Genomic DNA, 55,547 nt, shown 5'->3' with positions numbered 1-55,547 from the left:
GACCTGGGGGTATCCGCGTTCGAACTCGGCGAGCCGGTCGGCCGGCACGGTCAGCTCGACGTCCACGAAGATCCGCGGCCCCCCGCGGCCGTCGTCGCGCATCACCCGGCGGCTGTCCGGTCCGGATGCCTCGATCAGCGGCCGGACGGCGTCGGCGAGACGCGCCGCGACCGGCCCGGCCTGGTAGTCGCGCAGCGCCGACTCGTCGGCCCACTCGGTGACGACGACGAACGCGCGCGGATCGGTGGCGTCGCGCAGCAGGCCGTGCCGGATGTTGCCGGCCACTGCGCCGATCTGCCCGGCGACCATGCGCCAGGCCGACTCCACGGCGGGCTCGAGCCCCGGGCGCGCGCGCATCCGGACCATCGTCCTGATCATCAAAGCTCCTTCGACGGCCTGCGGGAGACGGTGGACCGGTCGGGGCGGGTACGGCCCGAACCACCACGTCGTCGTCCTGCGACCGTGCCGGAGGTCGCGTCAACCCGCCGTCACCGCCGACCGGCACCGAGTCCGGGATCGTTGACGCGGCCGGGACGGCGGGCTGATCCGCTCGGCGCGTCTGACACACCACGCCGCGAACTGGAGCTGTCGCCCGTAGATGCTCGCGGGACGCGTTACGCCGGGCGGGTCGGCGACAGCGCGCGGGTGACCACGGTGAGGTCCTCGGAGCCGAGCCCCTGGGCCAACGCCCGGCGCCACTCGTCGGCCAGGCCCTCGGCTGCGGGGAACCGGCCGGCGTCGATTTCGCGCAGGGCCAGGTCCACGTCCTTGACCGCGAGGGCGAGCGGGTACTGGGTGCGGTAGTCGTCCCGGCCGATCCGCTCCAGCTTCTCCGCCGCCCAGGTCGACACCAGCGGGCTGCCCCGCATCGCCGCCAGCACCGCCGCGCGGTCCAGCCCGAGCGAGTCGCCGAACGCCACGGCCGCGGCGAGCCCCTCGGCCACGAAGGCGAGCAGCAGATTGTTGACCAGCTTCAGGCGGGAACCGGTGCCCGTCGCGCCGACCCAGACCGTACGCTGGCCGACCGCGTCGAAGACCGGGGCGACCCGCTCCCGGGCCTGCTCCGGCCCGGACGCGAAGACGACCAGCTGGCCCTGCTCGGCCGGGTTCCGGCTGCCGGCCACCGGCGCGTCCACCAGGACGATCCCGGGCCGCGCCGCGGCGACCCGCCGGGCCAGGTCCTCCGTGTCGGTGACCCCGATGGTGCTCATCTGGGCCCAGACCGCGCCGTCCGCCATCGCGGCCAGCATCCCCTGGTCGAACGCGATGGACCGGACGGCGGCCGCGTCGGTCACCATGGTGACCACCACGTCGGCATCGCGGGCCGCGTCGGCGGGGCTGTCGGCCACCTCCGCGCCCTGGTCGGCCAGTCCGCGGGCCGGCTCCGGGTGGCGGTTCCAGACGACCGTCGACAGGCCCGCCCGGAGGATGTTCCGGGCCATCGGCGCGCCCATGCCGCCGAGCCCGAGCACCGCCACCCGCCGAGTCTCCGCCATCTTCTCCCCGCTTCCCCCACCGGCAGCGTAGGCCAGCGCGAGTGACGGTGGCCCGGAATGAGCACTACTCGCGCGACGGCGGATGCCGCCGAAGCGAGGGCGCGGGCCCGGGCCGGCGTGTCAGGATCACCCTCGCGGGCGGCGCGACCGGCTCCGGTGGGTCGCGCCCGATGGCTGTTGTGGGGGTTGTCGTGAAGTATCAGGAGTTCGTCGCACGGGTTCGCGAGCGGGGCGAGTACGACAACGCGGCCGAGGCGCAGCAGGTCATCAGCGTGGTGGTGACCTGCCTCGCGGAGCGGTTGACGCCGGACGAGGCGAGGCAGCTCGGCTCGCAGTTGCCGGCGGAGATGGGTGACTTCCTGGAGTCGGCGGCCGGCGGCGCCCAGCGTATCGGGGTGACGGAGTTTCTCCGGAAGGTCAGCGACGGGATCGGCGCGACGGAGCGCACCGCGGAATGGGACGCCAGCGCGGTCCTGTCGACCATCGCCGACGCCGTGTCCGGCGGCGAGCTGAACGACGTGGTGACCCAGCTGCCGTCCGGCTACGCGGCGCTGTTCGGGCGCCCCAACGTGTCGGGCTGAGGGCACGCGGCGACGACGGCAGCGCGCCGACCACGGCCCGCTCTCAGCGGCTGGTCGTGCCCGCCAGCAGCGCCAGCCCGGTCTCCGGGTCGACTCGCTTGGCGAGGCTCGCCCCGACCTCGGAGATGACGACCTCCAGGGTCGGCCACACCGCACCGCGGAGCAGGTGACCGCCGATGGTGCTGCCGTCCCGCCGGCCCAGTACCGCGTGCACGTGCAGCGCCGCCTTGCCCTTGTCCTCGGCGATGTCGCCCAGCAACGACAGGACCTCGACCTGCTCCCGGACGGGGATACGCCGGTAGTCGCGCCTCTCGCGCTCGAAGTAGCCGAGGTCGGCCTCGGCGAATCCGCCGACAGCGGTGACCCGGGCACCACGGATGCCGTTACGCTGTGCCGCCTCGGTTACGGCCGCCACCGCGTCCTCGCCCTTGTCGACCACGACCACCACGACGCGCCGGTCACCGTCGCCCAGTTCGACTTCCCTCATGATCACCCTCGTCTCGTCCGCCGGAGCCGCCGACCTCCGGTCCGCGCCGCGAGCCGTCCGTCGGCCGCCCGATCGCCGTTCCCCCGCCACGCTATCGGCGCGGCCGGCCCGGACAGGCGATATCAGCCGGGTCCAATCCGCCCTGATCGGGACGTCCGTTCCGTACCGCCCAGGGCCGGGCATGGTTCTGCCCACGGTTTGCCCGGGGCGCGGCCGGGAAGCCAAGCGGTTCCACGGCGCGAGCACGGTGGCCGCGCCGACGTGAGCCGGGAGGTTGAGATGGCTGACCGAGAACGACTTCATGATCTGCGCAGGCAGGCCCACGACGCCGGCATCGAGGGCAACTCCAAGATGACCGAGGGCCAGTTGCAGCAGGCGCTCAAGCGGGTCGGCAAGGGCGAACAGCCGCAGGCGGCCAAGCGGCAGGCCAAGAGCTGACCGTACGCACGGGCGCCGGCATCCCCCGGAGGGGGTGCCGGCGTCGAAGTTCTTCATGACCGGCTGGTCGTCCCGTTGTCGTGCGGCTGGGCGCGGATTCAGCGCCGCCCGATCAGGGGCGCGTAGTCGGTCGCGGTCAGCGGCAGCCGGGACAGCGACCCGTCCGCGCGCGGCACCTCCAGCGGCTGGCCGTCCCGCCGGAAGGTGACGCCGTGCACGTCGGCGCGGCTGGTCAACGTGCAGACGATCTGGCCGAACGCGAGGATCTCGTCGCTGCGCCCGGTCTCGTCGCCGGCCCCGCCGACCTCGACGTCGGCGACGCCGCCGCTGAGCTGGGCGCCGGCCACCGAGGCGGTGCCGGTCAGGGCGCTGGTGAAGCCGGCGTCCCGTTCCATGTTCCCGGGCCCGGCCAGCAGATGCCGCAGATGGGTGTCGACGTCGGGTAGGTAGTCCACACGCCGCACCACCGTGACCAGGCGGTCACCGCGGACGAAGCAGAGGGACTCGTTCGCCCGTCCGGCGTTCGAGGCGGCACCGCCGCCGACCGGGCTGGGCAAGGGGCCGGGCGGGGACTGCACCGGGCGGGGGGCGTCGTCCACGGGAACGCCGCACCCGGCGAGCAGGAACACGGCGCAGATCAGCGACGACACCCGTCGCCTCATGGCAGGCACCCTGGCAGCTCCACCCGGAACCGGGCGCCGCCCGGCGAGCGGTCCGTCACCGTGGCGCGGCCGCCGTGCGCTGCCGCGTGTTCGGCGACGAGCGCCAGGCCGAGACCGGTCCCGTCGGTGCCGGCGCGGGCGTGAGCGGCCCGGCCCCGGACGAAACGGGCGAAGATCAGCTCTCGGTCCGGCTCCGGCACCCCGGGGCCGTCGTCGTCCACCTCGATGACGCCGGTGCCGTCGTCCTCGCAGGTCAACCGCACCTCCACCGGTCCACCGGCGTAGCGGACGGCATTTTCCACCAGATTGAGCAGGATCTGCGCCACCCGGCGCCGGTCGACCAGCCACTCACCGTTGCCGGACGGCGCAGCGAGCACCAGGGTCTCCGACAGGCCGTGCGTCCGGCAGGCGTCCCGGGCCAGCGCCTCGACGTCGACGCGTTCCCGCTGCACCGGGTGCTCGGTGCGGGCCAGTTCGATCAGGTCGTCGACCAGCCGCTGGAACCGGGCGATCTCGTCGGCGACGAGACCGGCGGCGGCCGCCGTGCGTTGGTCGTGGTGCTCGCGCCGGCGGTCCAGCACGCTCGCCGCGGCGGCCAGGGTCTGCAACGGGGAACGCAGTTCGTGGCTGACGTCGGCGGCGAACCGGCGGTCCCGTTCGATGTGCCGGACCAACTGCTCCACCATGCGGTTGAACGAGGTGGACAGGCGGGTGAGGTCGGGATCGGTGGCGGGATCGAGGCGGGTGCTCAGGTCACCGGCGGCGATCCGCTCGGCGGCGTCGGCGACCGCGGTCAGTGGCCGCAGGCTGTGCCGGGTGGCGTACCAGCCGAGGGCCGCGCCGGAGCCGGCGACCATGATGGCGACCGCGGTGAGCGTCAGCCCCACCAGCTGGAACGTCTGCTCGACCTCGCGCAGCGAGGTGAGTTCGTAGTAGCTGACGGTCGGCGAGAGCGGGACGCCGACCAGCAGGACCGGCTGCCCGTCCGTCCGGATCCGCTGCACCGCGGGCTCGCCCGAGCGGACCATCCGCTGCAACTCCACCGGGACCGAACTGGCGCCGATCTCCGCGCTGCGGGCGTACCAGCGCTCGTCGCGCTGCACCAACGGCCGCCGGCTGCTGCCGGTGTCCAGGGATCGCAGCACCTCCGCGACGTCGGCCGTGTCGGTGTCCAGACCCGCGCGCACGATCGCGGCATCGAAGTAGGCCACGCGGATCGCCGCGCGTTCCCGCTCGTCGAGCAGGGACCGGCGGGTCAGGTCGTACGAGAAGAGGGCCATCGCCACCGCGAGCAGCAGCGCGCCGATGGCGAACGCGGCGGTGACCCGGGCGCGCAGTCCGAGGCGGTTCATCGTTGAAGTTTGTAGCCGAGACCGCGGAGGGTGACCAGATGGCGGGGGCTGCCCGGATCCTCCTCGATCTTCTGCCGCAGCCGGCCCACGTGCACGTCGACCAGCCGCTCGTCGCCACTGTCGTAGCCCCACACCCGCTGGAGCAGCTGCTGGCGGGACAGCACCTTGCCGGCGTGCTGGGCCAGCTCGCAGAGCAGGCGGAACTCCGTCCTGGTGACCGCGACCGGCCGGCCGGCGCGGCGGACCTCCCCGGCGTCCGCGCTGATCTCCAGGTCGCCGAAGACCTGCACCGCGACCGGCGTGGTGGCCGCCCGGGCCCGGCGGCGCAGCGCCCGCAGCCGCGCGGACAGCTCCTTGATCGCCACGGGCTTGACCAGGTAGTCGTCGGCGCCGGCCTCCAGGGCGGCCACGATGTCGTGGGTGTCGTCCCGGGCGCTGACCACCACGATGGGCACGTCGTCGTCGCGGCGGAGCTGGCGGATGCACTCGAACCCGTCCAAACCGGGGAGCATGAGGTCGACGAGGACGTTGTCCGCCGGGTCCTGGCGTTGCCGGCGCAGTCCCTCCTCGGCGCTCGCCGCCCCGTACGCGGTGTAACCCTCCTCCTCCAGCGCGAGCAACAGCGCGAGCCGGATCCGGTCGTCGTCCTCGATCACCAGTACGGCTGTCACACCGGCATCATCCCTGGCCGAGCTCTGGATCTCCAACCCCGTGATCTCCGGCGCGGATTTGTCACACAACTGTCACACCGCTGCGGGACGACCTCCAAGATCGGCACACAGAGTGTGAGGAGCCAACGGATCGAGCCGCAGAGGAGCCGCCAGTGACCGCGCACCACCCACTCCCCCCGGAGTGCCGGGTGCCCCGGGTCGAGCTGGACATCACCGCGGAGCTCGACCTGCCCCGACTCCCCGAGGTGGGTACGGTCCTGGACCGGGTCCTGGCCCTGCAACCGGCCGAGGTGGTGATCGACCTGTCCGAGTGCCGGCACCTCGATCCGGCCGCCATCGGGCTGCTGCTCGACGTCGAGCGACGGCTGGCCCGGCGCGGCGGCGTACTCACGCTCCGCGATCCGCATCCGCGGATCCGCCGCATCCTGGACAGCGCCCGTCCCGAGCACCCGCCGCCGGCCGCCGACGCGGACCGGCGCGCACAGCCCGTGGGCGGCGAAGCGGCCGGCACCGGGCCGGCGAGACCGGCGCTCGGGCGGGCGCGGGTCGTCACGCGGACCTGAACCGCCGCAGCGAAGCCCAAGGAGGAATCAGTGACCGGCAGCGCGCTCCTCAGCGCCCTCGCCATCGGCCTCGGCGTCGGCATCGTGGGCCGGCTCGTCCTGCCGGGGCCGAAGGCCGCACCCGTGTGGCTGACCGTCGCCCTCGGCGTGGCCGCCGCGGTGCTGGGCTCCGTGACCATCCGCCTGGTCGGCGTGGCCGTGGACCAGGCGCTGCCGCTGCTGCTCGCGCAGGTCGGCTTCGCGGTGACCGCGGTGGTGGTCGGGGTCGTCACCGCCGGGCGGCGGGGCGCCGAAGGTGCCCGCCGGCCCTGAACCGCCGCACCACCCGGCACCCGCCGAGCCCGCACCTAGCGAAAGGAGAGGCATGACGGTCGTACCGGCGGACAATCTGATGAGCCTGATCTGCGACGGCTGCGGCGACACGATCACCGGAACGGCCTGCGTCCTGCCCGACGCCGAGGTCGTCTGGACGCTGGTGTTCGAGCACGGCTGGACCGGCTCGCCCTTCGCCTCCGGCCCCCACCACTGCCCCCGCTGCGGCCTCCGCGCCGCCCAGGACCGGGGCGAGGGCACGACGCGGGGCCACGAGCTCGACGACCCGCTCGGCGTCGACGACCTCGACGGGATCGGCGACGGACGGGCGGCCGACCTCGCGGACCCGGCGGAGGGGGTACGGCGGGCGCTGGCCGAAGCGGTCACGCTCGACCGGCAGGTGCTGGTCGACCTCGCCGAGGTGCGCACCATCGACTCCACGGGCCTCGGCCTGCTGGTGCGCGCGCATCAGGACGCGCGGCAGGACGGCAACCTGCTCTGCCTGGTGGCGCCGTCCCGCTTCGTCCGGACCGTGCTGCACACCATGCGGCTGGACAGCGTCTTCCCGGTCTTCCTCACCCGTGCGGCCGCCTTCCGGCGGCCCGTCGGCCCGCCGGTCGGATCCACCCGCCCGGCGCCCGCAGCGAACGCGGTCCGGCAGATTCGGCCGCCCGTGGAGCACCCGCCCGCCCGGCCGAGTCCGGCGGTACCCGTCCAGCAGGCGACGACCACGGAGGTCGCAAGGTGATGCCCTGGCCCTTTCCCGAGCACAACCCCTACGTCAACGACGACGGTGCGGACGACGAGGACCTGCGTCTCGCCGCGCTGGTGGCGCAACGGCTGAGCGCGGACTGGACCACCCGCCGGCAGCAGATCTCGGTGAGCGTGCAGAACCGGGTGGTCATCCTGACCGGGATGGTCGCCGATCCGGCCACCCGGCGGGCGGCCGGCGACCTGGCCTGGGACGTCATCGGCGTCTTCGACGTCTGCAACGCGCTCACCTTGTACGGTCGAGGGCGTGGCCGCCGATGAGCCCGGGCCGTTCGGAGCGGGCGACCGAGGACGCGACAGCCGGCCTCAGCGGCGCACCGACACCCGCCGGCCCCGGGTGCTGCGCCCGCCCGGCGGGCCGCCGGGGCCGGGCTACCGGCGCCCGTCCCGGTGAGCTGCCGCTTCCCTGACCCTGCGTCGGTCGCCCGGCACCGCGCCCAGCTACTCGTCGAGCCGGGTGCGGGGAACCATGTCGGGCGACCAGCGCAGGTCGTACCGGGGGGCGGCGACCGACTGAGCGAAGGCCGCCGCCGCCCCGGGGGAACTGACGATGCGCCAGTCCAGTTCCTTGTTCACCTCGAACCAGATGAGGCCGATGATGTCCTTGTGGGCGGGCAGGCCCCGCAGGGTCTGCCTGATCCATTCGGCCTTGCGTCCGCCGCCGTCCGAGGCACCGGTCTCGGTGACGACCAACGGCCTGCTGGTGAAGGTCCGGATCTCCTTGATGGTCGGGCTGAAGATCGAGTCGAAGGACCAGTACTGCTCGAAGGCGCCCGTGCCGTAGTAGCCGGTGACCCCCACCCAGTCGACGTACTCGTCGCCGGGGTAGTACCCGGCGAGCTGGGGCGTCGTCTTGTTCCACCGGGCGTTCGGGCTCCACACCCAGATGACGTTGGTGACCCCGGCGGCCCGGAACAGGTCATGTACGTGGCGCCACGCCTTGACGTAGTCGCCTGGCCGGTTGCCGTTGGCCTTCTCGCACCACGGGTACCAGTCTCCGTTCATCTCGTGCGCGAACCGGATGGCCACGGGATAGCCGAGCGATTTGACCCCTTCGGCCCAGGTCCGCAGGTAGCTGTCGAAGTCGCCGCGGGTGATGCGGGACAGCCGGAAGCGGGCCTGGGCCGACCGGACCCGGTCGATCTCGCGCGCGGTCAACTTCTGTCTCCGGGCCGCCTTGTCCACCTCGTAGTCCCACGGCTCCCAGCCCAGCATCGGCAGCATGCCGCGGTCGCTGATCCGGTCGAAGAGCTTCCGGTCGAACTGATCGGCCGCCCAGCCCGCGCTGAAGAGCATCACCTGCGGCTGGTACTTCGCGGCCGCCGTGAAGCTGTCCAGCGCGGTGAAGTCGTGCGGTCCCTTGTCGGTCATCACCCCGATGAACGTTCTGCCGGCGGGCGGAAAGATCTGCGGTGCGGGTGGGGGCGAGGGGCTCGACCCGGCCGGCGCCACCGCCTCCGCCGGCGCCACGGCCTCCGCCGTGACCATCGCGTTCGCTTCGGGCACCACCGGCCGGTCCGGCGCGGCATGCCTCCGGCCCCCGGAGACGGTGGCCGGCGCCACGGCGAAGGCGTAGGCCAGCAGCAGCACACCGACCAACACCATCCCGACCCGCGGGAAGGTCAGTCTCACCACGACACACCCCCGTCAGCCGCCACCCGTGCCGTCGGCGCGGGTCGTTCGTCGCTGTCGGCGCGGGCCGTTTCGGCCGCCTCGTCGCGTTGCTCCCGTCGGGCCCGGAGACTGGACCCGAACGCTATCAGCGGCGGGCCGAGACCGGTGAGCAGCGCCAGGACCGGCCACACCCGCAACAGGGTGAAGTCGTTGCCCAGCACGAAGCTCGCGCCGAGCAGGCCCGCGGCGACGGCGGCCCAGCAGAGGTGCAGCCGGAAGGTGCCGAGTGACTCGCTGGTGCGGAGCTTCCCCTTGGCCGTCACCACGAACCCGAGCTTCCGGCGCAGCAGCGCGCCGACACCGGCCGCCACGTAGACGGGCCCGGCGAACAACGCCAGCGCCATCCCGACCATGCCGACCTCCTCCCGTTCGTGGGGGGCGATGTTGAACCGGCGCAGCCAGAGCCACAGCACGAACCAGGTGCAGAGGGTCGAACCCCACAGCATCGACCACACGGTGACGTCGAGCTGCGCGGTGCTGACGCCGGTGAGCAGGTACATCGCCGTGGCGACGTTGCCCAGCAGCAGGCTGACCGCCACACTCGGGTAGTAGAACTGCAACAGGCGGTACTGCCAGCGGCGCCGTGAGCGCAGTGCCCGCGGCGCGCGCAGCTCGGGGCGTACCAGGATCTCGCAGATGCCGGCGGCCCACCGCTTCTGCTGGTTGAAGTAGTCCGCCCAGGACGTCGGCCCCTCGCCGATGGCGACCACGTCGGGGGTGTAGACGCCCTTCCACTGGTTGCCCGTCTCCGGGTTGACGGTGGCGTGGACCCGGATGCTGGTCAGGTGGTCCTCGATGATCGAGTCCTGGTAGCCGCCGATGCTCCGCCAGGCCGCCGGCCGGTAGAGGTGGCCGGTGCCGGTGAGCAGCGGCGCGTCCAGGCCGTTCCCGCCCCGGGCGATGAGCCCGTTGTAGAGGTACTGCTGGACCGAGGCGCCGTGGGCGACGAAGTTCTGGTGCATGTTGCCGTAGACCTGCGGCGTCACCACGAAGGCGACGTCCGGGTCGCGGAAGTAGCCGAGGGTCCGTTCGAGGAAGTTGGGCAGGGGCACGTGATCCGGGTCGACGTTGGCCACCACGTCGTACCGTTGCTCGTGCTCGGCCCGCCAGGAGTTGTGGTTGCCCGACTTGGTCCTGGCGCGGAACTCGCCGCTGGGCTGGTTGTACTCCGGTCGGCCCTTGCGGCTGAAGTGGCGCACCCCGAGCCGCGCGGCCATCTCCTTCACCGCCGGGTCGTCGCCCTCGTCGAGGATCCACACGTCGACCCGCCCGCAGTACACGAGCTGCCGCAGCCGGCGCAGGGTCCGTTCGACGACGTCGAGCGGTTCCTTGCTGGGCACGATCGTGGTGAGCAGGGCCACGCGCAGACCGACCGGCGGATCGACCGGCACCGGGTCCTTGGCGTGGTACGCGAACACCCAGACCACCACGTTCTGGGCCAGACGGATCAGCTCGACGCCGACGACCACGCAGAAGCCGAGCCGGGCCGCCATCGTCCGCCAGTCGCCGAGCCCGATGACGCCCGACCCCGGTACGTGCGCGGGCAGCAGCAGCCAGCCGATGAACAGCAGCCCGGCCGCGCTGTTGACGAGGACCAGCATGGTCAGGATCAGGCGCGCCGCCGGCGACGCGGCATGACGGAACTCGACCGGCGCCTGCGGGTGCCGGGGCGCGACCAGCGGTCCGGCGGTCGCCCCGCACCTCGCGTAGGCGAGGCGAGCCCGGATGTTGAGTTGCCGGCGGTCCGGGCGCTGGCCGGATGGCGGCCGTGCCGACGGGGCCACCGGCGGACCGGCGCGGGACGGCCCCTTCTTCCTGGCTGGCGACAGGCGTGTTTCGGCGGCGACGGCCACGTTTCCCCCATGAGTCTGGATCTTGCTCACCACGAATCGGCGGTGGCTGACGTTGAGCGGGCAACAGAGATGAGCAGTGCGGATGTCGCGAGCGCAACGACCGGTCAGAGGTCCGGAGGCCCGTCGTGGACGCGGGATGGCCCGGCGGCGAGCACGGTTGCCGGCGGGTGACCGACGGAGAGCTGAGGTCGGTCAGGTTCCCGTGGGGCGACGTGCAGCAGCGCGCCGATCAGCGCGACCGCGGCCAGCGCGCCCGCGGGCGGTCGGGCGGCCAACCGGGCCAGGGCGACCGCCCCGAGCGTCGCCCAGGCCGGCAGCGTGAAGAGCAGATACCGCGGCTCCCAGATCGGCGCCGCCTGCGCCAGGAGCAGCAGCACGAGCGGCGGCACCGCCGCCCACGCGGTGTAGATGGCAGCGGAGTGACGCAGCGGAAGGCTGAACAGCGCCAGCCCGAGCAGCACCGCCCCCAGCGCGGTGCGGCCGAACAGGTGCCCGGGCAGCTCGGCCAGGAGCGGGAGGCCCGGGTGGGCGACCGGCCCGATCCGTGCCCCGTGTCGCAACGCCGACCAGAGCAGCACGGCCGCGGGCAGCCCGCCCGCGACGGCGGCCGCCAGCCATCTTGCCGCCGCCCCGCGCCGGAAGGCGAGCACGGTCCAGCCGTGGCCGACGAGCAGCAGGAGCGCCACGACGTGACACAGGCCGAGGAGCACGACCGAGCCACCGTAGGCGGCGAGGCGCCGCAGCGTGGGTCGCTCGGTGGCCGGCACGAGCAGCGAGGTGGCGAGCACCGCGGCGAGCAGGGTCAACGCGTACGGCTGGGCCTCCTGCGCGTACCGTGCCGAGGTCGGCAGCAGCGCGAAGATCGTACCGGCCAGGAGGCCGGTGCCCGGCCCGAAGAGCCTGCTCGCCGTGGCGGCGACGAGGGCGGCCGCAGCCGTCATGGCCAGCACGGACGGCCCGCGTAGGGCGAGTTCGGAGCCGCCGAACGCCGCCGCGCACGCCCGGATCAACAGGTGGTAGGGGGCGAGGGTGACGTCGCCCGAGTGCAGGAGGCCGTGCCAGGACGACGTGGCCGCGCGCCATGCCGCGACCTCCCCGTCCCGTGGACCCGGTCCCCCGGCCCGGGCCACGCTGACCGCGGCCATCATCAGCGCCGGCACCAGCCAGGCGGCGACCCGCCAGGCCGGGGTGACTGCCGGCGGACGACCGGGGGCGGCGCCCCGGCCTTCTCCCCAGGGGTCCTCCACGCTGGTCTCCGCCGGCCCGAGCCGGGGCAGGACCATGGTTTCGGCGTCGTTCATCGTGACTCACGCTTCTCCGTGGTTCCGGCGGTCGAGGCCCGGAGGCACCCTGGGGCGACGCCGTGGTCGGCGTCCTGGTGGCGTGCGGACCCGAGCAGCACGAACCACGCCAGGAGTCCCGGGTCGAGTACTGGATGTCACCTCGGAGCATAGTGAGCCAAGCTCGGCACTGAACCTCATATGCGGCATAACCGGCTAAAAGGAACATGCCGCCCGGCTGATTCAGTGGCCGGTGGCGGCGCTCGGCGGGCGCCGCCGCGCCCACCGGTCGTACGCCCGCCCGCCGACGTTCACGACGCCGACGGCGGCGGCGGCGATCAGCGCGCCGACGAGAACATCCGCCGGGTAGTGCACACCGGTCCAGATGCGGGCAAACCCGATGAAGACGGCCAGCACCGACAGCGCGACCCCCCAACGCCAGGACAAGAACGCCCCGACCGCGAACGCCACCGCGAACGCCGCCGTGGCGTGATCGCTCGGCAGTGACGGCCCCGGATCGTGCGGGATCAACTGGTGCACGGTGTGGCTCTGGAAGGGCCGCACCTCGGTGCTGAAGGCCGCCACCACCTGCCCGGTCACGAAGGCCACGCCGAGCACCGCCGCGACGCGTACCACCGCCGCCCGTGCGTGCCGCAGCCCGCCCAGCACGGGAACCGCCGCGGCGGCACCGAGCACGTAGATCAACCAGACGGCCATCCACTCGAACGCGTCGTCGACCTGGTCGTTCCGCCCGGCTGCGGTGTTGATGAGCTCGAACAGGTGGTAGTTCATCGCGTCTTCGCTCCACGGCTGACCCGGCTCCCACGCGGCCGGCTACCTCCAGCCTGCACCCTGTCGGCTGAAAGGAGCCTGGAACGGCCGGCGAGTCGGTGGGCCGGGCCGGGAATCCGCGCCGGGCGGCAGGCGGACCGGTGCGTGGGCTACCGCCCGGCCGCCGCCACGCCGTGCGGGGCGATGAACACCTTGTCCGTCTGGCCCACGTGCTGGGCGTCGAGGGCGTCCGGCACCTTGTCGAGCGGAAAGAACGCCGGGCGCAGGCGGTCCAGGCCGAGGGCCGGCAGCATGCCCACCGCGCGGTGATGGGTGTACGGGTTGATCACCGCACCGACGATCGTCAGCTCCCGGGCGAAGACCTCGTTGGGACGTACCCGCGCCTCGTCCTCGGGGCGGGCGACCCCGAAGACCAGGATCCGGCCGCCCCGGCTGGCCATGGTCAGCGCCGACTCCAGCACCCGTGCCGAGCCGACGGCGTCGATCACGTGCGGGAAGCCGAGACCGTCGGTCAGCGCCCGGGCCGCCGGGCCGCTCGCCTCGTCACCGGGGTCGAAGGCGGCGTCGGCGCCCATCCGCAGGGCCAGCTCGCGCCGGTCCGGGCGGGGATCCAGCACGACGATCGGGCCGAGCCCGCGGGTGCGGGACAGCGCCACCATCATCGCGCCCGCCGGGCCCGCGCCGTAGATCAGCACGGGCAGGCCGGAACGGGGCGCGAGCTGGTCCATGCCGTGGAGGCAACACGCGAGCGGTTCGGTGAGCGCGCCGATCCACGGGGGCGTCCCCGGCGGGAGCCGGTAGGCGATCCGCGCCGGCACCACCATCCGTTCGGTCATCCCACCGTCGAGGCGTACGCCGTAGCCGCGCTTGCCGTCGCAGAGGTGCTCCTGCCCCAGCCGGCAGTAGGCGCAGGCGGTGCAGTAGTCGTGCGGTTCGACGGTGACGAGGTCGCCGGGCGCCAGGGCGTCGACGTCCGCGCCGGTCTCGACCACCCGGGCGCAGATCTCGTGCCCGAGCACGACCGGCCGCGCGGCGGGGAAGCTGCCGCCGACGATGTGGCCGTCGGTGCCGCAGACGCCGACGGCCAGCGGAGCGAGGGCCACCTCGGCCGGGCCGGGACGCCGTACCGGCAGGTGCTCGACGCGTACGTCACCGGGGCCGTGGCAGCGGACGGCGGGCACCGTGTCAACGGGCGGCACGGAGCAGCTCCTTGAGTCGGCTGATGTGCGCGCGGGCGGCCTCGCCGGCGGCCTCCGGGTCGCCGCTGCCGAGGGCCTCGAAGATGGCCTGGTGGTCGGCGACGGCCTGCTTCATGCCGCCGGTCAGGCTGGTGGACCGCATCGCGATCAGCACCCGGCCCTGGACCCGGTCCAGCATGCGGGCCAGCACCGGGCTCTGCGCCGCCTGCCGGATCTCGCTGTGGAACGCGGCGTCGAGCTCGATGTGGCGGGCGAAGTCGCCCGCCTCGGCCACCTGCCGGTGCTCGGTGAGCAGGGCGAGCAGGCGTCGGCGCAACGCGGGGGTGTACCGCTCGGCGGCCAGCCGGGCGGCGGCCCACTCCAGCGCCTCCCGGGCTTCGTAGAGGCTGACCAGTTCGTCGGCCTCGATCCGGGCGACCACCGCGCCGCGGTTCATGGTCTCGCGGGCCAGTTCGTCCTGCACCAGCCGGATCACCGCGTCGCGGACCGGGCTGCGGCTGACCTGGAACTCCTCGGCCAGCGCCGGCACGCTCAGCCGGGTACCCGGCCGGAGCTCGCCGGAGATTATCCGGTCGCGCAGCGTCCGGTAGAGCAGCTCGCCGACCCGCTCGCCGGTCTGGAGGTCCGTCTCCTGCGCCGGCACCGACATGGACGCGGGTGGCGGGATGGTAGGTGAAGTCACTGCACTCCTCGCTCGGCCGGCTCCGTCCCCTCGGGTGCCGCGGCGAGGAACGCCGCCGCGAACCGGCGGTAGTTCGCGGCGACCGCCGCCACCGCGTCGGGACGGGCGACGTCCCCGGCGAGCAACCCGCGGAACGCGTTCCACCAGATGCTACGTCCGACAGCGAAGCCGGTGAATCCGGCGCCCGCCGCGTCGGCCAGCCAGTTCTCGACCCGCTCCGCGGGCGCGTTGGCACCGAGCAGGATGCACTCCCCGCCCGCCTCGGCGGCGATCCGCACAGCCGTGCGGTAGTGCTCCGGCTGTTGGAGGTGCTCCAGCTTCCAGACGTCGACCGGCACCTCGTCGAGCAGCTCCACCATGGCGCGGTGCACGAGGGTGGGGCGCAGCTCCCGGTTGAACCGTTCCGGGTCGCCGCCGACCGCGTCGAGCTGTGCGGGCGTGGGCGGGACGAGCAGTTCGAACAGGAACCGGCCACCGGACTCGCGTACCGCGGTGGCGACCTCGGCGAGGCGCTCGCGCTGCACCCGGTTGCCCTCGGTGTCGCCCTCGACGTTGTAGCGCACCAGCACCTTGGGCAGCTCGGGGTGGTGATGATCCAGGTAGGACTTGAGGTCGTCCGGTTCGGACTCGTAGATCTCGCAGCCGCCGCGTTCCAGGGGCATGCTCACGGTCACGCCGCTGGCGCGGGCCCGCTCGGCGACCCCGGCGCCGAGCGTCGCGTCGACGAGGATGCCGGCGTACCGGGCCAGCCGGGGCTCCTCGGCGAGCGCGGCGACGAGCCCCTCCAGCACCATGTGCTTGCCGTCGCAGATCGCCGCCCGCTGCTCGACGGTCGCGGTGCCGGTGTGGCCGTAGAGCGCCTGGGTGAGCCAGGGCCGCTGATCGACGGCGAGGATGAGCAGGTGCTGCCGGTGGTTCATCGGGCGTCCTCCGAGACGATGCAGGGCTTGAGGTAGTCGCCGGCGACGAAGCGGGCGAAGGCGTCGGGCAGCGCGTCCAGGGTCAGCGGCACGGTGAGGCGGTCCCGCAGGGCGACGCCGTGCGCGCGCAGCAGGTCCCAGTTCGCCGCCACCTCGTCCGTCGGGAAGTAGAACGAACGCACGGTGAAGCAGTCGGTACGCCGCCACCGGGGCGTCGCCGGCATCGTGTACGGCGCGTTCGACTCGCCCAGGGCGATCACCGCGCCGCCCGGGGCGACCACCCGCTGCGCGGCCTCCCGGGCCGCCGCGGCACCGCTGACCTCGACCACGAGGTCGTACTGGTTCTCGCTCTCCAGGTCGGCCGCGGCCCGGGCGCCGAGCTCGACGGCGGTGGCCAGCCGGCCGTCGTGGGGGTCGTACGCCTCGACCGCGGTGATGCCGAACGCGCCGGCCACGGAGATCACCCCGAGGCCGAGCGGGCCGGCGCCGATGACGAGCGCCCGGTCCACCCCGTCGGGCTGGATCCGCTGCCACAGGCGCAGGGCGTGCGCGGCGGTGCCGACGGTGTCCAGGCCGAGCACCGCCGTGGTCAGCGGCACGTCGTCGGGCACCGGGAGCAGGCACCGGGCGGGCACGTCGACGTGCTCGGCGAAGCCGCCGTCGCGCTGCCAGCCGATCAGCTCCCGCAGGTTCAGGCACTGGTTGGTACGCCCGGCGACACAGCGACGGCAGGTGCCGCAGTAGACCGGGATGTAGACGATGCCCCGGGTGCCGGTGGGGGTGGTGACGCCGGCGCCGACGTCGACGACCGTGCCGGCGATCTCGTGCCCGGGTACCACCGGGGAGCCCGACTGCAGCAGCCGCTTGTCGGAGCCGCACAGGGCGCAGACGTCGACGCGTACGCGGACGTGGCCGTCGGCGACCGGGCCGAGGGTGGCCTTGTCGAAGGTGATCTGTCCGGCCCCGAGGAAGCGGGCACGGACGCTGGTGGACGTCGTCACTTGACGGCACCTCCGGTGATTCCACGCACCAGCCAGCGCTGCGCGAAGATGGTCAGCAGCAGGGCGGGCGCTGAGATGAGGGCACTGGCGGCCATCAGGCCACCGAAGTCGTTGGAGCCCTGGCCGATGAAGTTGAAGGCGATGACGGTCAACGGCAGGGTCTGGTCGTTGGCGAGCGCCAGCGCGAACAGGAAGTAGTTCCAGGAGAAGACGAAGCTGAAGGTGAGCGCCACCGAGATCCCCGGCAGGGCGAGGGGCAGCACGACGGTGCGGAACCGCTGCCAGGTGGTCGCCCCGTCGATCAGCGTCGACTCCTCGATGCTGATCGGGATCTCCTCGAAGAACGGGATCAGCAGCCAGATGCACAGCGGCAGGGTGACGATCAGGTGCGCCACGATGAGCAGGGCGTAGTTCAGCGGGGTGTTGGAGGGAGCGCCGATGTTGATGGAGAGGACGAACAGCGGCAGCACGAACAGCACGCCCGGCGCCATCCGGGCGAGCAGGGTGACGAAGCCCAGCGCGGCGAGTTGCCGCCGCACCACCACGTACGCGGCGGGGGCGCCGAGCACCAGGCCGAGCAGGGTGGACCCGCCGGCGACGATGAAGCTGTTGGCGATGTAGCGGCCGAACTCGAACCGGGCGAACAGGTTGCGGAAGTTCTCCAGGGTGAGCGGTGACGCGAGGTCGAACATGGAGCCGGTGATGTCGACGTTGCGGCGCAGCGACGACCAGAGCATGAACAGCACCGGCCCGAAGAAGACCACGGCGAACAGCACGTACGCGACGTAGACGCCGACCAGACGCTTGCGCGCGGTCATCGCGCGGCCCTCCTTCGCAGCAGCGTGAACGCGCCAGCGATGAGGACGACCAGCACCAGCAGCGAGATCTGCAGCGTCGCCGCGTAGCTCGGTTCCTGGTTGATGAAGGCCTCGTTGTAGCCGTACACGTTCAGGGTGTTGGTGGCGTTGACCGGCCCGCCCTGGGTCATGATGTAGATGGTGTCGAAGAACCGGACCAGGTCGACGGTGCGCAGCAGCATCGCGACGGTGAGCACGGGCCGCAGCAGCGGCAGGCCGATGTTCCACGCGGTACGCCAGCCGCTGGCCCCGTCGATCGCCGCCGCCTCGAAGGGCTCCTCGGGCAGCGACCTGATCCCGGCGGAGATGATCAGGGCCATGAACGGCGTCCACTGCCAGATGTCCACGAGCGCGATCGACCAGGGTGCGACCGCGGGGTCGCCGAGCCACACCACCGGGTCGATCCCGACGAGACCGAGCAGTTCGTTGGCCGCGCCCAGCGAGGGATCCATGATCAGCAGCCAGAGCAGGCCGACCGCGACCGACGCGGTGATCGCCGGGATGAGCATCATGCCCTGGAAGATGTTCCGGCCGGGCACGTCGAGGCTCATCACGTAGCCGAGGGCGAGCCCGAGCAGGGTCTCCACGGCGAGGCAGACCACGAAGAGGACCAGCGTCACCTGCAGGGCGTTGTAGAACTCGGGGTCGGCGAACATCCTGGCGTAGTTGTCGAAGCCGAGGAAGCCGCCGTTCGTGCCGTCGGACTGCCGGTCGGTCACCGACAGCCAGACGGTGTACGCCATCGGCAGCAGCACCAGCAGGGCGGTGACGACCGCCGCCGGCACCACGAAGGGCCAGATCCCCCGGGCCGCCGGGTGCACGGTCGCCCGGCGGCGCCGGGGCGCCCCCCGCCCTGCCGGAGCAGGGCGGGAGACGGCTGAGCCCGTCGTCATCGTGTCGGTGCTCATGGGGCTCCTACTCGCTGTTCCTGGCCAGCAGCGGGGTGAGGCCGGTCTGGATCTCCTTGGCGGCGTCCTGGGCGCTCGCCCGGCCCAGGATCACCTTGCCCACGGCGTCGCCGATGACCTTGCGCATCTCGGGTGCCGCCACGCCGACCGGGCCGACCTCGGTGTCCCCGTTGGACTGCGCGTTGGTCAGCGCGGTGTGCCACTGCTTGAGCGTGTCGGTGTTCAGGGTCGCGGTGTACGCCGGGTCCTCGCTCACCGACGTGCGGGGCGGGGCGATGCCGGCCTTGGTCAGGGCCAGCTGGGTCTTGGCGCTGGTCGCCCAGTTGACGAACTTCCACGCGGCGTCCTTGTTCTTGGAGAACGAGGAGATGGCGAGCCCCCAGGACAGGACGGTGGTCTTGGAACCGGCGGTGCCGGCGGGGAAGTCGAGCACGCCGACGTGCTCGGCGACCTTCGAGTTCTTCGGGTCGATCACGCTGCTGACCTCGTTGCTCGACTCCAGCTCCATGGCTGCCTGGCCGGCGGCGAACAGCGCGGAGGACTGGGTGAAGGTGTTGTTGACCACGCCGGGCGGGCCGTACTCGCGGGCCAGGGTGGCGTAGCGGTCGATGGCGTCGACGGCCTTCGGGTCGTCGAAGTTGGGGGTGCCGTCGGGCTTGGTCCAGGCCACGCCCTGCGAGTGCAGGAACGGTCCGAAGGTGAACGGCAGGGCGGCGGACTGCCCGCGCAGCGCGATCGGGGTGATCTTGCTGCCGGACTTCTGCTTGATCGCGGCGGCCACCGAGGGCAGCTCGTCCAGGGACTTCGGCGGGGTGATGCCGTACTGCTGGAACAGGTCGGTGCGGTAGTACAGCACCACGCCCTCGACGTTGATCGGCGCCGCGACCATCTTGTCGTCGACGGTCATGCCGGCCTTGACGGCGGCGGGGAAGTCGTCGGCGTCGTAGTCCGCGCCCGCCTTCGCGACGTACTCGTCCAGCGGCTGGTAGTACTTCGCCTTGGCAAACTGGGGGCCCTCCCGGGACGGCAGGGTCATGAACACGTCCATCGAGGAGCTGCGCGACTGCAGGTTCAACTGCACCTTGTCGCGCATCTGCTGCTCGGCGAACGTCTGGACCTTGACCGTGACGCCGGACTCCTTCTCGAAGTCGTCGATCAGCGGTACGATCGCGCGCTGCCAGGGGTGGTTGGACATGATCAGGTTGATCTCGTTGGTGGAGCTGGCGGAATCCGAACCACAGCCGGCGGTGAGGCCGCCAATCAGGGCCAGGGCGAGCGCCGCGCTCAGGTACCTGTGCCGCATGTGTCTGCCTTTCGCTATGAGGGGTGAGTCAGGCGAGCAGGGGGGTGAGCCATTGATAGAAGTCGTCCAGGTGGGCAGGGTCGTCGGTCCGCCACCGCTCGGGCACCGGCCGGGCCTGGCCGGCGACCTCCGCGAGGGGCAGCGGGTCGTAGCTGACCTCGTAGGGGGTGTTGCCGGTGCGGTGCAGGCCGACCATGACCCCGGTCGCCCGGTCCGCGAGCAGCCGCGCCGCCCGGCGGCCCGCCTCGGCCGCCTCGTGCCGGTCGACCTCACTGGCCAGGGCGCCGGCCGCGCGTTGCACCATGCCGAGGACCTCGCCGCGGGCGACCACGCCCAACTCGGCGGTGACCAGCTCGGCGAGCTTGCGGGCGACGCCGCCCATCAGGATGCGGGTGTGGTTGACCGCGTCGAACGGTTCGGTGGTCAGCTCGCGGGCGGCGCCCTCGCTGGTCACCACGAACGCGCGGCCGTGGGCGTCGAGGGCCTCCGCGACCCGGCGCAGGAACTCGGCCCGGTCGAAGGGCACCTCCGGCAGCAGCACCAGGTGCGGCGCGTGCGCCGGGTCCTCCCGGTGCCACGTCGCGGCCAGGGCCAGCCAGCCCACCGAACGGCCGAGGGTCTCCACGACGCGTACCGGCTCGATCGCCCGCATCGCCGCGTGGTCGCGGGCCAGGTCCGGCACCACGCTCGTCAGGTAGCGGGCGGCGGAGCCGTAGCCCGGGCAGTGGTCGACGCCGACCAGGTCGTTGTCGACGGTCTTGGGAATGCCGACGGTGCACAGCGGCAGCCCGGCCGCGGCGGCCCGCTCGGTGAGGGCCCGCAGCAACGCCATGGTGCCGTTGCCGCCGATCAGGGCGACCCCGTCGATGCCGCGCTCGGCCAGCACCCGCACCGCCGTGTCGAGGTCCTCGCCGGTGACCGCCCGCCGGCCGGCGCCGAGCCAGGACCCGCCGCGCCGGGTGCACTCGGCCGGGACGTCGGCGAGACCGACCGGGGTGAACCGGCCGTCGACCAGCCCGTCCGGGCCCCCGCGGAGGGCGAGCACCTCGTGTTCCGTGGCGCCCTCCAGGAAGCCCCGCAGGCTCGCGTTGACGACGCTCGTCGGAGCGCCGGTCTGACCGATGAGCAGACGCATGGTGCTCAGGCCTCCACCGGTCGGGACGCGACGCTGAGGAAGGTCTGGAACGCCTCCAGCCCGGGCTGGCCGCCCTCGTAGCCGATGCCGGAGTCGGCGAGCCCACCGAAGGGCACCCACGGGGTGTTCGGCGTGCCCGTGTTGATCCCGACGATGCCCGCGTGCAGCCGGCCGGCCACGGCGCGCGCGGCGTCGAGGTCGGTGCCGCACACGTATCCGGCCAGGCCGTAGCCGGTGGCGTGGTGCAGCGCCAGCGCCTCGTCGAGGCGGTCGTAGACGTGCACCGGGGCGACCGGACCGAAGATCTCGCCGGTCATCGCCCGGCAGTCGACGGGCGCGTCCAGGAGCACGGTCGGCGTGGCGTAGTGACCGGCGGCCGGCACCGGGACGTCCGGGGTCACCGCGCGAGCGCCCCTGGCGACCGCCTCGCCGACCAGGTCCGCCATCCGGGCCGGGTCACCGGCCGGGGCGAGCGGGCCCACGTCGGTGGCCGGGTCGGTCGGCGCGCCGACGCGCAGGGCGCGGGTGGCCGCGGTGAAGGCCTCGGTGAAGTCGGCGGCCACCTCCCGCGCCACCAGGATCTGGTTGGCGGCGATGCAGGACTGGCCGTTGTTGCGGTACTTGGCCACGAGCAGCGTCTGCGCGGCGGCCAGCGGGTCGGCGTCCGGCAGGACGATGAAGGGCGCGCAGCCGCCGAGCTCCATGACGGTGCGCAGGAAGCGCGGCGCCGCCTGGGCGGCCACCAGCCGGCCGACCCGCGTCGACCCGGTGAACGACACCGCCCGGACCGCCGGGGCCGACAGCCACGGCTCGACCACGTCGGCCGGGGCGCCGAGGACGGTGTTGAGCACCCCCTCGGGCAGGTGCCGCTCGCACAGCGCGGCGAGCACCAGCGAGGACAGCGGAGCCAGCTCCGAGGGTTTGAACAGCACCGGGCACCCGGCGGCGAGCGCCGGCGCGATCTTGCGGGCGGGAATCGAGACCGGGAAGTTCCACGGGGTGAGCACGACCGCCACGCCGACCGGCCGCGCCGTGACCCGGTGCTCGTGCCCCGGTACGACGGAGAGCCGCTGCTCCCCCTGCCGTTCGGCGAGGTCGGCCATGACCCGGAAGTACGTCACGGTCAGGCCCAGCTCGGCGGTCGACTCGGCCAGCCGCTTGCCGCTCTCCCGCGTGATCAGCGCCGCCCACTCGGGCCGGGCCGCCAGGGCCTCGACGTCGTCGGCGATCGCCCGTAGGGCGGCCACCCGCGCCGGCACCGGGGTGGCGGCCCAGGCGGGCAGCGCGCTGGTGGCCGCGGCGAGCGCGTCGGTGGCGTCGGCGCGGCCACCGGTGCCGACCTCGGTGAAGGCCGCCGCGGTGGACGGGTCGACGACGGCGAGCGGCGAGCCGCCGCCCGGGCGGGCCCGCCCGTTGATCCGCACCGCGCTCGCGGCGGCCAGGACCTCGTCGACGATGGGGTTATCGCTCACGACAGCTGCTCCTCGTACGGGTCGAGCTGGTCCGGATCGAGTTCGATGCCGAGACCGGGGCGGGTGGGCACGGTCACCGTGCCGTGGTCGGTGAGGAGAGCGTCCGCGGTCCGGCGCAGCGGGTTGGAGCGCACGTCCCACTCCACCAGCGCGGTCGCCGGGCTGCTCGCGGCCACCTGCACCGTCACGGCGGTGGCGATCGCGCCGTTGTACAGGTGCGGGTTGACGGTCTTGCCGGCCGCCTCGGCGGCCCGCAGCACCGTCAGGTACTCGCTGATGCCACCGACCTTGGTCAGGTCGGGCTGCAGGATGGCCACGCCGTCGGCCGCCAGGTAGGGGGCGAAGGCGGCGGCGCCGTACAGGTTCTCCCCGGTGGCCAGCGGCATCCCGGTACGCGCGGCGAGTTCGTCCAGCTCGTCCGGGCGGTCGCCGGCCAGCGGCTCTTCCAGCCACGCGACGCCGAGGTCGGCCAGCGCCGGCACGATGGCCAGGGCCTCCGGCAGCGACCACGCCTGGTTGGCGTCGGCGAAGATCTGCACCCGGTCACCCAGGACGGCCTGAGCGGTGCGTACGTTGTCCAGGTCCCGCTCGCGGCCGAAGCCGACCTTCACCTTGACCGCGGTGAGGCCGAGCGCCGCACACTGCGCGGCGGTCTCCGCGACGCCGGTGGGGCCGAGGCTGGAGCCGTAGACCGGCAGCTCGGTGCGGGGCTGGTCGGTGAGCAACGCCGCCAGGTTGCGGCCGGCGTGCCGGGCGGCCAGGTCCCACAGCGCGATGTCCACCGCGCTCACGGCCTGGTGGATCGGCCCCGGTGCGCCCCACTGGCGGCCCAGCGGCGCCAGTTTGGCCATCAGGGCGCGCTGCGCGCTCGCGGGGTCGGTCGGCGCGGTGCCGAGCAGCAGGGGCGCGATCCCCTCGTTGATCGTGGCGATGCGCTCCCGCCAGGCCCAGGCGGGGTAGTTCGCCCAGCTCTCGCCGACGCCGGTCGAACCATCCGCCAGCTCGACCTCCACCAGCACCATCACCCGGTGGGTGAGCGGGGCGAAGGACATCGCGATCGGCTCGGTGGGTCGGACCCGGAACACCCGGCAGCGAACGTCGGTGACCGGGATCCCGGGCAGCCGCACGGCGTCCCGCGACGGGGCCTCGTCGTCCGCCTTCACCGGCTCCACCACGTCCCGGAGGTCTCCGCTGGGTGTCATGCGCCCTCTCTCACATCTGTGAAAAGCTGCATGCAGTTCTAGCCGTCGCTCACGGAGCCGTCAAGACTTCGAAACAATCCTGCGATCAAAGAAGTTGGTGACCGCACCCGCGCGAGCCGGCGGCCCGGCCGGCGGCAGGCCAGAACCCGGCCAGCCGGGGTCGGGCCGGGTGGGTCCGGTGAGTGGTCCGGCGAGGGCGGGCGGTCGCCCTGGAGGTGGCGGCGCCCGGGTGGGAGTCAGACGGTGACGACGCGGATGCCGTTGCGGCGCACCGCGGCGGCGAGCGGGCCGGGCAACGCCGCGTCGACGACCAGGGTGTCGATCCGGTCGAGTTCGCTGACCTGCACCGGCGCGGTCGAGGTCAGCTTGCTCGCGTCGACCACGAGGACGATCTCGTCGGCGATCTCCATCAACGCGTGCTTGGCGCTGAGCTCGATCTCCGAGCGTACGTAGATCCCGCGCTCGTCCACCGCGCTGGCGCCCAGGAACAGGGTCCGGATCCGCAGGCGGCGGGTCAGGTCGAGGGCGGCGAAGCCGACCATCGCCTGGTTGTCGTGCAGCAGCTCACCGCCGATGCCGATGACCCGGGCCCGGGGCCGCGAGAGCATGTGCGCCAGCACGGGTACGGAGTGGGTGACCACGCACCCGTCGAACTCCGCGGGGAGGGCGTGGGCGACCTCGGCGGCAGTGGTGCCACTGTCGATCCCGATGGTGTCGCCGGGCCGCACCAGCCCCGCGGCCGTCCGGCCGATGGCGAGCTTGGCCTCGGCGTGACTCTGTGCGCGGGTGGCGTAGCCGGGGCCCGCCACGCCGCCGGGCGGCAGGCTCACCCCGCCGTGCACCAGGAGCACCTCGTTGGACTCGGCGAGCTGACGCAGGTCACGGCGCACGGTCATCTGCGAGACGCCGAGCTGCGCGCTGAGGTCCACGACCGACAGGAAGCCGGCCCGCCGGAGCGCCGCCATGATCTCCGTACGGCGCCGACGGGCGCTCTCGTAACGAGACGACTCCACCGCTCCCGGCCCTCCTGCCGCATAGCAACCCGCACCGGGTTCGCGTCAGAGAGTGTAGAGCAACCCGTCGCTGTTAACTTTTTACCGTGTCATGGTAAGTTCCGCACACCATTTGGGAACCTGGGGAGGTACCGATGACCGTTGAGCCCGTACCGCCAAGCGCCCTGGCCCGCCCCTCCGGGGGCTACGCCATGCTCGCCGTCGACCAGCGGGAGGCCCTACGGGCGATGTTCGCCGCCCACCAGAGCGCACCGGTCACCGACGAGCAGCTCACCCGCTTCAAGGTCGCGGCCGCGCGGGCGCTCAGCCCGTACGCCTCGGCGATCCTCATCGACCGGCAGTTCGGCTGGGACGCGATCATCGGCGAGCGGGCCGTCGACCCGGGCTGCGCGCTGATCGCCGCTGCCGACCGGTTCACCGGCAGCGCCACCGAGTTCGTCGCCGACGTCGCCATCGACGAGGAGGTCGACCCGGCCACCGTACGGGCCCAGGGCGCCAAGGCGCTGAAGCTGCTCGTGCTGTGGCGCCCCGACGAGGACCCGGCCGGCCGGATCGCGCTGGTGACCGACTTCGTACGGCGGTGCCGCGAGAGCGGGCTCGTCAGCATCATCGAGCCCGTCTCGCGGGGCCCCCGCGACGGCGGCTCCTTCGACCACGAGGCGGGCATCCTCGCCGCCGCCAAGGAACTCGGCTCGCTCGGCGCCGACCTCTACAAGGCCGAGGTGCCCACCGCCGGCCAGGGCAGCCCGGCCGAGATCCTCGCCGGCTGCGCGCAGCTCACCGAGGCCATCGACGGAGCGTGGGTGGTGCTGTCGTCCGGCGTACCCGCCGAACTCTTCCCCGGCGCGGTCCGCCTCGCCTGCCAGGCCGGCGCCTCGGGCTTCCTGGCCGGCCGCGCGGTCTGGGCCTCCGTGGTCGGCAGCCCGACGATGGACCGCGACCTGCAGACCATCTCCGTCGACCGGCTGCGCCGCCTCTGCGACGTGGTGGACGACGCCGTGTCCCGCTGACCGGTGGCCTCACTCGGCGGAGTCCTCGCGGTCGCGGCGGTCGCGCTCGGGGCCACCATGCAGCGCGCCACCGGGCTCGGCTTCGCGCTGGTCGCCGCGCCCTTCCTGGTCATCATCCTCGGCCCGTTCACCGGCGTCGTGCTGGCGAACCTGCTCTCCGCCGCGGTCAACGTCGTCGTGCTGTGCTCGACCGCGCGGGCACTGCACGGGCGGCTGGCCGTCGAAATGATCCTCGGTGTCCTGGCCGCCGTCCCGCTCGGCGCCTGGGTGGTGACCTCGCTGCCCGGCCCGCTGCTGCTCATCGGCGTCGGCTCGATCACCGCGGCCTCGGTCGCCTGGGTCGCCCGGGGCAACCCGATGTTGTTCCTCCGCCGCCGGGGCGGGCCGTTGTTGTCGGGCTTCACCTCCGGCTTCTTCAACACCACGGCCGGCACCGGCGGCCCGCCCCTGGCGGTCTACGCCCTGAGCACCAACTGGGAACAGCGCAGCTTCGTGCCGACCGTGCAGGTCGTCGGGCTGGCGACCAACCTGCTCTCGCTGGCCGCCAAGGGCATGCCCGGCCTGTCCGGGCCGCTGCTGCTGTCCTGCGTCGCCGCGATGGCCGTCGGCATCGCCGCCGGCCAGCTGCTGTCCCGCTGGCTGCCGGCGGAGCGGGCCCGCCGGTGGGTCACCGCGCTGGCGCTCATCGGCAGCCTCACCGCCGTCGGAAAGGGAGTGACCGCCCTGTGGTAGTCGACACCGACAGCAGCAGCTCCCCGGCACCGGAGGCGCCCCGTCGCTGGCCGGCCCGGGTCTTCGACCGGGGCGAGGATCCGGATCCCCGGTTCAGCCTCGCCAACGAGCGGACCTTCCTGGCCTGGATCCGTACCTCGTTGGCGCTCTTCGCGGCCGGCATCGCGCTGGAGGCGCTGAACCTGCCCGTCGCGCCCGGGCTGCGCCGGGCCGCGGCCGTCGTCCTGATCGTGCTCGGCGCCGCGGCGCCGGTCCAGGCCTGGATCGGCTGGCTCCGCACGGAGGCCGCCCTGCGGCTCGGTCGGAGCCTGCCCCCGCCGGCACTGGCCCTGCCGCTCGGCGTGGCCCTGGCCGTGGTGGGCGTCCTCGTCCTGATCGGCCTCCTCCGGTGACCGGCGGCGCCTCGAGCCGGTGGCCGGTGCCGCGGCGGCCGGCCCGGCCCGTCCCCGGGCAGACCACGGGTGGCGACGGCGGCCTGCAGGTCGAGCGCACCCTGCTGGCCTGGCGGCGTACCACGGCCGCGGTCCTGGTGGCCGGCGCCGGCGGCGTACGCCTGCTCACGCCGCTCCTCGGCGACTGGGCCTGGCTCGTGGTGACCCCACCGCTGGGCGTGCTGGTCATCGCCGCCGCCGGCCGCGCCGGGGCGCTGCGTCGTCGCCTGGCGGGTCCGCTGCGGCCCGTCCCGCCGTGGCCGGGTCGGCTGGCCGTCGTCGCCGGGCTCGCCTGCCTCACCGGTCTGGCGATGGCCGCGGCCGTGCTGATCCGCATTCCCGCCGGGTGAGCGGGGCGCCACTTCGGGCGCGACCGCTCGACCCCGTCCGTCACCTGCCGGGGCCGGCCCCGCCCGTCGCGGCTCGGCCGTCGGCGTAGACGAGATCCATTGTGTCGGTACGCCCGGACCAGCGCAGGTCGAGGTGCCAGCAGCCCGCCCGCGGCAGGTCGATGATCGACGGGCCCGGCCCGCCGGCCACCTCACGGGTGACCCGGGTGTCGGTGCCGTCGAGGGTCGCGGTGATCGTCAGGTCGGCCGGCGACGCCGGGTCGGACGCCGTGCGGGCGGGACGGGCGACCCAGAGGATCTTGTTGTTGACGCCGTCCTTCCGGTCCCAGGTCAGGGGGTACCCGAAGAGCACCGCGACGATCTCGCCCTTCGCGCCGAGGACGTGCGGGATCCGGGCCAACGCGCTGAAGCCGGCGTCCGCGAAGTCGGGCAGGGTGCCCGTCTCGACCCGCGACGCACAGCCGGTCGCCGCGGGTACCGCCCCGCTCGTGCCGTCGGTGCTGGCCGGCCTCGCGGACGGGGTGGTCGTGGTGCACCCCGCCGCGAGGACCGCCGTGCCGAGCAACACCCTGCCCCAGGTACCCATCGCGCACCTCCCTGCCCGGCGTGCCGCCCGGCTCGTGCCTTCCCACCTTCAGGACACCGGCCGGGCGCTCCGGGTTCCGCGACCGGACGTCGCCGACAAGGGCCTGGGGCGGGGCGTTGTCGTACCGCCTAATTCAGCGAGTTCGCGACCTCGATCGCCTCGTCTCTGCTGAGATCGCCCTCGAGCCGGTAGGTCACGCCGGCCTCCTGCCAGATCAGGGTCGAGGCGGCGAGCCGGGCGGTCTCCACCCGCAGCGCGCCGGTCCGGTCCACGTAGGCCACCGTGTGCGGGCCGCCGACCCAGATGGCGAAGTCACCGCCGACCTGGACCCACTCCACCCCCGGCCCGCCGGCCTGCTTGTGGAAGGCCGGATCGAGACGGCCGTCGAAGGCGTCGAGACGCAGCGCTCCCCCGCGGTACACCAGGGTGGCCACCCGGCAGGTGCCGGTCGGGTCGGGGTCGGCGACGAGCACCTGCTCGGGCGGGCCCAGCGTCGCCGGGAGCCGGATCGGGAAGCGCACCTGCCGCTGCGCCTCGGCCAGGCCGGCAGGTCGCTGGGCCGGCAACGGTGCCGGCGTGCCGGTGGGCAGGGCCGGCTCGGCCGACGTGGCGACGGTGATCCCGGCGAAGCGCAGCAGCCCCGCCACCGCGTCGGCGATCGCCGCCCGCCCCGGCGGCAGCAACGCCACGAGCAGGGCCACGAGCACCGCGACGAGGTAGCGCCACCGGCGTCGCCGACGCACGGGTGCGGTGAGGCGGGCCCGTACCTGAGCGGCCACGTCGGGCGGGTCAGGGGTCTGCAGCCAGCCGGCGAGGTCGCTCAGCTCCCGCTCGAGGTCATCCACGCCGCACCTCCTCGCGATCGAGCAGGCTGCGGAGCTTCGCCAGCGCCCGTGCGGTCCGTGACTTCACGGTGCCCCGGGGCCAGCCCAGCATCGTCACGGTCTCCTCCTCGCTGAGGTCGAGGAAGAACCGGCAGACGATCACCTCGCGGTCCCGTACCGGCAGCCGGCGCAGGGCCCGTACCAGCGCCTCGCGGCGCTCCCCGGCGAGAACGGTCTCGACCGCGGTGTCCCCGGTGACCTCCGACGCCGGGTCGGCCGCCGCCGCGCGCAGGACCAGCCCGTCCCGCCGGCTGCGCGACCGGTGCAGGTTGCGGGTCTCGTTGCCGACGATCGCCAGCAGCCAGGAGCGGAAGGAGGACTCGCCGCGATAGCGGGAGAGGTTGCGGTATCCCTTCACGAACGCCTCCTGGATCACGTCCTCCGCGTCCGGGCCCGCACCGAGCAGCACCGCCGTCCGGTACGCGGACGCGGTGTGCCGGGCGACCAGGAGTTCGTACGCCTCCAGGTCACCTGCCCGGGCGCGGGCGACCAGTTCTTCGTCGTCCAGGGCAACCTCCGGTGGGGACGAACTCATGACACCGGCCACGCCACCCCGGTTCCATCGCCGGCGGAACCCCGGCCGACGCGGCGGTGTCATCGGGGCATGATGGCAGAAACGAGGACCTCCCGGCGCACCGTGATGGCCGTGCTCGCCGGTGCCGGCGCCGCGGCGCTGACCGGCTGCGATCCACTCCGGAGCCGGCGGCCGGCGCCGGCCGACACGGTCCCCGACGCACTCCTCGTCGAGCTGGACGGCGGGCTCGGCGTGCTGCGCGGCGGCGACCGGCTGACGATCCCGCACTCCGTCGCCACCGCCGACGGGCGAGCGGTCTACGCGACCGCACCCGAGGGCGCGGACACCGTCTGCTGGCGGATCGACACCGCCACGGGCCACGCCTCCGCCCGGGTCACCCTGCCCGGGCACTGGCTGCCGCAGGCGGTCTCGACCGACGGTACGCGGGTGGCGCTCACGTCGAACGCCGAGAGCGCCACCAGCGGACGCCCGGCCGGGCGGGACACGACCCCGGTGCTGATCGCCGACGTGACCGGGGTCCGGCACCGGTTCGAGCTGCGGGGCAACTTCGTGCCGGAGGCGTTCACCGGAGACCTCGCCGGGTTGTTCGTCCTCGAGTGGCTCCCGGCCCGGGCGCCGGACCGCTACCGGGTCCGCGTCCTCGACCTGGCCACGCGGACGCCCGGCCCGCTGAACACCCGGACCAAGACACCGGTCCCGCCCGGTGCCGAGGAGGAGATGCGCGGCGACGGGCGCCAGGCCGTGCTCGCGCCGGATCGCACGACCCTCTACACGCTCTACACCCATCAGCCTGGCCACCAGCACACCCGCGACCTGGTCAGCGGGCGGCCGGGCAACGCCCACGCGTTCGTCCACACCCTGAATCTCGTCGACCGCTGGGCGTACTGCGTCGACCTGCCGCACCCGTTCGGGGAGGCGGCCGCGAGCGGACACGCCCTGGCGATCAGCCCGGACGGCAGGCTGCTCCACGTCGTGGACGTCACGTCGGGCACCGTCGCGGAGATCTCCACGGAGGAGCTCGTGGTGCGCCGGACGGCCACCCTGGCCCCGGGCACCACCGGCACCGGCCACGCCGCCGCCGACCGCAGCCGACTCTTCGTCGGCGCCGGCACGACGGTACGCACCGTGGACATCGACCGCCTCGATGCCGGGGCCGCCTGGTCGGTCCGCGAACCCGTCACCGGCCTCGTGGCGAGCCCCGACGGCACGCGCCTTCACGTGGGCCAGACCGACGCGGTGAGCTGGCACGATCCGGCCACGGGCGAACTGCTCGGCCGGACCACGGTGCCCGGCCTGGTGCGCGTACGCGGCCTGGCCGGGCGCGTCTGACCCCGCTCGGGGCCGGTCCCGAGCGAACCGTCCCCCACGGGGCTGCCCCTGGTGCACCCGGAGGCCGCCTCGGCCGTGTCCGACCTGCTCGCCCGCGGCCCGGCGGCGCCGGGACAGGTCAGCCGGCGGGCGTGCCCGCCATCTGGGCGAGGATCCCGGTCGCCTGCCCGAGCTCGATCAGGTAGCCGTCCGGATCGCGCAGGTAGCAGCGGATCTCGACCCCGTGGTCCTTCGGCTCGGTGAGGAACTGCCCACCGCGGGAGCGCCACTCCTCGTAGACGGCCCGCACGTCGGTGACCCGGATGTTCAGCGCGCAGCTGAGCGAATCCGGGTCCGCCGGCGCCTGTGCCCGTACGGTCGGCTTGTCGTCGGTGGGGCCGCCCTCGTTGTTGATCACCAGGTAGCCGTTGTGGAGGCGGAGGATCGCCGGCTCGCGTTCGCGGATCACGGTGGCGCCCAACACCTGCCGGTAGAACTCGCGGGACCGGTCCACATCCCGCACGATCAGCAGGTGGGTGAGCACCATCCCGTGCTCCGGCCGGAAGTAGTCCGGTGCCTCGTGCGTCATCGGCGCCTCCCCTGGTCGGCACCCGGGTACCCGTGGCGGCCGGCCGCACACGTGCCGGCCGGCCCATCTCGGAACGCCCGGTCGGTCCGGGCGCCGCCGCCGTCAGTCGCCGGCGACGTGGGGTGCCCGCCGGGCGAGGAGGGAGACCGCGACGACCACCACCAGCACCGCGAGCACCTCACCCACGACGATCCAGGTGCCGGTCCGGATCCGCTCGTCCAGCCAGAGCAACCCGACCGCGATGGACACCAACGGGTCGGTGACGGTGATCGTGGCCAGGGCGGGCGCGCCCATCGGGCCGGCCTGGTAGGCGTTCTGGCTGAGCAGTACGCCGAACGGGCCGAGCAGCATGATGGCGTACGTCTGCCACTGGCCGAACACCGCCATCGCGCTGGGTTCGGACTGCAGGCCCAGGCTGCTGATCAGCCCGGCCGTCACCCCGTAGCAGATGCCGGCCGCGACGGCCAGGGGCAGCGGGCGCCACTTGCGACCCAGCTTGACGGCGCTCAGCAGGCACAGGGCGACGCCGACCACCACCGCGACGCCGAGCAGCGCGGCCGACCCGAAGGTGTCGAGCCCCCGACCCTGCTGATGGGTCGGCCGCGCGACCGCCAGGAAGGCGCCGAGCCCGAGCAGGCAGAGCCCCGATTCCAGCAGGATGCGCGGGTCCGGCCGGCGGTGCTGGCCCGCGGCGAACAACAGGACGTACCACACCAGGCCGGTCACCAGCAGCGGCTGCACCAGGATCAGCGGCACCAGGCTCAACGCCGCGACCTGGCAGGCGAACGCCGCCGCCGCGAGCACGGCCGACCAGCGCCAGCCCCGGAGGCGGATCAGCCGGACCAGCAGCCGGGGCTGTCCGGCCCGCTCCTCGGGCACCTTCCGCGAGGCCCGGAACTGCAGAAGCGAGGACGCGCCGAACGCCGCGGCGGCGGCGAGAGCCAGCGGGGCGCCCGCCGCCAGTTGCCCCACGTTGCTCAGCATGCGCTCGCCCGGCCGGTCATCAGATTCCTTCCGTGGATACCCCGGCCTTCGGGCCGGGAAAACGGGCTCCTGCGGAGCGGGACAGGGATGGGGAATCCGCCGTCCAGGGGCTCCCGCCACGGACGGCCGGGCCCGGGTGGACCTGTCCGCGGCGGTCTCCCCGGTCAGGGCGACGGTCGGTCCAGCCAGCGCGGAAGTGGCATGGTCCGCCACGGCACCCGCAGGAGCAGCCGCGAGATCAGCAGCCCGAGCAGGTATCCACCCAGGCTGTCGGTGAGCCAGTGGTAGCCCAGGTAGGTGGTGCCGATGAAGGTCAGCCCGCCGGGCAGCCACTGCACCACGCGCCGGACCGCCACGACCAGGTACGGCGCGAGCAGTGCCGCCAGGACCGCGTAGTAGACGATGGCGTTGCTCACGTGCCCGGACGGGTAAAACTCCTCCACGCCGTGGCTGAACAGGCGTACCGAGCCGTGGTGTGGTGCGCCTCGCGAGGTCCACCGTTTCAGGCCGACGATCAGCAGTGTACTGATGATCGGGGCCAGCCCGGCCAGGATGACGGGGCGCGCCGTCCGGTGACGCCAGGCCAGCCAGAAGGACACCAGCACCGTGACGGTGACCAGCGCGCCGCCCTGGCCCAGGTAGTCGAAGAATTTCATCATCGCGGAGACCGGGCCCGACCGGTGCGCGTCGCACCAGTCCCGCACCGCGAGGTCCAGTCGCAGCAGCGGCGACCACCAGACCAGCGCCGCGGTGAGCGCGGCGAACGCGGCGACCAGCAGGCCGTCGAACCACCAGCCGCGGGGGATCGGCACCAGCACGGGTACGCCCAGCGGACGGGGTCGGTGTCGCCCCGGTCTCCGTGTTCCCGCTGCCATGGCGCCTCCCCCGGCACGCCTGTCGCCCAACGGGCGCCTGATCTTCGAAGATATCCCATATCCGGGCAAAGCAGGAGTTAAGCTGATGAACGCCTGCGAGGGGTGTCTTCTGGCGCCCCTCTCCGCGTACTGCCTGGGAGCAGCCGACATGTCAGCGACCATGCGCCCCGCGCAGCCCCTGGCCGTCCGACAGTCGACCGCCACGGGCGGTACCGAGGCCCCCGGCCCGTCAGCGCAGCAGGGCTCCGCCGAGCCGTTCGCCCGGCGGGTGCTGGTCGTGTCGGCCGACATCGGCGGCGGGCACGACGCCACCGGCCGCGCCCTGGCCGAACGGGTGCGTACGCTGTGGCCGGGCAGCCGGGTGGGCTGGATCGACACCCTCGACGTGATGGGCCCCGGGGTCGGCCGCTCGTTCCGGCGCACCTACCGCACCAACGTCGCCTCGACGCCGTGGCTGTACGAGTTCTTCTGGGCGTCGATCTGGCGGCACCGGTGGTTCGCCACCGCCTCCAAGTGGTTCACCGGAGCCTGGGCCGGCCGCCGGCTCGCCCCGGTCGTCGAGGCGTTCGACCCGGACCTGATCGTCTCCACCTATCCGCTCGGCAGCGCCGGCCTCGCCTGGCTGCGCCGTCATCGTGGCCTGGGCGTACCGGTCGGCGCGTGGGTCTGCGACTTCGCGCCGCACCCGTCCTGGGTCTACTCCGAGCTGGATCTGGACCTGGTGGTCCACCCGGCGGCCGTCCCGGTGGCGGCGGTCGCCGCGCCGGGCGTGCGGCTGGGGGTGTGCGCGCCACCAGTGCTCGACCGGTTCCACCCCGGCGACCGGGTCGAGGCCGCCGGGCGCTGCGGTCTCGATCCCGACCGGGCCGCGGTGGTCGTGGCCTGCGGATCGTACGGCTTCGGCCACGTCGAGGAGGCCATCGACGCGCTGGTCGGCATCGGCGACGCGGTACAGGTGGTCGCGGTCTGCGGACGCAACGAGCGGCTGGTCGACCGGCTGGCGGCGCTGCGCCTGCCACCCGACCGGCTGCTGGTCCGGCAGTGGGTCGACGACATGCCCACCCTGCTGCGCGCCGCCGGGCTGGTGGTGACCAACGCGGGCGGCGCCACCGCGCTGGAGGCGTGGGCCAGCGGCACCCCCATCGTGATGTACCGGCCCATCGCCGCGCACGGCGTGGCCAACGCGGCGCTGATGACCGCCGCCGGTGTGGCCGAGACGGCCCACAGTCCGAACGCCCTGGTCGCCTGCGTCCGTAGCCGGCTCGTCGGCGGGGCGGCCGTCGGCTCGGCCGCGCCCGCCGCCCACCCGCACCTGCCGGACCTCGGGCTGCCCGCGCTCGCCGACGCGCGGCGGCCGGCCGGCGACATCCGGCCGGTGCCGGTCGGCCGACCGGCCAGCTGGCCGCTGCGCCCCCAGGACGCGTTCTTCCTGCACGTGCAGTCGGAGGCGGTGGCCCAGCACATCGGCGCGGTGCTGGAACTCGGCCCCCGAGCCGACGGCCGGGCACTCGCCGCGGCGGATCTCGTCGCGCAGCTCGCCCGGCGGCTGCCCGCCATCGCCACGCTACGCCGCCGCCTGGCCCCCCGGGGCCGGTGGCGCCGGCCCGGCTGGGTCATCGACCGGTACGTCGACCCCGCCGCCCACCTCGACGAGGTCACGGTCACCCCCGGCGACGACGGCAGCGCCGCCCTGGACCGGTTCTGGTCCGAGCCGCTGGCCACCGACCGCCCGCTCTGGCGGCTCCTGCTGGTCAACGGCCTACCGGACGGGCGCACCCAGGTGGCCGTCAAGGTCCACCACAGCCTGGGCGACGGGATGTCGGTGATCGGCATTCTGGGCCGGCTGCTCGACCGTCCCGACGGCAGGGCGGCCGGCCCGCAACACCTGGCGCCGTTCACGCCCGAGCAGGCCATGGTCGCCCGGCCCGAGCGGGGCGAGCAACTGCGCCGGCTCGGGCTCACCGCCCGCGGCCTGGCCCGGCTCGCCACCCAGGGACCGGCACCGGTCACCGGCTTCAACCGTCCGGTCGCCTCGCCCGACCGCCGGCTGGTCACCGCGAGGCTGCCGGCCGCCGAGGTGCTCCGCGCGGCCCGCGCCTGCCGGGCGCACGCCAGCGAGCTGATGCTCGCGCTCACCGCCGCGGCGCTGGGCACCGTGCTACCGGCCGGCACGCCGCCCCGGCTGCGGGCCATGTTCGCGGTCTCCCGCAACCCGCGACGGCGGGCCCCCACCCAGGGCAACTGGACCGGGGCGGTGAACCTGGACCTACCGCTGGGGCGCTGCTCGCCGCAGGACCGGGTGGCCGCCGTGCGGCAGTCGCTGCGCACCGCGTTGGACAGCGGGGAAGTAGAGGCGGCCGGCCTGGTCATGCGGGCCATGGGTGCGCTGCCCGCGCCGCTGCACGCCGCGCTGGCCCGACGGGTGTACACCAGCCGGCATCTCAACGTCATCGTGTCCTACATGGCGCTGCCGTGGGACTCCCGGGTGCTGGCCGGCGCCCCGCTCCGGGCGGCGATCCCGGTGGTGGCCCTGGCCGAGGGCGTGCCCCTCGGCATCGGAGTGCTGCGCTGCCGGAACGCCTTCGAGATCGGCGTGCTGCTGGACGAGTCGCTGGCCTACACCGGTGCCGCGTTCGTCGCCGCCCTGCGTACCGGCCTGGCCGAGCTGCTCCACGAGGTCGAGGCCGGCGACGGAGGCGGCCGGTCGGTGGACCGGGCGGCGGGGGGCGCACCGGCCGGACGGTCGCGGCCGGAGGCGCCGCGGTGCGCCTGACCAACGCGGTGGTCCTGGTCACCGGGGCGTCCTCGGGCATCGGGGCGGCGGTGGTGCGGCGGCTCACCCGGGCCGGTTGCCAGGTGGTGGCCGCCGGACGGCACCCGGGACGGCTCGCCCAGCTCGCCACCGAGACCGGCGCCGCCGCGCTGCCGGCCGACCTGGCCCGGCCCGGCGCCGGACGGGAACTGGCCGAGCGGGTCCTCGCCCGGCACCCACGGGTGGACGTGCTGGTCAACAACGCCGGCGTCGGCTGGGCGGGCCAGTTCGCCGAGATGCCGGACGGGGCCGCCGACGAACTGCTCGCGGTGAACCTGCGCGCGCCGATCGAGCTGACCCGGGCGCTGCTGCCCGGGATGCGCCGCCACGGCGGGCATCTGGCCTTCGTGGGCTCGATCGCCGGCCGGCTGGGCGTGGGCGGGGAGGCGGTCTACGCGGCCAGCAAGGCCGGCCTGGACATCTTCGCGCAGAGCCTGCGGCTGGAGCTGGCCCGGCACCGGATCACCGTCAGCGTGGTCGTCCCCGGGGTCGTGGACACGCCGTTCTTCGACCGCCGGGGGCAGGCGTACCGCCGACGCCGGCCCCGGCCGCTGCCACCGGAGCGGGTGGCCGACGCGCTGGTCGACGCCATCGCCCGGGGCCGGGCCGAGGTCTACGTGCCGGGCTGGTTGCGCCTGCCCGTGGCGGTACGCGGACTGCAGCCGGCGGTGTACCGACGCCTGGCGGCGCGGTTCGGGTGACCGGCGTCCGGCCCCGGCACGGCCCCGGGGCCGGACGGCCGGGCGCGGACCTCAGTTGCGCATCGCGCGCAGCGACTGCCGCAGCGAGGACATGGTGGCCAGCACGGCCGTCGGCTCGTACCCGCAGTGCGCCATGCAGTTGGCGCACCGCGCGTCGCGCCCCCGCCCGTAGCTGTCCCAGTCGGTCGAGTCCAGCAGTTCCCGGTAGCTGGCGGCGTGCCCGTCGGCCATCAGGTAGCAGGGCCGCTGCCAGCCGAGCAGCGAGTACGACGGGATCGCCCAGGCGGTGCACGGGAAGTCGACCTTCCCCTCGAGGAAGTCCAAAAACAGCGGCGAGTGGTTGAGCCGCCAGCGACGGCGCCGGCCGCCGGCGAAGGCCTTGCGGAACAGCTCGCGGGTCTCCGTGACGCCCAGGAAGTGCTCCTGGTCCGGCGCCTTCTCGTAGGCGTACGCCGGGGAGAGCATCATCTCGTCCACGCCCAGGTCGTCGTTGAGGTAGTCGAGCACCTCAATCACGGTCTGCGGCGTGTCGGTGTTGAAGAAGGTGGTGTTGGTGGTGACCCGGAAGCCGCGCCGCTGGGCGTCCCGGACGGCCGCCACCGCGGCGTCGAAGACGCCGTCCTTGCACACCGCCGCGTCGTGCCGCTCCCGCAGCCCGTCGATGTGCACGGTGAAGGCGAAGTACGGCGACGGGCGGAACTTCTCGATCTTCTTGGGCAGCAGGACCGCGTTGGTGCACAGGAAGACGAACTTCTTGCGCCGGACCAGCTCGGCGACGAGAGTGTCGATCTCCGGGTGCATGAGCGGCTCCCCGCCCGCGATGGAGACCATCGGCGCGCCGCACTCCTCCACGGCGGCGACGGCCTGCTCCACCGGCATCCGCCGCTTGAGCAGGTTCGCCGGCTGCTGGATCTTGCCGCAGCCCGCGCACTTCAGGTTGCAGGCGAACAGTGGCTCAAGTTCCAGCAGCAGCGGGAACCGCTTGCGGCCGCGCATCTTCTGTTCCATCAGGTAGCTGGCGATCCGCAGGCTCTGGCGCAACGGCATGCTCACGGCTGACGTACCTCCTTCGGAAGGGTGAAAGCGACGTCCTCGACGGTCGTGGTGTGCTCGCTCACCTCCCTCGCCCCGAGCGCCGTGAGCGCGGCGACGACCTCGTCGACCAGCCCGGGTGGCGCCGAGGCGCCCGCGGAGACGCCGACCCTCGCCGCGCCGGCCAGCCAGCGCAGGTCCACCCGGCTCACGTCCTCGACCAGGTACGCCGGCGCGCCGGCCCGTTCGGCCACCTCCACCAGCCGCCGCGAGTTCGAGGAGTTGTCCGAGCCGACGACCAGCACGACGTCGGCCCGGGCGGCGACCTCGGTGACAGCCCGCTGGCGGTTGGTGGTGGCGTAGCAGATGTCGTCGGAGTCGGGGCCGGCCAGAGCCGGAAAGCGGCGGCGCAGCGCCTCGACGACCCCGGCCGCCTCGTCGGTCGCGAGGGTGGTCTGCACCAGGTAGGACACCCGGTCGGGGTCGTCGACCCGCACCGACTCGGCCGCGGCGGGATCGGGCACCAGGCGGATCTGCCCGGGCGCCTCGCCGAGGGTGCCGTCGGTCTCCTCGTGGCCGGCATGACCGATCAGCAGCACGGTGTCGCCCCGGCCGGCGAACCGGCGCGCCTCGGCGTGCACCTTCGCCACCAGCGGGCACGTCGCGTCGATCACCGGCAGCCGCCGCTGGGTGGCCTCCCGGCGCACCGTCGGCGCCACTCCGTGGGCGGAGAAGACGGTCAGGCCGCCGTCCGGCACCTCGTCGAGTTCGTCCACGAAGACCGCGCCACGGGCCCGCAGGTCAGCCACGACGCTGGCGTTGTGCACGATCTGCTTGCGGACGTAGACCGGCGGGCCGTGCTGGCGCAGTGCCTGCTCCACCACCGCGATCGCGCGCTCCACCCCGGCGCAGAAGGAGCGGGGCGAGGCCAGTACGACCTGTCGCAGGCTGCTCGCCGCCGCCCACTCGGCCAGCGCCGACGCCACCACGGGCAGCACCTTCAGCGCGGTACGGACCCGGCCGAGCGTGGCCGGCCGGTAGAGCGACCCGCCCGTGGTGTCGGCGACCACCCGGACGCAGGCTGCCGGCCGGTCGCCGCGACCGGCCAGCAGCCACGCCGATTCGCAGTCGGCGACCAGCGCGCCGGTGGCGGCGAGCCGGGCCCGGTCGGCACCGTCGACCAGCCGGTCGGTGCTGAGCACGGGCCCGACGTGCACCCGCAACCCGCGGCGGCGCAGGGCGGCGGCGAGCATGGGAGCGTCCGGCAGCCGCAGCACGCGCGGCGGGTCGCCGGGAGCCAGCGGGTCGACGCGTACCTCGCTGGCCACCACGACGTCGCCCGAGGCCAGCCCGGGGGCCAGCCCGCCGCCGATGCCGGCGACGGCGACCGGGGCGACGCCGGCCGGGTGCCGGGCGGCGGCCGCGCGGGCGCGCCAGGGCCCGACACCGGTACGGCGCAGCGCCGGCCGTCCGGAGGAGGCGCGGTTGGCCAGTCCGCGCCGCAGCGCCGACGCCTCCACCCGCATCGGCGCGTACAGCGTCCAGTACGGACTGTCCCCGGGTGCGGTCACGGCAGTGCCTCGGCGTCGAGGCCGGTGGCGCGCGCGTCCAGGATCCGGCCGAGCGCGCTGATCGGGAAGACCAGGCGGTACAGGCCGTAGTTGATGTAGAAGTCGCCGGGGAAGCCGGTCCCGGTGTACTGCGGCTCGTCCCAGCCGCCGTCCGGGCGCTGGGTGTCGACCAGCCAGCGCACCCCACGCGTGGCTGCCTCCCCCGCCCCGTGACCGGCGGCGTGCAGCGCGAGCAGCGCCCAGGCGGTCTGCGACGCGGTGGACTCGCCACGTCCGACCCAGGCCGGGTCCCGGTACGAGCGCAGGTCCTCGCCCCATCCGCCGTCGGGGTTCTGGTGGGCCACCAGCCAGTGGACGGCCCGACGGATCGCCGGATGCCCGGGCCGCAGGCCGGCGGCCACCAGGGCCGGCACCACCGCGCCGGTGCCGTAGACGTGGTTGGCTCCCCAGCGACCGAACCAGGAGCCGTCCGGCTCCTGCGCCCGCAGCAGCCAGGCCACGGCGCGGCGTACCGGCACCGTGTCGGCGAAGTTCTCCGCCGCCAGCGCCTCGACGATGTGCGCGGTCACGTCGGCACTGGGCGGGTCGATGACCTCGCCGAAGTCGCAGAACGGCAGGTCGCCGAGCACCTCGCGGGTGTTGTCGGCGTCGAAGGCGGCCCAGCCGCCGTCGCGGCACTGCATGCCGAGCAGCCAGCGGGTGGCCCGCAGCACGGCGGGGTCGGCCGGCACGTTGGTGCGCCGCAACGCCATGATCACCTCGGCGGTGTCGTCGGTGTCGGCGTACGCGTCGTTGTCGAACTCGAAGGCCCAGCCGCCGGCCGGGGTGTTCGGCCGGCGGACCGCCCAGTCCCCGCGGACCCGGATCTCCTCGGCGAGCAGCCAGGTGCCGGCACGGGTCAGGGCGGGGTGCCCGGCCGGCAGCCCGGCGTCGGAGAGCGCGGTGACGGCGAGGGCGGTGTCCCAGACCGGGGACTGGCACGCCTCCAGCCAGCGCATCGGGCCGTCCGGGGTCTGCTCGCGCACCGTGAACCGCTCCAGCCCGGCGAGGCCGGACCGCAGGACGGGGTGGTCCAGCGGGTAGCCGAGCAGATGCAGCGCCATCAGCGAGTACACCCAGGGTGGCTGGATCCCGCCCCAGGACCCGTCGGCCTCCTGACGGGCCACGATCCACTCGGCGGCCCGGCGCAGCGCGTTGCGGCGCAGCGGGCCACGGGCGATCCGCTCGTAGCCGGCGGCGAGCCGGTCGAGGCGGTGCAGCACACCGGGCCGGGAGAGCAGCCGGGGCGGCCGGGGTGGCACGGCGGCGGTACGCAGTTCGTCGACGGTGAAGCCGAGGTCGCGCACGGGACGCAGCGCCCGGACGATGGACAGCGGGACGATGGTCTGGCGGGCCCAGCAGGCGAAGTCATAGACGTTGAACGGCACCCAGGGCGGCAACAGCACCAGTTCGGGCGGCACGGCGGGCAGCCGGGACCACGGCCAGTGGCCGAACAGGGCCAGCCAGAAGCGGGTGAAGACGCGGCTGGCGACCAGCCCGCCGTGGTCCCGGACGAACGCGGCGGCGGTCGCCATGTGCGGCGCCTCGGGCGCGTCACCGGCCAGCCGCAGCGCCAGGTACGCCTCGATGGTGGTGGACAGGTCCCCCGGGCCGCCGTGGAAGGTGGCCCAGGAGCCGTCGGGTCGCTGCTGGGAACGGATCCAGCGGGCGGATTCCTCGGTCTGCTCGGCGGTACGGATGCCCAGGAACTGCCGCAGCAGGAGATCCTCGGCGTCCATCGTGACGTTGGTGGCCAGGTCTCCCTTCCACCAGCCGGCGTCGTCCTGCAGGCCGAGCAGGTGGTCACGGGCGCGGCGCAGGGCTTCCCGGGCGACGTCGGACGTGGTGTCGCCGCCGACCGGTGGGGCGGTGACGACGGACCCGGTGGGCTTCGGCGAGAGCAGTTCGGTCATCAGTGGTCCCGTCCGGTGATGAAGGTGGTGAGGTCGGCGAGTTCGCGGCGTACGTGGTCGGGCAGGTCCAGGGCGGCGAGTTCCGCCCGGGCCCGCTCGGTCTCCGCCGCCGCCCGCTGCCGCGTCCAGTCGCGGGCTCCGGTCGCCTCGATCAGTCCGGTCGCGCGGGTCACGTCGTCGTCGGTCAGCGGGGCCGGCGACCGGTACAGCTCGGCCAGCGCCCGGCCGGCGCTGCTGCCGTCGGTCACCGCCAGTACCACGGGGATGGTGCGCTTGCGGGCCCGCAGGTCGGAGCCGACCGGCTTGCCCGTGCGCCGGGGGTCGCCCCAGATGCCGAGCAGGTCGTCGACGAGCTGGAAGGCCAGCCCGAGGTGGAAGCCGAACCGGGACAGCCCATCGACCAGGCCCGAAGGGCCGCCGCAGAGCAGCGCCCCGAGCGCGCACGAGCCGGACAGCAGGGCGGCGGTCTTGTCGCCGGCCATGGTCAGGCACTCGTCGAGCGTGACGTCGTCGCGGTGTTCGAAGGCCAGGTCGGCGGCCTGTCCACGGATGAGCGCCCGCACGTCCAGGGCGAGCCGTCGCACCGCCGGTTCGCCGCCGGCGACCTCGGCGAGGGCCTCGTACGCGAGCCCAATCAGCGCGTCCCCGGCGAGGATGGCCCGGCTGACGCCGAACACCGTCCAGGCGGTGGGCCGGTGCCGGCGCTCCGTGTCGCCGTCCATCACGTCGTCGTGCAACAGCGAGAAGTTGTGCGCCAGCTCGACCGCGGCGGCGGCCGGCACGCCGGCCTCGGGTTCGGCCCCGGCAGCCTGGGCCGAGAGCAGGGCCAGGGCCGGGCGCAGCCCCTTTCCCCGGCCGACAGCGGGCGACCCGTCGGCGTTCCAATAGCCCATCTGGTAGCCGGCGACCAACCGGTTTCCCGGGTCCAGCCGGTCCAGCAGCACCCGGATGGCCGGCTCCACGTGGGTGTGGATCTGGCTGGTGCTGTGGCTGTGCGCGATGGTCATCGTGCGGCCTCCGTGTGGTGTCGGGGCCGGGACGCGAGCTGGCGGGCGACGACGTCCGCGGCCTCCTGGCCGCTGCGCACCGCGCCCTCCATCGTGTCCGGCCAGCCCGTGTCGGTCCATGCACCGGCCAGCACCAGCCCGGGTAGGCGGGTCGTCGTGGCCGGCCGGTACGCGCGGGTGCCGGGTGACTGCCGGAAGGTGGCCCGCGGTTCCCGGGTGACGAACGCGTCGCCTACCGGGGTGTGCCGCGCGGCGGGGAAGAGCGCGGCGAGCGCCGCGCGCTGGGCCGCCACCAGTTCGGCGGCGGGTCGGTCGATCTCGGTGTCGGCGGCCGACAGGGACACCACCACGTGCTGCGCGTCGTCCGACCCCGGCCGAGTGAAGATCCACTGTGCCGGGGACTCCACGGCGGCGGCCATGGTCAGCTCGGTGATCCGGCGGGCGTAGCGCAGGTGCACGTTGACGATCGGCGCGGCGCCGAGCCGGTGCCAGTCGCCGGCGTCGGGCGCGGCGGCCGGCGGCACCAGCGCGGCGGCGACGTGGTGCGGCACGGCCAGGACCACGGCGTCCGCGGCGATCTCGCCGTCGTTCAGGCCGACCCGGAAGCCGTGCGCCTCGGGGTGGATCCACCGGACCCGGGACCGGGTGTGCACCCGCGCGCCGAGCCGGTGCAGCAGCCGCCGGGCCGGCACGGCGTGCAGGTCGATCAGCGGGACCATGGGGCGGCCGATGTCGCCGCCGTCGGCGGCTTCGAGCAGCCCGGTGCGGAACACCCGGGCGGCCAGGGCCAGCGACGCGTCGGCGCTGGGCAGGTTCAGCGCGGCCACCGTGACCAGGTCCCAGAGCCGACGTACGGCGCGGTCGCCCTGACCGTGGTCGGCGAGCCAGTCACCGAAGCTGCGGGCGTCGGTGAGCGGCAGGTCGGGGTCGACGTGTCGCAGCGCGGCGGCGGCTCGCACGGCGGCGAGCCGCTCCGCGGGAGTGAGCAGCCGGTAGGCGGCCAGCGCGGGCAGCAGGTGCGCCGGTGCCGGCAGTCGGCGGCGGGCCAGCAGGTGCGGGGCCCGGCCGGGTAGCAGCACCGGCACCGCGAACCGGGGTTGCACCTCGGTGTCGCCGGTGACGCCGAGCCGGTCGAGCAAGCCCCGGTAGGCGTGGTAGCAGCGGAGAAAGACGTGCTGGCCGGTGTCGACGGTGAGCCCGTCACGGCGGAAGGAGTAGGTCGCTCCCCCGAGCTCGGGCCGGCTCTCCAGCAGCGTCACCGCCAGCCCCTGGTCAGCGAGCCGGATCGCGGCGGTGATCCCGGCCAGGCCACCCCCGACCACGCACACGCTGCCAGCCCCGCCCGGCACCCGCGGGGCGGTCATGCGGAGCGTCCGACGAGCGCGCGTGCGGCCACCCACGCCTTCTCACGGCCGGGCAGCGACACCCGGCTGCGGGTGACCGCCAGCGGGTCCGCCGCGATCCGGGTGAGCAGGCGGCGGTAGATGCCGGCCATCGCGGCGGTGCAGGCCGCGGAGCGCCGGTCCAGCAGGGGCAGCAGCCGCAGCCCGATGTCGTACCACTGCGCGGCCCGGCCGGCCTCGAAGCGAACGAGTTCGATCAGCCGCTCGGGTGGGTCGGTGAACCGGGTGCCGTCCAGCCGCAGGGTGCAGCCGAACCGGTCCAGGTCCTCGGCCGGCAGGTAGATCCGCCCGTCGGCCCGGTCCTCCACCAGGTCGCGCAGGATGTTGGTCAGTTGCAGCGCCACGCCCAGCGCGTCGGCCAGCGGCTCGGCCCGGACCCGGTCGGTGGCGCCGAACACCCCGAGGGAGAGCCGGCCGATCGAGCCGGCCACGCAGCGGCAGTACCAGTGCAGGTCGTCGAAGGTGGCGTAGGTCCGGCCGGTCACGTCGGCGGCGCACCCGTCGATCAGTTCGTCGAAGGCCGCCAGGGGGATCGGCAGCCGGACCGCGGCGTCGGCGAGCGCGGTGAGCACCGGGTCGCCGCCGTCGTCGCCGGGCAGCCGGTGCAGGGCCTCGCGGGTACGCGCCAGGTGGTCGAGCTTCTCCTCCGGCGCCATGGTGCCGTCGCCGATGTCGTCGATGCGCCGGGCCATGGCGTAGATGGCCGACAGGGCGCGGCGTTTCACCGGCGGGAGCAGGCGGATCCCGTACGCGAAGTTGGCCGCCTGGCTGCGGGTGATCTGCTCGCAGCGCCGGTAGGCCGTGTCGACGTCGCAGATCGTGGTCATCCGGCGCTCCTCACGGTGGCGGCCAGCCAGCGGTGCAGGGTGCGCCGGCGCCCGGGACGGACGGTGGCCGGCAGCGGGTCGTGGCCGGCCACCGCCAGCGCGTCGAGGGTCGCCCGCCCGCCGGCCAGGTACCCGCTCACCGCGAGCCGGGCCCAGCCGTGCAGCGCGGACACGAGCGGCGCGCCCGCGTCGAGCCACGCCCGGGCCCGCTCCGCCTCGAACTCGATCAGGTCGCGGAGCTGGCGGTTGGCGCTCGGCCGGGCGAGGTCGTCCTCGGTGACATCGAACCGGTCCATGTCCTCCGCCGGCAGGTAGACCCGGCCGCGGCGGTGGTCCTCGGCGATGTCCTGCAGGTGTTCGACGAGCTGCAACGCCGTGCAGATCCGGTCGGACAGCGCGATCCGGGCCTCACCCACCTGGCCGAACACGTGCAGGACCAGCTCGCCGACGGGGTTGGCCGACAGGGTGCAGTACTCGACCAGCTGGTCGAAGGTGGCGTACCGGGTCACCCGCTGGTCGACCCGGTTCGCCTCGATCAACCGCACCAGCGCGTCGAGGGGCAGCCGGCACCCGGCCACGGTGGGGGCGAGGGCGCGCACCACCGGGTGGCTCACCTCGCGGCCGGCGTACAGGGACCGCAGCTGCGCCTCGATGTCGTCGAGGGCGGCGAGCCGGTCGGCGATGCCGGGCAGCGGTTCGTCCCCGATGTCGTCGATCTGGCGGGCGTAGGCGTAGACGGCGAGCAGGTGACGACGGTACCGGCCGGGTAGGACCCGCAACGCGACCGGAAAGTTCTCCCGCGTCCGGGCCTGCTCGACCCGGCGTAGCGCCGCGACGGCCGTGCGTTGGCTCATCAGCATTCCTTCCTGGCCGGGCACGGGCCGACGGTGTCTGCTCGTCCGGGCAGCGCCCGGTGCGGACGCCGCCGGTGCCGCAGGCGCCCGACGCACGCTGGAGCGATCGGTGCAGGACCGCGCGCGGCGATGGGCGGCGCGGGTGGCGCCGGGGAAAACCGATCCCCAGAGCCAGCTGGAATTCACCTTAACCATGCAGATCGGGGCCAATTCCCTGATTCCCGCCAAATCCCCTGGGCCGAGGCAGCCGCCGGGTGGCCTCGGGCCAGGCCGGGGCGGCCAGCTCGGGCACGAGACGCGGGAGGCTCCGCCGGCTCTCCGCCCGGCCCCCGCCGGCCCGGACGATCTCCGACGGGAGCCCGTCCCGCGGCGGACCGACCGCCGGCGGGGGCGCGCCGCGGAAGGGACCTCCGGTGGCGGGTCCAGCCACTAAGATCCCGGGAAACGCTCACTCTGGACGGGGAGGTCGCGGTGGCGGAGACGACGTCGGGGGTACGCCCTGTGCCGGAGCAGCCACCGTCGGCGCGGATCGACCCGTCCGTGCCGCATCCCGCCCGCCGCTACGACTACTGGCTCGGCGGCAAGGACAACTTCGCGGCAGACCGACGGTCCGGCGACGCGGTGGCCGCCGCGTACCCGGCGATCCGGACGACGGTGATCGAGAACCGGCGGTTCATGCAGCGCGCCACCCGGTACCTGGCCGGGACGGCCGGCATCCGGCAGTTCCTCGACCTCGGGACGGGCATCCCGACCAGCCCCAACATGCACGAGATCGCCCAGGGGATCGCCGCCGACTCGCGGGTCGCGTACGTCGACAACGACCCTATCGTGCTCGCGCACGCCCGCGCCCTACTGACGAGTACACCGGAGGGCGCCACCGCGTACGTCGACGCGGACCTGCGCGAACCGGAGCGGATCCTGAACGATCCCGAGGTACGGGCCACGATCGACTTCGACCGGCCGGTCGGGCTCATGCTCGTCGCGATCCTGCACTTCCTGACCGACGTCAACGATCCCCACGGGATCACCCGGCGACTGATCGAGGCCCTGCCGTCCGGAAGCTACGTGGTGATCTCGCATGCCACCACCGACCTGGTGCCGCGAGAGGTCGCCGCCACCGCGGCGCCGGTCACCACCACCAGCATGATCGACATGGCCTTCCGAACCCGGGGTGAGGTCGCCGCGTTCTTCGACGGCCTGGAACTCGTCCCGCCGGGCATCAGCCCGATCACCGAGTGGCACTCGGACGCTCCGCCGGAGCACCGGACGCCGGCCGCGCAGGCGTCCATGTACGGGGCGGTCGCGCGCAAACCCTGAGCCGTACGCGTTCCGCTGGCTGCCGCCGCGCCGGCGGGAGCGGAACCGACGCGGGCGGTTCCCCCGCCGGACCCTCGGCAAACCGTACGGGTCAGTGGCCCCGCACCCATCTCGGGTCGGGCACCTCGGTCCAGGGCTGCGTAAGGTGTGCGGTGGCCAGCACGGCGCCGCGGGCGCCGGCCGCGGCGAGGAGTCGCTGACGGGTCCGGCGGGCGACCTCGGGGTCGGCCTCGTACCGGTAGGCCACCGCGGGGTCGACGAGTTGGACGGCATGGACCAGCACGTCGCCGGTGACGATCACCCGTTCGTGGCCGTGGTCGACGATCACCGACTGATGACCCGGCGTGTGCCCCGGGGTGGGGATGACGCGGACCGACCCGCCCCGGGCGGTGGCGAGGCGGGCGACCCCGTCGACCTCGTCGAGCTGCCCCGTGGCGCGCAGCGGGTCGACGACGTACGCCCGGGCCGCGTCGCCGTCCGGTAGGGCGACCACCTCGCGCCGCTGGACGACGTACCGGGCGTTGGGGAACAGTGGCGTGCCGTCCGGCCCGACGGACCAGCCGAAATGGTCCTCGTGCAGGTGGGTGAGCACCACCATGTCCACGTCCGCCGGCTCGATTCCGGCGCGCTCGAGCTCGGCCGGGAGCCGGCCGGGCGTCGGGGCCCAGCCCTCGGCTGGACTGCCGTCGGGTCCCACTCCGGCGTCGACCAGCACCAGCCGGTCGCGCGGCCCCCGGATGGCGTAGCAGCGGAAATCGAGCCGCCAGGTCTCCCCCGGGCCGAACGCGCCGGGGTCGACGACCCGGGCACGGTCCCAGTCCCGCGGTGTCGCCTCGGGGAACGCGACCCGCCGGTCGAGGAAGAACGGCCCGGCCGCGTCGAGCAAGGGAATCACCTCGAACGCGCCGACCGCTCGACGCCCCGCCAAGTCATTGACCAACGTCACTCTAGGTCCTAGGTTCGGCGCCATGACTATCGATGCTCGTCGTGTTCTGGCGGTGCTGGTCACCTTCGTGACGGCCGCTGTCGTCGGGATGCCCGCTGCGGTCGCCGCCACCATTCTGCCCATCAACGACCTCGGCGGCGGCACCTACCTCGGCTTCCAGGGCGGACTGTACCCCGCCGGCAGGAACACCATGCCCGACGCCCACCGCACGGCCGGTGTCAACCGGGCCCTCCGGGTACGTCCGCTCGACGCCACCGGCGCGCCGAGCGCCAACGGCCGATACGTGCTGCTCTCCCTCGGCATGTCCAACACCACGCAGGAGTTCTGCTCGTCCGAGACCGGGGGGCAGTGTGCCCCGTACTCCTTCATCGGCCAGGCCGCCGCGGACCCGCGGGTCAACCACGACAAGCTCGTCATCGTCGACGGCGCCGCGGGCGGCCAGACCGCGGGCACCTGGGACTCCCCTGCCGACACCAACTACGACCGGGTCCGGGACACCAGGCTGGCGCCGCTCGGCCTGACCGAGCGGCAGGTCCAGGTCGTCTGGGTCAAGGTCGCCAACGCCAACCCGTCGGTGTCCCTGCCCGCCGCCAACGCCGACGCGTACCAGCTCGTGGTCCAGCAGGGCAACATCCTCCGCGCGCTGAAGAAGCGCTATCCCAACCTGCAGCAGGTCTTCTTCTCCAGCCGAATCTACGGCGGCTACGCCACCACCGGCCTGAACCCGGAGCCCTACGCCTACGAGACCGGCTTCGGCGTCAAGTGGGTGATCCAGGCACAGATCACGCAGATGTCGGGCGGCGGCACCGACCCTCGGGCCGGCAACCTGGACTACGACAGCGCCGCGCCGTGGGCGGCCTGGGGACCGTACCTGTGGGCGAACGGCCTCCAGCCCCGTTCCGACGGGCTCACCTGGCAGCGGTCGGACTTCGGCTCCGACGGGACGCATCCGGCCACCTCCGGCCGGCAGAAGGTGGCGAGCATGTTGCTCCGCTTCTTCACGACCTCGCCCCACACCGCCTGCTGGTTCACCGTCGACGGAACCTGCGGGTGAAGCCGTTCAGCAGTCCATTGCGGGCCTTCAGTGACCATGCCGTGACGCCGCGGCTGATAACCTACTCGGCGCTCATCGATCCGATCAATGACGCCAGCGTGGGGAGTGAGAGTGGTGGGTTGGCAGGGGGACATCCGACGAGCATCGAGCGCTGACGCCGGGCTCGTCGGGATGATCCTGGCGGAAGCATTCATGCGTGACCCGGTCAGCGAGTGGATCTTCCCGGACGAGGAGCATCGGGCGAAGGCGCATCCGTCGTTCTTCGGGGAGTTCGTCAACCTCGTCCTCGATGCGGGCGAGATCTACCTGGCCGGCGAGGGCGCGGGCGTCACCCTGTGGCTGCCCGTCGACGGCAGCGACGAGCCCGACGAGGGGCAGGAACTGCTGCAGACGCTGGAAGCCGCGGTCGGCGCGGAGGCCACCAAGCGGTTCGCGGTCCTCGACGGGCTGATGGCGGCCAACCACCCGGGCGAGCCGCACTGGTACCTGCCGTTCATCGCGGTGCACCCTGACCAGCACAGCAAGGGCGTGGGTTCGGCCCTGCTCCGGCACAAGCTCACCCAACTCGACGAAGCCGGCTCGGCGGCCTATCTCGAGGCGAGCTCGCCGCGCAACGCGGCGCTCTACGAGCGGCACGGGTTCGAGCTCGGTTCGTCCACCCTGGATCTACCGGACGGCCCGAGCCTCTATCCGATGTGGCGGAATCCTGCCTGACCGACGCGGGCTGAACGACGCCGCCAACCCGGCGGTAGAAGCGGTTGGCCGGTCGACGAACGCTGTCGTCGACCGGCCAACCGCAGTGGGACTGTCCCGCCGTCTACCGGAGCGCCATGGACTCAGCGGGCGGGTGGCAGCTGCCAGGCCCGGATGATCGTCTGCTCGATCCGGTTGTTGTCGGCATCCCACGCCTCGACCCGCAGGGCCACGAAGCCGTTGGTCTCCGCCGGGTCGCGGTTGTCGAGGGTCACCTCGAACCGGCCGCCGTCGAGGCCTCGGACGGGGCGCTTCTGCCAGGTCTTGCCGTCGTCGTACGAGATCGACACCTTGGCGCCGCGGACTGCCGGGCCGTCGGCGCCGACCTGGTGGCCGACGGTGAGACCGAGGGTCAGCGGGCCCTGCCGGCTGCTCGGCTGTGCGGTGGTGTTGAGCAGGTCCACCGGGACGTTGTAGTCGACCTGCAGCAGCGGCAGCACCACCGGGCCCGAGGTGGATCCCCTCGATCGGAGGGTCCAGGCGGTGTGGGTCTCGGTGGAGGTGCTCCACCAGTCCGCCTTGCGGGCCACGTCCAGCTCGATCCGGTGCTCGGCCTTTGCCGGGCTGACCGTGATCGTGCCCTGGGCCCGCGGGCCCTGGCCGATCAGCCTGCCGTTCTCGTAGACGCGGATGGCGGTGGTGTCGACCCTGCTGTCCGTCATGCCGTGGTGCCTGTCCGAGTCAAGCCACTCGTACATGAAGAGCGTGAGCACGTCCCCGTCGCGGGTCGTCGGCACTCCCGGCTCGAACTGGCTGCCGGCGTTGAACCCGGGCCGGGCCACCTGCCGGAACCAGCTCTGGTCGCGCCGCTCGCCCGGCTTGTAACAGGTGGTCGGCTCCCTCATCTCCCCGACGTACGAGAGTGCCCCGTACATCCACTGCGCGTAGCAGTTCTCCTCGGCCACCAGGTATTCGACCCGCTCCTGCGGCGCCGCATGCAGAGTCGCGATCGAGCTCGACGCGAGCGACCAGGGCCGGTACATGTGCCGCAGCTCAAGCATGGTGTGCCCGGTGACGTCACTGTGGTAGCGGTTGTTCACCCGGGCCAGCCGGGCCGGATCGGCCACGAAGGCCGGGTCGGCGGGCACCTGCCCGTGGAACGGCACGACCAGGTCGTACAGGATCGAGTTCCGCGGCCCGGCGACGAGCCGCTGTCGGGTGTAGAACTCGAAGTCGCCGCGAGTGACCGGCGCGGTCGGCGTTGCGGACACCAGGGAGAGGGATCCGTGGAAGTTGTGGGCGAACGGCCAGCCCGCTTCTGTCTGACGCCACCACCCCAGGGTCGTGATTCCGGTCGGGTTGGCCGGTTCCGGGGTCACGATCCTGACCGGGGCGGCCTGCCGCGCGTCGAACACCAGCGTCGTGTCTCGGTCGATCTTGATCTCGGGATCGCCGACCCAGGTCCGTTCCGGCAACGAGCCCGGCTGCTCGTGGCGGGTGTCGATGAGGCCGGCCACCGAGTAGGTGCCCGGCGGCACCCGCAGGGTGACCACGCCGTTGTCGAACTGGTTGTCGATCTCCATGAACCGCGCGGTGTCGACCACGTCCAGCACGTCGATCATGCCGAGCGCGTTGGCGGGCTGACCGTTGCGGTCGATGCCCTTCACCCGCAGTTCGTAGCGCACCCCTTCCTTGTAGTAACCGACCGGGATGTGGTTGACCTCCCCGCCCTTCCGGCTGGCCGTCAGGTAGCCGCCGTAGATCCCGGCCGCACCGGCCCGGACGTCCAGGGTGACCGTGGCCTTGGCGGTGCCACCGGGCGCGATGGTCAGCGAGGCCGGCGAGACGGTGAGCATGTCGGCGCTCGCGGTGGTGCCCTCCCGGTTCTTGACGTCGAGCGCCAGGTCGATGGTGACCGTCTCCGTGCCGCGGTTGGTGTAGCCGACCGTGGTGCTCACCGGGGCTGCCTCGTCCTGCGGGTAGGCGAAGTAGCCGAGACTCAGCGGCGACCGGTCGGGTAGCACCGCCGAGGTGACGGCGTTGCGCAGATCCAGTCGCCCCCCGCCCTGCTGGTAGACCTCGAGGTCGCCGTTCGCCACCGCCGTGCTCGCCAACGCCGCCTTGACCTGGGCCGGGGACAGGCCCGGGTGCTGCTGCAGGAACAGCGCCGCCGCGCCGGCGACGTGCGGGGTCGCCATCGAGGTGCCCGAGGCGGCGGTGTAGTGGTCGTCCACCGGGCTGCCCATGGCGGTCCCGGAGGCGCGGCCGGCGACGATGCCGACGCCGGGGGCGGTGAGATCCGGCTTGATCGCGTAGTCGCCCACCCGCGGGCCGTGCCCGGAGAAGTACGCCAGCTTGTCGGCCTTGTCGACCGCGCCCACGGTCAGCGCGGCATCGGCCGCACCGGGCGCGTCGACCGAGCCCTCGCCGTACTCACCCGAGTTGCCGGCGGCGACCACGAACAGGGTGCCGTACTGCGCGGTGAGGGCGTTGACCGTCTGGCTGAGTGGGTCGGAGCCGTCGCTGAAACCGCCGCCGAGGCTCATGTTCACCACGTCCGCCCCCTGGGTGGCGGCCCACTGCATGCCGAGCATGATCGCCGAGAACGGGCAACCCTCCGAGAGGCACACCTTGCCGGCGAGCAGCCGCGCCTTCGGTGCCACACCGGTGTACTTGCCGCCGGAGGCCGCTCCGGTGCCGGCGATCGTCGTCGCCACGTGGGTGCCGTGCCCGTGCGAGTCGCGGGGGTTGCCGCTGTCGGTGAAGTCCTGCGCGGCGAGCACCCTGCCCTTCAGATCCGGGTGGTCGACGTCGATGCCGGTGTCCAAGACGGCCACGGTGACCCCGGCGCCGTCGTAGCCGGCGGCCCACGCCTCGGGCGCGCCGATCTGCCGTACGCTCTCGCTGAGCTCCACCTTGGCCAGCCCATCGAGCCAGACCTTGTCCACACCGGCCAGCGCGCCGGTCCCGGTCAGGCTCTTGGCTCCGGCCGCACCGGAGGGCCGCGCGGAGCGCCACCACTGCCCGTTCCGGTCGATTGTGGCGGCGACCCCGTTGATGCTCGGCAGTTGCGCCGTAACCCGCGCACCCCGTGGCGCGGACAGGGTCCGGGCAGCCTTCGGTTCGTAGCTGACGATCACCGGCACCGAGTCGTGGTAGTCGTACTCGGCCAGCTTGGTGACGTTGAACAGCTCCCGGTCCAGCACCTCGGGGACCAGCGGCGCGGCGTCGGACGGGATGATGTAGGTCTCATCGCGGTAGGTGAGCGTCTCGAACGAGATGTCGCCGTCGCGGTCGGCCTTCTCGATGGTGAAGGCCATCCGCCCGTCCGGCCCGGCCTGCACGACGACCCGGTCGCCGGTGACGAGGGTGACGGTTTCCGTGGCGGACGGGTTGGCGACCGGGATCAGCCCGGACTTGTGGTCAGGGCTTGCCGACGCGGCGTTCGGCGCCGCCCCGGCCATTAGGAGCGCCAGCGCACCGGCCAGCGCGGGTCTACGGAGATGCACGCTTCCTCCCGACGGATCTTCAAAATTCCCTCGTAAACCTCCTGTCGGCGCGCGCGGAGGTCAAGGACTTGATGGTGTTCGATAGTTACCATTGTCGAGAAGTGATCAGGGGAGGTCCGGGCCATGCGCGACAACGACCGGGTGCTGGGCGAGGTGGGTGTCAGCGACAGCGCCGAGAGGGTCTACCGGTCACTGCTGGCCAATCCCGGGGCGAGCGTGAGCGAACTGCGGGCATTGACCGGCTTTGCCCAGCGGCGGTTGCGTGGCGCGCTGTCCGAACTGGAGAGCAAGGCGATGATCACCCGGCGCAGCGGCTCCCGGGCCCATTACCAGTCGGTGCCCCCAGACGTCGTGGTCGAGGTCCTGGTCCGCTCGAGGGAGGAGGCGCTGCGCCAGGTACGCCTCGACGCCAAGCGGCTCGCGGCGCTGCACCGCGTGCCGGCCGAGCAGGACCGGGTCACCGAGCTGATCGAGGTTGTGACCAGCCGGGAAGCGTACGCCGAACGCTGGAAGCAGCTGCAGCTGAGTGCGCGCCGAAGCCTGCACGTCTTCGTCCGGCCGCCGTTCGCCCAGCAGCGGCCCGAGGACTCTGAGCCGCTGCAGGAGCAGCTGCTCGCCCGAGGCGTGCCATCCCACGCTATCTACGACGAGGAGACGCTGAAGCAACCCGGCGTGCTCGAGCACGCCCAGAGGATGGTTGCGCTCGGGGAGGAGGCGCGGGTCGTGAAGGGGCTGCCGATGAAGCTGTCCATGTCCGACCGCCGCACTGCCCTGGTGCCGTTCGTCCAGTCGGACCCGAACAGGGCCGTCGACGCCGGCTTGGTGGTGCACGAGTGCGCCCTCCTCGACGCGCTCGTCGCGCTCTGGGACATCTACTGGGAGCGCGGCGTGCAACTGCGGTTCGACGGCCAGGAACTATCTGCCAGGTCCCGGGGGGCCGATGAGGACACGGTGTTGACTCTGATGGTCAGCGGGATGAAGGACGAGGCGATCGCCGCTCGGCTGGGGGTGTCGGCGCAGACCGTGCGCCGCCGGATCTCCGAGATCCAACGGCGCCTCGGTGTGAGCACGCGCTTTCAGGCCGGCGTTGCGCTGGGTCGGCAGGGCTGGCCGGCGCGGTAGCAGCCGGACCAGCGGGCCCGGGGCCGACCGAAACGGCCGCCGCCGCCTGGCGCTCCAGCCCCTCGTTGCAATCGTCTGGCAGCGGGTCGGCCGGCAGACCCCGTCAATCGCCAGACACGGCGAGGGCCCTGCGGATCTCGCCGTCCCTTCAGCAGCTCGGCCCGCCTGCCCCGCCACGGCAACGGCAGGCGGCTCAGCGCCGGACGCTGACGGTGGTGGCGTCGAGCGCGGCGACGACCGCCCCGAGCAGGCTCTGCAGCGGCGGCGGCAGTAGCCGCCCGCACTCCCGCATCCGGGCGCTGGCCTGCGCGTCGAAGAGGTTGGAGCTCAGGTTCACCGGTTCGATGAGGGCGGCCAGCAGCAGCGTTTCCACATCGATGTCGGCGCTGTGCTGACGCATCAGCATCGCGGTCAGCCGCACCCGTGGTGAGGCCGCCTGGTTGGGGTCGGCGGCCGGCCAGCGAACGGACCGGCCGAGCAGCCGCCCCTGTTCCCGCCGCACCACACCGGCGGTCGCCAACCGGGTGCCCACGCGCTCGCAGATGTTCAGATGTTCGCGCAGGTACCGTATCCACAACCGGATCGGATGCGCTCCCTCCCGCCGGATGATCTCGGTGATCAGCAGATCGGTCAGGGGTTCCTGCCACAGGCGCCCGTCGATCGCGACGATCCTGCCGTCCTCCGCGACAATCCGGCGCTCGAACATCAGCTCGGCGAGCGCGGCCCCGGCGAGCGCGCACTCGAGTCGGTCGACCGCGCCGTGGGGCTTTCCCGAGAATTCGTCATGACCGATGAGAAACAGCGCGTCGGCGAGCCGGTAGGTCGGGGGTGCGCCGGAGTAGGTCATCGACGTCGCAGCGTAGGAACCTGGCCGTTCAGGGCCGGGAGGAAACGCCGCTCCTCCTCTCGGGTATAGGCCCATCCGTCGGCGCGTTGCAGCAGCCGGACGTGACGGTGATGGATGCCCTGCACAAGGGCTTGGCTGGTGCGGATGTTGAACTTCCCGGTGGTTCGCACAGCGACCCGACCAAGGTGCCGGCCCTTGTTCTTGCCGGCTGGAACGACAGCGTGCACGGCGTAGCCGCCGCGGCCGGTCGCGGCGGCGACCAGCACCTGCCCCGGGCAGGACCGCGCGGCAGTGAGGATCCCGACGTGAAGGCATCAAGGGTGGGGGTCTTTGGCGCGCCGGTCTGGTGCCGGTTCCACTTGGTGCGCCCGCCCGTGCCAACCTCAAGCGGTAGGCCGGTGGCGGCCAGCGCTTGCCCCAGCGCCCGCCGGGTTGTCGGCACGGCCGCAGCATCCCGCAGCGGCAGTTTCGCTTGGCCTCGGATCCGGGCCGACACAGCGGGCCGGTCCGAGCCGCCCCGCGAGGGCGGCACGATGTGGTCGATGTTCAGCGGCACCCCCGTGGCGCCGCAGTAGGCACGCCTGCGCCCCCACTTGGCCAGCAGATGCTCACGTACCTCGTACCCATCCAGGGTGCCGTGCTGGTACTCGACCCCGGCGATGTTCGGGTTCTGCAACAGTTGCGTGTCGAACGCGACCCGGTGCCGCAGCGACGGCGCCAACCACCCGTCCGGCTCGCGGCGGTTCAGGAAGCGGGGTGCCCGGTAGCGCAGGTTCCGCGACCGGCGGCCACGCCGGAACACGGCGCGGGCGTTCAGCTTGTCACGAATCTGCCCGCCCCGATGGCGGACTTCGATCGCGAACAGGCCGGCCCGAATCGTGTTATTGGCGCGGAAGACTGCGACGCAGGTGAGCTTCGAACCCGGGTCAATGCCGAGCTCCACCCCGTCCACCTGCGAGGAGGCGACCTCGCGGTCTTTGAGCCGGATCACG

The 55,547-nt window shown here is 73.4% G+C and carries 55 protein-coding genes (1 of these 55 running past the window's edge); 17 read left to right on the top strand and 38 right to left on the bottom strand.

The features are described 5' to 3' along the window. Together ABZ570_RS05540 and ABZ570_RS05535 are read right to left on the bottom strand one after the other, a co-directional pair. On the bottom strand, positions 1-378 hold the start of the coding sequence (locus ABZ570_RS05540) for an FAD-dependent oxidoreductase (protein WP_358057225.1). 1,905 nt of this gene lie to the left of the window's left edge; 378 of the gene's 2,283 nt are visible here — the first part of the coding sequence; its start codon is at positions 376-378; its stop codon lies beyond the left edge, outside the window. 236 nt (positions 379-614) lie between these two features. Then, entirely contained in the window at positions 615-1,496 is an 882-nt protein-coding gene (locus ABZ570_RS05535; RefSeq protein ID WP_358057222.1) for an NAD(P)-dependent oxidoreductase, read from the bottom strand. Positions 1,497-1,687: 191 nt separating this feature from the next. On the opposite strand from ABZ570_RS05535, the gene ABZ570_RS05530 reads away from it, so the two are divergent. After that, positions 1,688-2,077: a DUF2267 domain-containing protein gene (locus ABZ570_RS05530; protein WP_358057219.1), complete on the top strand. Its 390-nt coding sequence runs from the start codon at positions 1,688-1,690 to the stop codon at positions 2,075-2,077. Between the two features lie 43 nt (positions 2,078-2,120). On the opposite strand, the gene ABZ570_RS05525 is transcribed toward ABZ570_RS05530, so the two are convergent. Beyond that, positions 2,121-2,564 carry a PPC domain-containing DNA-binding protein gene (locus ABZ570_RS05525; protein WP_358057216.1) on the bottom strand — a complete coding sequence of 148 codons (444 nt, stop codon included), beginning with the start codon at positions 2,562-2,564 and terminating at the stop codon, positions 2,121-2,123. A 279-nt stretch (positions 2,565-2,843) separates the two neighbouring features. Between ABZ570_RS05525 and ABZ570_RS05520 the strand changes: the two genes are divergently transcribed. Further along, positions 2,844-3,002 carry a hypothetical protein gene (locus ABZ570_RS05520; RefSeq protein ID WP_358057213.1) on the top strand — a complete coding sequence of 53 codons (159 nt, stop codon included), beginning with the start codon at positions 2,844-2,846 and terminating at the stop codon, positions 3,000-3,002. A 98-nt stretch (positions 3,003-3,100) separates the two neighbouring features. Here ABZ570_RS05520 and ABZ570_RS05515 read toward each other — a convergent pair whose 3' ends face one another. From ABZ570_RS05515 to ABZ570_RS05505, 3 genes are read right to left on the bottom strand one after another with little or no spacing between them, the layout of a single operon-like run. Next, complete coding sequence (locus tag ABZ570_RS05515) at positions 3,101-3,664, bottom strand: GerMN domain-containing protein (protein ID WP_358057210.1); 564 nt, start codon at positions 3,662-3,664, stop codon at positions 3,101-3,103. After that, positions 3,661-5,016 (bottom strand): HAMP domain-containing sensor histidine kinase, encoded by a 1,356-nt coding sequence (locus tag ABZ570_RS05510; RefSeq protein WP_358057207.1) that lies wholly within the window; start codon positions 5,014-5,016, stop codon positions 3,661-3,663. Before ABZ570_RS05510 ends, ABZ570_RS05515 begins: the two co-directional genes overlap by 4 nt. Next, positions 5,013-5,687, bottom strand: a complete 675-nt coding sequence (locus tag ABZ570_RS05505) for a response regulator transcription factor (RefSeq protein WP_358057204.1) — start codon at positions 5,685-5,687, stop codon at positions 5,013-5,015. Before ABZ570_RS05505 ends, ABZ570_RS05510 begins: the two co-directional genes overlap by 4 nt. Before the next feature lie 152 nt (positions 5,688-5,839). On the opposite strand from ABZ570_RS05505, the gene ABZ570_RS05500 reads away from it, so the two are divergent. From ABZ570_RS05500 to ABZ570_RS05485, 4 genes are read left to right on the top strand one after another with little or no spacing between them, the layout of a single operon-like run. After that, the gene (locus ABZ570_RS05500) at positions 5,840-6,250 is read left to right on the top strand and encodes an STAS domain-containing protein (protein WP_358057201.1); all 411 of its coding nucleotides are present in this window, start codon (positions 5,840-5,842) and stop codon (positions 6,248-6,250) included. A 30-nt stretch (positions 6,251-6,280) separates the two neighbouring features. Continuing rightward, positions 6,281-6,562 (top strand): hypothetical protein, encoded by a 282-nt coding sequence (locus tag ABZ570_RS05495; protein ID WP_358057198.1) that lies wholly within the window; start codon positions 6,281-6,283, stop codon positions 6,560-6,562. A 52-nt stretch (positions 6,563-6,614) separates the two neighbouring features. Next, on the top strand, positions 6,615-7,310 hold the full coding sequence (locus ABZ570_RS05490; protein ID WP_358057195.1) for an STAS domain-containing protein: 696 nt from the start codon (positions 6,615-6,617) through the stop codon (positions 7,308-7,310). Then, a complete protein-coding gene (locus ABZ570_RS05485) occupies positions 7,310-7,594 on the top strand; it encodes a BON domain-containing protein (protein WP_358057344.1) in 285 nt (94 codons plus the stop codon). Before ABZ570_RS05490 ends, ABZ570_RS05485 begins: the two co-directional genes overlap by 1 nt. A 180-nt stretch (positions 7,595-7,774) precedes the next feature. Here ABZ570_RS05485 and ABZ570_RS05480 read toward each other — a convergent pair whose 3' ends face one another. The 15 genes from ABZ570_RS05480 to ABZ570_RS05410 all read right to left on the bottom strand — a co-directional run bounded on the left by ABZ570_RS05480 (position 7,775) and on the right by ABZ570_RS05410 (position 24,624). Continuing rightward, a complete protein-coding gene (locus ABZ570_RS05480; protein WP_358057192.1) occupies positions 7,775-8,965 on the bottom strand; it encodes a glycosyl hydrolase in 1,191 nt (396 codons plus the stop codon). Next, a complete protein-coding gene (locus ABZ570_RS05475) occupies positions 8,962-10,890 on the bottom strand; it encodes a glycosyltransferase family 2 protein (RefSeq protein ID WP_358057189.1) in 1,929 nt (642 codons plus the stop codon). The genes ABZ570_RS05480 and ABZ570_RS05475 overlap by 4 nt, the downstream gene beginning before the upstream one ends. 74 nt (positions 10,891-10,964) lie before the next feature. Next, positions 10,965-12,161: a glycosyltransferase family 39 protein gene (locus ABZ570_RS05470; RefSeq protein ID WP_358057186.1), complete on the bottom strand. Its 1,197-nt coding sequence runs from the start codon at positions 12,159-12,161 to the stop codon at positions 10,965-10,967. Positions 12,162-12,383: 222 nt separating this feature from the next. Continuing rightward, positions 12,384-12,932, bottom strand: coding sequence for a phosphatase PAP2 family protein (locus ABZ570_RS05465; protein WP_358057182.1), 549 nt, complete (start codon positions 12,930-12,932; stop codon positions 12,384-12,386). Between the two features lie 149 nt (positions 12,933-13,081). Continuing rightward, positions 13,082-14,131 carry an alcohol dehydrogenase catalytic domain-containing protein gene (locus tag ABZ570_RS05460; RefSeq protein WP_358057179.1) on the bottom strand — a complete coding sequence of 350 codons (1,050 nt, stop codon included), beginning with the start codon at positions 14,129-14,131 and terminating at the stop codon, positions 13,082-13,084. Beyond that, complete coding sequence (locus ABZ570_RS05455) at positions 14,118-14,813, bottom strand: GntR family transcriptional regulator (RefSeq protein WP_358057176.1); 696 nt, start codon at positions 14,811-14,813, stop codon at positions 14,118-14,120. The genes ABZ570_RS05460 and ABZ570_RS05455 overlap by 14 nt, the downstream gene beginning before the upstream one ends. Beyond that, positions 14,810-15,733: a 2-deoxy-5-keto-D-gluconate 6-phosphate aldolase domain-containing protein gene (locus tag ABZ570_RS05450; protein ID WP_358057173.1), complete on the bottom strand. Its 924-nt coding sequence runs from the start codon at positions 15,731-15,733 to the stop codon at positions 14,810-14,812. Before ABZ570_RS05450 ends, ABZ570_RS05455 begins: the two co-directional genes overlap by 4 nt. After that, a complete protein-coding gene (locus tag ABZ570_RS05445) occupies positions 15,730-16,734 on the bottom strand; it encodes an alcohol dehydrogenase catalytic domain-containing protein (protein WP_358057170.1) in 1,005 nt (334 codons plus the stop codon). Before ABZ570_RS05445 ends, ABZ570_RS05450 begins: the two co-directional genes overlap by 4 nt. Further along, entirely contained in the window at positions 16,731-17,552 is an 822-nt protein-coding gene (locus tag ABZ570_RS05440; RefSeq protein WP_358057167.1) for a carbohydrate ABC transporter permease, read from the bottom strand. Before ABZ570_RS05440 ends, ABZ570_RS05445 begins: the two co-directional genes overlap by 4 nt. Next, positions 17,549-18,499, bottom strand: a complete 951-nt coding sequence (locus tag ABZ570_RS05435; protein ID WP_358057164.1) for a sugar ABC transporter permease — start codon at positions 18,497-18,499, stop codon at positions 17,549-17,551. The genes ABZ570_RS05440 and ABZ570_RS05435 overlap by 4 nt, the downstream gene beginning before the upstream one ends. Positions 18,500-18,506: 7 nt before the next feature. Next, positions 18,507-19,802: a sugar ABC transporter substrate-binding protein gene (locus ABZ570_RS05430; RefSeq protein WP_358057161.1), complete on the bottom strand. Its 1,296-nt coding sequence runs from the start codon at positions 19,800-19,802 to the stop codon at positions 18,507-18,509. 28 nt (positions 19,803-19,830) lie between these two features. After that, on the bottom strand, positions 19,831-20,937 hold the full coding sequence (locus ABZ570_RS05425) for a diphosphate--fructose-6-phosphate 1-phosphotransferase (protein ID WP_358057158.1): 1,107 nt from the start codon (positions 20,935-20,937) through the stop codon (positions 19,831-19,833). Positions 20,938-20,942: 5 nt separating this feature from the next. Beyond that, positions 20,943-22,409 carry an aldehyde dehydrogenase family protein gene (locus tag ABZ570_RS05420; RefSeq protein WP_358057155.1) on the bottom strand — a complete coding sequence of 489 codons (1,467 nt, stop codon included), beginning with the start codon at positions 22,407-22,409 and terminating at the stop codon, positions 20,943-20,945. Beyond that, a complete protein-coding gene (locus ABZ570_RS05415; RefSeq protein ID WP_358057152.1) occupies positions 22,406-23,611 on the bottom strand; it encodes a mandelate racemase/muconate lactonizing enzyme family protein in 1,206 nt (401 codons plus the stop codon). Before ABZ570_RS05415 ends, ABZ570_RS05420 begins: the two co-directional genes overlap by 4 nt. 236 nt (positions 23,612-23,847) lie before the next feature. Beyond that, positions 23,848-24,624 carry a DeoR/GlpR family DNA-binding transcription regulator gene (locus ABZ570_RS05410; RefSeq protein WP_358057149.1) on the bottom strand — a complete coding sequence of 259 codons (777 nt, stop codon included), beginning with the start codon at positions 24,622-24,624 and terminating at the stop codon, positions 23,848-23,850. Positions 24,625-24,758: 134 nt separating this feature from the next. On the opposite strand from ABZ570_RS05410, the gene ABZ570_RS05405 reads away from it, so the two are divergent. Genes ABZ570_RS05405 through ABZ570_RS05390 form a run of 4 tightly spaced genes read left to right on the top strand, consistent with a single transcriptional unit; the run spans position 24,759 to position 27,147 of the window. Further along, complete coding sequence (locus ABZ570_RS05405) at positions 24,759-25,634, top strand: hypothetical protein (RefSeq protein WP_358057146.1); 876 nt, start codon at positions 24,759-24,761, stop codon at positions 25,632-25,634. A gap of 3 nt (positions 25,635-25,637) precedes the next feature. After that, positions 25,638-26,366, top strand: coding sequence for a sulfite exporter TauE/SafE family protein (locus ABZ570_RS05400; protein ID WP_358057143.1), 729 nt, complete (start codon positions 25,638-25,640; stop codon positions 26,364-26,366). Next, positions 26,360-26,758 carry a DUF202 domain-containing protein gene (locus ABZ570_RS05395; RefSeq protein ID WP_358057140.1) on the top strand — a complete coding sequence of 133 codons (399 nt, stop codon included), beginning with the start codon at positions 26,360-26,362 and terminating at the stop codon, positions 26,756-26,758. Before ABZ570_RS05400 ends, ABZ570_RS05395 begins: the two co-directional genes overlap by 7 nt. Further along, complete coding sequence (locus ABZ570_RS05390; RefSeq protein WP_358057137.1) at positions 26,755-27,147, top strand: DUF202 domain-containing protein; 393 nt, start codon at positions 26,755-26,757, stop codon at positions 27,145-27,147. The genes ABZ570_RS05395 and ABZ570_RS05390 overlap by 4 nt, the downstream gene beginning before the upstream one ends. Before the next feature lie 40 nt (positions 27,148-27,187). Here the strand turns inward: ABZ570_RS05390 and ABZ570_RS05385 are convergent, their stop codons facing one another. From ABZ570_RS05385 to ABZ570_RS05375, 3 genes are all read right to left on the bottom strand, one after another. Continuing rightward, the gene (locus ABZ570_RS05385; RefSeq protein ID WP_358057134.1) at positions 27,188-27,733 is read right to left on the bottom strand and encodes a hypothetical protein; all 546 of its coding nucleotides are present in this window, start codon (positions 27,731-27,733) and stop codon (positions 27,188-27,190) included. Between the two features lie 128 nt (positions 27,734-27,861). Beyond that, complete coding sequence (locus ABZ570_RS05380) at positions 27,862-28,578, bottom strand: hypothetical protein (protein ID WP_358057131.1); 717 nt, start codon at positions 28,576-28,578, stop codon at positions 27,862-27,864. Next, positions 28,571-29,152 (bottom strand): RNA polymerase sigma factor, encoded by a 582-nt coding sequence (locus ABZ570_RS05375; RefSeq protein WP_358057128.1) that lies wholly within the window; start codon positions 29,150-29,152, stop codon positions 28,571-28,573. Before ABZ570_RS05375 ends, ABZ570_RS05380 begins: the two co-directional genes overlap by 8 nt. 69 nt (positions 29,153-29,221) lie before the next feature. Between ABZ570_RS05375 and ABZ570_RS05370 the strand changes: the two genes are divergently transcribed. Beyond that, on the top strand, positions 29,222-30,481 hold the full coding sequence (locus ABZ570_RS05370) for a hypothetical protein (protein ID WP_358057125.1): 1,260 nt from the start codon (positions 29,222-29,224) through the stop codon (positions 30,479-30,481). A 118-nt stretch (positions 30,482-30,599) separates the two neighbouring features. Here ABZ570_RS05370 and ABZ570_RS05365 read toward each other — a convergent pair whose 3' ends face one another. From ABZ570_RS05365 to ABZ570_RS05355, 3 genes are all read right to left on the bottom strand, one after another. Next, a complete protein-coding gene (locus tag ABZ570_RS05365) occupies positions 30,600-31,049 on the bottom strand; it encodes a VOC family protein (protein WP_358057122.1) in 450 nt (149 codons plus the stop codon). Between the two features lie 102 nt (positions 31,050-31,151). Further along, positions 31,152-32,033 carry a DMT family transporter gene (locus tag ABZ570_RS05360; protein WP_358057119.1) on the bottom strand — a complete coding sequence of 294 codons (882 nt, stop codon included), beginning with the start codon at positions 32,031-32,033 and terminating at the stop codon, positions 31,152-31,154. Positions 32,034-32,197: 164 nt separating this feature from the next. Further along, positions 32,198-32,908, bottom strand: coding sequence for a phosphatase PAP2 family protein (locus ABZ570_RS05355; protein ID WP_358057116.1), 711 nt, complete (start codon positions 32,906-32,908; stop codon positions 32,198-32,200). Positions 32,909-33,056: 148 nt separating this feature from the next. Here ABZ570_RS05355 and ABZ570_RS05350 point away from each other — a divergent pair, with 148 nt between their 5' ends. After that, entirely contained in the window at positions 33,057-35,681 is a 2,625-nt protein-coding gene (locus tag ABZ570_RS05350; RefSeq protein ID WP_358057113.1) for a wax ester/triacylglycerol synthase domain-containing protein, read from the top strand. Beyond that, positions 35,672-36,421 carry an SDR family oxidoreductase gene (locus ABZ570_RS05345; RefSeq protein ID WP_358057110.1) on the top strand — a complete coding sequence of 250 codons (750 nt, stop codon included), beginning with the start codon at positions 35,672-35,674 and terminating at the stop codon, positions 36,419-36,421. Before ABZ570_RS05350 ends, ABZ570_RS05345 begins: the two co-directional genes overlap by 10 nt. 51 nt (positions 36,422-36,472) lie before the next feature. Here the strand turns inward: ABZ570_RS05345 and hpnH are convergent, their stop codons facing one another. From hpnH to hpnC, 7 genes are read right to left on the bottom strand one after another with little or no spacing between them, the layout of a single operon-like run. After that, entirely contained in the window at positions 36,473-37,468 is a 996-nt protein-coding gene (gene hpnH, locus ABZ570_RS05340) for an adenosyl-hopene transferase HpnH (protein ID WP_358057342.1), read from the bottom strand. A 2-nt stretch (positions 37,469-37,470) separates the two neighbouring features. After that, entirely contained in the window at positions 37,471-39,024 is a 1,554-nt protein-coding gene (gene ispH, locus ABZ570_RS05335; protein ID WP_358057107.1) for a 4-hydroxy-3-methylbut-2-enyl diphosphate reductase, read from the bottom strand. Continuing rightward, the gene (gene shc / locus ABZ570_RS05330; protein ID WP_358057104.1) at positions 39,021-40,976 is read right to left on the bottom strand and encodes a squalene--hopene cyclase; all 1,956 of its coding nucleotides are present in this window, start codon (positions 40,974-40,976) and stop codon (positions 39,021-39,023) included. Before shc ends, ispH begins: the two co-directional genes overlap by 4 nt. Then, positions 40,976-41,983, bottom strand: coding sequence for a polyprenyl synthetase family protein (locus tag ABZ570_RS05325; RefSeq protein ID WP_358057101.1), 1,008 nt, complete (start codon positions 41,981-41,983; stop codon positions 40,976-40,978). Before ABZ570_RS05325 ends, shc begins: the two co-directional genes overlap by 1 nt. Beyond that, positions 41,980-43,347, bottom strand: coding sequence for a hydroxysqualene dehydroxylase HpnE (hpnE, locus tag ABZ570_RS05320; RefSeq protein ID WP_358057098.1), 1,368 nt, complete (start codon positions 43,345-43,347; stop codon positions 41,980-41,982). Before hpnE ends, ABZ570_RS05325 begins: the two co-directional genes overlap by 4 nt. After that, on the bottom strand, positions 43,344-44,213 hold the full coding sequence (hpnD, locus tag ABZ570_RS05315) for a presqualene diphosphate synthase HpnD (RefSeq protein WP_358057094.1): 870 nt from the start codon (positions 44,211-44,213) through the stop codon (positions 43,344-43,346). The genes hpnE and hpnD overlap by 4 nt, the downstream gene beginning before the upstream one ends. Next, the gene (gene hpnC, locus ABZ570_RS05310) at positions 44,210-45,067 is read right to left on the bottom strand and encodes a squalene synthase HpnC (protein ID WP_358057091.1); all 858 of its coding nucleotides are present in this window, start codon (positions 45,065-45,067) and stop codon (positions 44,210-44,212) included. The genes hpnD and hpnC overlap by 4 nt, the downstream gene beginning before the upstream one ends. A gap of 471 nt (positions 45,068-45,538) precedes the next feature. On the opposite strand from hpnC, the gene ABZ570_RS05305 reads away from it, so the two are divergent. Then, a complete protein-coding gene (locus ABZ570_RS05305) occupies positions 45,539-46,384 on the top strand; it encodes an SAM-dependent methyltransferase (RefSeq protein ID WP_358057088.1) in 846 nt (281 codons plus the stop codon). A gap of 91 nt (positions 46,385-46,475) precedes the next feature. Here the strand turns inward: ABZ570_RS05305 and ABZ570_RS05300 are convergent, their stop codons facing one another. Beyond that, positions 46,476-47,330 (bottom strand): MBL fold metallo-hydrolase, encoded by an 855-nt coding sequence (locus ABZ570_RS05300; protein WP_358057085.1) that lies wholly within the window; start codon positions 47,328-47,330, stop codon positions 46,476-46,478. A gap of 22 nt (positions 47,331-47,352) precedes the next feature. Between ABZ570_RS05300 and ABZ570_RS05295 the strand changes: the two genes are divergently transcribed. Further along, on the top strand, positions 47,353-48,384 hold the full coding sequence (locus ABZ570_RS05295) for a hypothetical protein (protein WP_358057082.1): 1,032 nt from the start codon (positions 47,353-47,355) through the stop codon (positions 48,382-48,384). A 192-nt stretch (positions 48,385-48,576) separates the two neighbouring features. Continuing rightward, complete coding sequence (locus ABZ570_RS05290; protein WP_358057079.1) at positions 48,577-49,098, top strand: GNAT family N-acetyltransferase; 522 nt, start codon at positions 48,577-48,579, stop codon at positions 49,096-49,098. 122 nt (positions 49,099-49,220) lie between these two features. Here ABZ570_RS05290 and ABZ570_RS05285 read toward each other — a convergent pair whose 3' ends face one another. Next, on the bottom strand, positions 49,221-52,586 hold the full coding sequence (locus ABZ570_RS05285) for a S8 family serine peptidase (RefSeq protein WP_358057076.1): 3,366 nt from the start codon (positions 52,584-52,586) through the stop codon (positions 49,221-49,223). A gap of 123 nt (positions 52,587-52,709) precedes the next feature. Here ABZ570_RS05285 and ABZ570_RS05280 point away from each other — a divergent pair, with 123 nt between their 5' ends. Beyond that, a complete protein-coding gene (locus ABZ570_RS05280; protein WP_358057073.1) occupies positions 52,710-53,708 on the top strand; it encodes a LuxR C-terminal-related transcriptional regulator in 999 nt (332 codons plus the stop codon). Positions 53,709-53,901: 193 nt separating this feature from the next. On the opposite strand, the gene ABZ570_RS05275 is transcribed toward ABZ570_RS05280, so the two are convergent. Continuing rightward, a complete protein-coding gene (locus ABZ570_RS05275; protein WP_358057070.1) occupies positions 53,902-54,555 on the bottom strand; it encodes a GPP34 family phosphoprotein in 654 nt (217 codons plus the stop codon). A gap of 28 nt (positions 54,556-54,583) precedes the next feature. Then, the coding region (locus ABZ570_RS05270; RefSeq protein ID WP_358057067.1) for an RRXRR domain-containing protein at positions 54,584-55,547 on the bottom strand (964 nt) is incomplete at its 5' end.

The organism is Micromonospora sp. NPDC007271, assembly GCF_040634005.1.
Taxonomy (GTDB): Bacteria; Actinomycetota; Actinomycetes; order Mycobacteriales; family Micromonosporaceae; genus Micromonospora.
This window is presented reverse-complemented; position numbering and strand designations above follow the sequence as displayed.

What these genes read in the sequence shown, in the direction of transcription:
- ABZ570_RS05470 (WP_358057186.1), bottom strand. Translation starts at nt 12,161, where the DNA reads ATGAACGACGCCGAAACCATGGTCCTGCCCCGGCTCGGGCCGGCGGAG.
- ABZ570_RS05370 (WP_358057125.1), top strand. Translation starts at nt 29,222, where the DNA reads ATGATGGCAGAAACGAGGACCTCCCGGCGCACCGTGATGGCCGTGCTC.
- ABZ570_RS05490 (WP_358057195.1), top strand. Translation starts at nt 6,615, where the DNA reads ATGACGGTCGTACCGGCGGACAATCTGATGAGCCTGATCTGCGACGGC.
- ABZ570_RS05520 (WP_358057213.1), top strand. Translation starts at nt 2,844, where the DNA reads ATGGCTGACCGAGAACGACTTCATGATCTGCGCAGGCAGGCCCACGAC.
- ABZ570_RS05450 (WP_358057173.1), bottom strand. Translation starts at nt 15,733, where the DNA reads ATGAACCACCGGCAGCACCTGCTCATCCTCGCCGTCGATCAGCGGCCC.
- ABZ570_RS05355 (WP_358057116.1), bottom strand. Translation starts at nt 32,908, where the DNA reads ATGGCAGCGGGAACACGGAGACCGGGGCGACACCGACCCCGTCCGCTG.
- ABZ570_RS05485 (WP_358057344.1), top strand. Translation starts at nt 7,310, where the DNA reads ATGCCCTGGCCCTTTCCCGAGCACAACCCCTACGTCAACGACGACGGT.
- ABZ570_RS05440 (WP_358057167.1), bottom strand. Translation starts at nt 17,552, where the DNA reads ATGACCGCGCGCAAGCGTCTGGTCGGCGTCTACGTCGCGTACGTGCTG.
- ABZ570_RS05360 (WP_358057119.1), bottom strand. Translation starts at nt 32,033, where the DNA reads ATGCTGAGCAACGTGGGGCAACTGGCGGCGGGCGCCCCGCTGGCTCTC.
- ABZ570_RS05385 (WP_358057134.1), bottom strand. Translation starts at nt 27,733, where the DNA reads ATGGGTACCTGGGGCAGGGTGTTGCTCGGCACGGCGGTCCTCGCGGCG.
- hpnH (WP_358057342.1), bottom strand. Translation starts at nt 37,468, where the DNA reads ATGCCGTTGCGCCAGAGCCTGCGGATCGCCAGCTACCTGATGGAACAG.
- ABZ570_RS05515 (WP_358057210.1), bottom strand. Translation starts at nt 3,664, where the DNA reads ATGAGGCGACGGGTGTCGTCGCTGATCTGCGCCGTGTTCCTGCTCGCC.
- ABZ570_RS05525 (WP_358057216.1), bottom strand. Translation starts at nt 2,564, where the DNA reads ATGAGGGAAGTCGAACTGGGCGACGGTGACCGGCGCGTCGTGGTGGTC.
- ABZ570_RS05425 (WP_358057158.1), bottom strand. Translation starts at nt 20,937, where the DNA reads ATGCGTCTGCTCATCGGTCAGACCGGCGCTCCGACGAGCGTCGTCAAC.
- ABZ570_RS05290 (WP_358057079.1), top strand. Translation starts at nt 48,577, where the DNA reads ATGCGTGACCCGGTCAGCGAGTGGATCTTCCCGGACGAGGAGCATCGG.
- ABZ570_RS05510 (WP_358057207.1), bottom strand. Translation starts at nt 5,016, where the DNA reads ATGAACCGCCTCGGACTGCGCGCCCGGGTCACCGCCGCGTTCGCCATC.
- ABZ570_RS05415 (WP_358057152.1), bottom strand. Translation starts at nt 23,611, where the DNA reads ATGACACCCAGCGGAGACCTCCGGGACGTGGTGGAGCCGGTGAAGGCG.
- ABZ570_RS05465 (WP_358057182.1), bottom strand. Translation starts at nt 12,932, where the DNA reads ATGAACTACCACCTGTTCGAGCTCATCAACACCGCAGCCGGGCGGAAC.
- ABZ570_RS05535 (WP_358057222.1), bottom strand. Translation starts at nt 1,496, where the DNA reads ATGGCGGAGACTCGGCGGGTGGCGGTGCTCGGGCTCGGCGGCATGGGC.
- ABZ570_RS05365 (WP_358057122.1), bottom strand. Translation starts at nt 31,049, where the DNA reads ATGACGCACGAGGCACCGGACTACTTCCGGCCGGAGCACGGGATGGTG.
- ABZ570_RS05435 (WP_358057164.1), bottom strand. Translation starts at nt 18,499, where the DNA reads ATGAGCACCGACACGATGACGACGGGCTCAGCCGTCTCCCGCCCTGCT.
- shc (WP_358057104.1), bottom strand. Translation starts at nt 40,976, where the DNA reads ATGACCGAACTGCTCTCGCCGAAGCCCACCGGGTCCGTCGTCACCGCC.
- hpnE (WP_358057098.1), bottom strand. Translation starts at nt 43,347, where the DNA reads ATGACCGCCCCGCGGGTGCCGGGCGGGGCTGGCAGCGTGTGCGTGGTC.
- ABZ570_RS05325 (WP_358057101.1), bottom strand. Translation starts at nt 41,983, where the DNA reads ATGACCATCGCGCACAGCCACAGCACCAGCCAGATCCACACCCACGTG.
- ABZ570_RS05405 (WP_358057146.1), top strand. Translation starts at nt 24,759, where the DNA reads ATGACCGTTGAGCCCGTACCGCCAAGCGCCCTGGCCCGCCCCTCCGGG.
- ABZ570_RS05280 (WP_358057073.1), top strand. Translation starts at nt 52,710, where the DNA reads ATGCGCGACAACGACCGGGTGCTGGGCGAGGTGGGTGTCAGCGACAGC.
- ABZ570_RS05350 (WP_358057113.1), top strand. Translation starts at nt 33,057, where the DNA reads ATGTCAGCGACCATGCGCCCCGCGCAGCCCCTGGCCGTCCGACAGTCG.
- ABZ570_RS05375 (WP_358057128.1), bottom strand. Translation starts at nt 29,152, where the DNA reads ATGAGTTCGTCCCCACCGGAGGTTGCCCTGGACGACGAAGAACTGGTC.
- ABZ570_RS05430 (WP_358057161.1), bottom strand. Translation starts at nt 19,802, where the DNA reads ATGCGGCACAGGTACCTGAGCGCGGCGCTCGCCCTGGCCCTGATTGGC.
- hpnD (WP_358057094.1), bottom strand. Translation starts at nt 44,213, where the DNA reads ATGACCACGATCTGCGACGTCGACACGGCCTACCGGCGCTGCGAGCAG.
- ABZ570_RS05275 (WP_358057070.1), bottom strand. Translation starts at nt 54,555, where the DNA reads ATGACCTACTCCGGCGCACCCCCGACCTACCGGCTCGCCGACGCGCTG.
- hpnC (WP_358057091.1), bottom strand. Translation starts at nt 45,067, where the DNA reads ATGAGCCAACGCACGGCCGTCGCGGCGCTACGCCGGGTCGAGCAGGCC.
- ABZ570_RS05295 (WP_358057082.1), top strand. Translation starts at nt 47,353, where the DNA reads ATGACTATCGATGCTCGTCGTGTTCTGGCGGTGCTGGTCACCTTCGTG.